45 protein-coding genes (2 of these 45 running past the window's edge) are annotated in these 57,671 nt (G+C 71.3%); 22 read left to right on the forward strand and 23 right to left on the reverse strand.

The genetic code is table 11. The annotated features are described in order from the left end of the window. The 4 genes from AC2XR2_RS15560 to AC2XR2_RS15575 form a co-directional block, all read right to left on the reverse strand. Positions 1 to 738, reverse strand: the start of a protein-coding gene (locus AC2XR2_RS15560; protein ID WP_491515342.1) for a vWA domain-containing protein. 795 nt of this gene lie to the left of the window's left edge; the window shows 738 of its 1,533 coding nt (coding positions 1-738); it begins with the start codon at positions 736 to 738; its stop codon lies off the left edge, out of view. A 147-nt stretch (positions 739 to 885) separates the two neighbouring features. Beyond that, positions 886 to 1,752: an ABC transporter permease gene (locus tag AC2XR2_RS15565; RefSeq protein WP_449351230.1), complete on the reverse strand. Its 867-nt coding sequence runs from the start codon at positions 1,750 to 1,752 to the stop codon at positions 886 to 888. Further along, on the reverse strand, positions 1,749 to 4,382 hold the full coding sequence (locus AC2XR2_RS15570; protein WP_491515343.1) for an alpha/beta fold hydrolase: 2,634 nt from the start codon (positions 4,380 to 4,382) through the stop codon (positions 1,749 to 1,751). The genes AC2XR2_RS15565 and AC2XR2_RS15570 overlap by 4 nt, the downstream gene beginning before the upstream one ends. A 196-nt stretch (positions 4,383 to 4,578) precedes the next feature. Then, positions 4,579 to 5,970, reverse strand: coding sequence for an APC family permease (locus AC2XR2_RS15575; protein WP_491515344.1), 1,392 nt, complete (start codon positions 5,968 to 5,970; stop codon positions 4,579 to 4,581). Between the two features lie 202 nt (positions 5,971 to 6,172). On the opposite strand from AC2XR2_RS15575, the gene AC2XR2_RS15580 reads away from it, so the two are divergent. Beyond that, entirely contained in the window at positions 6,173 to 7,006 is an 834-nt protein-coding gene (locus tag AC2XR2_RS15580; RefSeq protein WP_381298900.1) for an SCO4651 family lipoprotein, read from the forward strand. A 257-nt stretch (positions 7,007 to 7,263) separates the two neighbouring features. Here AC2XR2_RS15580 and mmsA read toward each other — a convergent pair whose 3' ends face one another. The 5 genes from mmsA to iolC are packed head-to-tail and all read right to left on the reverse strand — an operon-like array spanning position 7,264 to position 13,309. After that, positions 7,264 to 8,766 carry a CoA-acylating methylmalonate-semialdehyde dehydrogenase gene (gene mmsA / locus AC2XR2_RS15585; RefSeq protein ID WP_381298899.1) on the reverse strand — a complete coding sequence of 501 codons (1,503 nt, stop codon included), beginning with the start codon at positions 8,764 to 8,766 and terminating at the stop codon, positions 7,264 to 7,266. A 14-nt stretch (positions 8,767 to 8,780) separates the two neighbouring features. Further along, positions 8,781 to 10,658, reverse strand: a complete 1,878-nt coding sequence (iolD, locus tag AC2XR2_RS15590; RefSeq protein WP_491515345.1) for a 3D-(3,5/4)-trihydroxycyclohexane-1,2-dione acylhydrolase (decyclizing) — start codon at positions 10,656 to 10,658, stop codon at positions 8,781 to 8,783. Continuing rightward, positions 10,655 to 11,470 carry a 5-deoxy-glucuronate isomerase gene (gene iolB, locus AC2XR2_RS15595; protein ID WP_330266817.1) on the reverse strand — a complete coding sequence of 272 codons (816 nt, stop codon included), beginning with the start codon at positions 11,468 to 11,470 and terminating at the stop codon, positions 10,655 to 10,657. The genes iolD and iolB overlap by 4 nt, the downstream gene beginning before the upstream one ends. Positions 11,471 to 11,480: 10 nt before the next feature. Further along, entirely contained in the window at positions 11,481 to 12,362 is an 882-nt protein-coding gene (locus tag AC2XR2_RS15600) for a Cgl0159 family (beta/alpha)8-fold protein (protein ID WP_491515346.1), read from the reverse strand. Beyond that, positions 12,359 to 13,309: a 5-dehydro-2-deoxygluconokinase gene (iolC, locus tag AC2XR2_RS15605; protein WP_491515347.1), complete on the reverse strand. Its 951-nt coding sequence runs from the start codon at positions 13,307 to 13,309 to the stop codon at positions 12,359 to 12,361. The genes AC2XR2_RS15600 and iolC overlap by 4 nt, the downstream gene beginning before the upstream one ends. A 261-nt stretch (positions 13,310 to 13,570) precedes the next feature. Here iolC and AC2XR2_RS15610 point away from each other — a divergent pair, with 261 nt between their 5' ends. The 5 genes from AC2XR2_RS15610 to AC2XR2_RS15630 all read left to right on the forward strand — a co-directional run bounded on the left by AC2XR2_RS15610 (position 13,571) and on the right by AC2XR2_RS15630 (position 17,318). Next, complete coding sequence (locus AC2XR2_RS15610; RefSeq protein WP_381298895.1) at positions 13,571 to 14,488, forward strand: sugar phosphate isomerase/epimerase family protein; 918 nt, start codon at positions 13,571 to 13,573, stop codon at positions 14,486 to 14,488. 186 nt (positions 14,489 to 14,674) lie between these two features. Then, entirely contained in the window at positions 14,675 to 15,508 is an 834-nt protein-coding gene (locus tag AC2XR2_RS15615; protein WP_491515348.1) for a helix-turn-helix domain-containing protein, read from the forward strand. 133 nt (positions 15,509 to 15,641) lie between these two features. Next, a complete protein-coding gene (locus tag AC2XR2_RS15620; protein WP_491515349.1) occupies positions 15,642 to 16,175 on the forward strand; it encodes a hypothetical protein in 534 nt (177 codons plus the stop codon). Between the two features lie 244 nt (positions 16,176 to 16,419). Beyond that, a complete protein-coding gene (locus AC2XR2_RS15625) occupies positions 16,420 to 16,620 on the forward strand; it encodes a helix-turn-helix transcriptional regulator (protein WP_020116516.1) in 201 nt (66 codons plus the stop codon). Between the two features lie 131 nt (positions 16,621 to 16,751). Further along, on the forward strand, positions 16,752 to 17,318 hold the full coding sequence (locus AC2XR2_RS15630) for a GNAT family N-acetyltransferase (protein WP_491515350.1): 567 nt from the start codon (positions 16,752 to 16,754) through the stop codon (positions 17,316 to 17,318). Here the strand turns inward: AC2XR2_RS15630 and AC2XR2_RS15635 are convergent. Further along, positions 17,299 to 18,342, reverse strand: a complete 1,044-nt coding sequence (locus tag AC2XR2_RS15635; protein ID WP_491515351.1) for a zinc-dependent alcohol dehydrogenase family protein — start codon at positions 18,340 to 18,342, stop codon at positions 17,299 to 17,301. The two genes, AC2XR2_RS15630 and AC2XR2_RS15635, sit on opposite strands and share 20 nt — an antisense overlap. Further along, the gene (locus AC2XR2_RS15640; protein ID WP_491515352.1) at positions 18,311 to 20,590 is read right to left on the reverse strand and encodes an MMPL family transporter; all 2,280 of its coding nucleotides are present in this window, start codon (positions 20,588 to 20,590) and stop codon (positions 18,311 to 18,313) included. The genes AC2XR2_RS15635 and AC2XR2_RS15640 overlap by 32 nt, the downstream gene beginning before the upstream one ends. 122 nt (positions 20,591 to 20,712) lie before the next feature. Between AC2XR2_RS15640 and AC2XR2_RS15645 the strand changes: the two genes are divergently transcribed. The 3 genes from AC2XR2_RS15645 (at position 20,713) to AC2XR2_RS15655 (ending at position 24,002) form a co-directional block, all read left to right on the forward strand. Then, positions 20,713 to 21,369, forward strand: a complete 657-nt coding sequence (locus AC2XR2_RS15645) for a TetR/AcrR family transcriptional regulator (RefSeq protein ID WP_449351222.1) — start codon at positions 20,713 to 20,715, stop codon at positions 21,367 to 21,369. Between the two features lie 89 nt (positions 21,370 to 21,458). Further along, positions 21,459 to 21,698 carry a heavy-metal-associated domain-containing protein gene (locus AC2XR2_RS15650; RefSeq protein WP_030314310.1) on the forward strand — a complete coding sequence of 80 codons (240 nt, stop codon included), beginning with the start codon at positions 21,459 to 21,461 and terminating at the stop codon, positions 21,696 to 21,698. Positions 21,699 to 21,800: 102 nt separating this feature from the next. Then, positions 21,801 to 24,002 (forward strand): heavy metal translocating P-type ATPase, encoded by a 2,202-nt coding sequence (locus AC2XR2_RS15655; RefSeq protein ID WP_491515353.1) that lies wholly within the window; start codon positions 21,801 to 21,803, stop codon positions 24,000 to 24,002. A gap of 665 nt (positions 24,003 to 24,667) precedes the next feature. Here the strand turns inward: AC2XR2_RS15655 and AC2XR2_RS15660 are convergent. The 4 genes from AC2XR2_RS15660 to AC2XR2_RS15675 all read right to left on the reverse strand — a co-directional run bounded on the left by AC2XR2_RS15660 (position 24,668) and on the right by AC2XR2_RS15675 (position 30,126). Beyond that, complete coding sequence (locus AC2XR2_RS15660) at positions 24,668 to 25,957, reverse strand: citrate synthase (RefSeq protein ID WP_123760846.1); 1,290 nt, start codon at positions 25,955 to 25,957, stop codon at positions 24,668 to 24,670. Positions 25,958 to 26,188: 231 nt separating this feature from the next. After that, positions 26,189 to 28,408 (reverse strand): SF1B family DNA helicase RecD2, encoded by a 2,220-nt coding sequence (recD2, locus tag AC2XR2_RS15665; RefSeq protein WP_491515354.1) that lies wholly within the window; start codon positions 28,406 to 28,408, stop codon positions 26,189 to 26,191. 60 nt (positions 28,409 to 28,468) lie between these two features. Next, a complete protein-coding gene (locus tag AC2XR2_RS15670) occupies positions 28,469 to 29,428 on the reverse strand; it encodes a pyridoxamine 5'-phosphate oxidase family protein (protein WP_491515355.1) in 960 nt (319 codons plus the stop codon). Continuing rightward, on the reverse strand, positions 29,425 to 30,126 hold the full coding sequence (locus tag AC2XR2_RS15675) for a hemerythrin domain-containing protein (protein WP_449351218.1): 702 nt from the start codon (positions 30,124 to 30,126) through the stop codon (positions 29,425 to 29,427). Before AC2XR2_RS15675 ends, AC2XR2_RS15670 begins: the two co-directional genes overlap by 4 nt. Positions 30,127 to 30,303: 177 nt before the next feature. Between AC2XR2_RS15675 and AC2XR2_RS15680 the strand changes: the two genes are divergently transcribed. The 7 genes from AC2XR2_RS15680 to AC2XR2_RS15710 all read left to right on the forward strand — a co-directional run bounded on the left by AC2XR2_RS15680 (position 30,304) and on the right by AC2XR2_RS15710 (position 41,214). Continuing rightward, on the forward strand, positions 30,304 to 34,209 hold the full coding sequence (locus AC2XR2_RS15680; protein ID WP_491515356.1) for an ATP-binding protein: 3,906 nt from the start codon (positions 30,304 to 30,306) through the stop codon (positions 34,207 to 34,209). Positions 34,210 to 34,313: 104 nt separating this feature from the next. Further along, positions 34,314 to 35,333, forward strand: coding sequence for a LacI family DNA-binding transcriptional regulator (locus AC2XR2_RS15685; protein WP_381298882.1), 1,020 nt, complete (start codon positions 34,314 to 34,316; stop codon positions 35,331 to 35,333). Further along, positions 35,330 to 36,874: a sugar ABC transporter ATP-binding protein gene (locus tag AC2XR2_RS15690; protein WP_491515357.1), complete on the forward strand. Its 1,545-nt coding sequence runs from the start codon at positions 35,330 to 35,332 to the stop codon at positions 36,872 to 36,874. The genes AC2XR2_RS15685 and AC2XR2_RS15690 overlap by 4 nt, the downstream gene beginning before the upstream one ends. After that, positions 36,864 to 38,804 (forward strand): ABC transporter permease/substrate-binding protein, encoded by a 1,941-nt coding sequence (locus tag AC2XR2_RS15695; protein ID WP_381298880.1) that lies wholly within the window; start codon positions 36,864 to 36,866, stop codon positions 38,802 to 38,804. The genes AC2XR2_RS15690 and AC2XR2_RS15695 overlap by 11 nt, the downstream gene beginning before the upstream one ends. 66 nt (positions 38,805 to 38,870) lie before the next feature. Next, on the forward strand, positions 38,871 to 39,776 hold the full coding sequence (locus AC2XR2_RS15700) for a ribokinase (protein ID WP_449351215.1): 906 nt from the start codon (positions 38,871 to 38,873) through the stop codon (positions 39,774 to 39,776). Beyond that, the gene (gene rbsD / locus AC2XR2_RS15705; RefSeq protein WP_491515358.1) at positions 39,773 to 40,162 is read left to right on the forward strand and encodes a D-ribose pyranase; all 390 of its coding nucleotides are present in this window, start codon (positions 39,773 to 39,775) and stop codon (positions 40,160 to 40,162) included. Before AC2XR2_RS15700 ends, rbsD begins: the two co-directional genes overlap by 4 nt. 185 nt (positions 40,163 to 40,347) lie before the next feature. Continuing rightward, positions 40,348 to 41,214: a DUF1963 domain-containing protein gene (locus AC2XR2_RS15710; protein WP_491515359.1), complete on the forward strand. Its 867-nt coding sequence runs from the start codon at positions 40,348 to 40,350 to the stop codon at positions 41,212 to 41,214. Between the two features lie 77 nt (positions 41,215 to 41,291). Here AC2XR2_RS15710 and AC2XR2_RS15715 read toward each other — a convergent pair whose 3' ends face one another. The 3 genes from AC2XR2_RS15715 to AC2XR2_RS15725 are packed head-to-tail and all read right to left on the reverse strand — an operon-like array spanning position 41,292 to position 44,427. Further along, positions 41,292 to 42,122 (reverse strand): sugar phosphate isomerase/epimerase family protein, encoded by an 831-nt coding sequence (locus tag AC2XR2_RS15715; RefSeq protein WP_491515360.1) that lies wholly within the window; start codon positions 42,120 to 42,122, stop codon positions 41,292 to 41,294. Further along, complete coding sequence (locus AC2XR2_RS15720) at positions 42,119 to 43,273, reverse strand: dihydrodipicolinate synthase family protein (protein ID WP_449351212.1); 1,155 nt, start codon at positions 43,271 to 43,273, stop codon at positions 42,119 to 42,121. Before AC2XR2_RS15720 ends, AC2XR2_RS15715 begins: the two co-directional genes overlap by 4 nt. Then, complete coding sequence (locus AC2XR2_RS15725) at positions 43,270 to 44,427, reverse strand: Gfo/Idh/MocA family protein (protein ID WP_330266794.1); 1,158 nt, start codon at positions 44,425 to 44,427, stop codon at positions 43,270 to 43,272. The genes AC2XR2_RS15720 and AC2XR2_RS15725 overlap by 4 nt, the downstream gene beginning before the upstream one ends. A 285-nt stretch (positions 44,428 to 44,712) precedes the next feature. On the opposite strand from AC2XR2_RS15725, the gene AC2XR2_RS15730 reads away from it, so the two are divergent. Beyond that, entirely contained in the window at positions 44,713 to 45,759 is a 1,047-nt protein-coding gene (locus AC2XR2_RS15730) for a LacI family DNA-binding transcriptional regulator (RefSeq protein WP_491515361.1), read from the forward strand. A gap of 46 nt (positions 45,760 to 45,805) precedes the next feature. Here AC2XR2_RS15730 and AC2XR2_RS15735 read toward each other — a convergent pair whose 3' ends face one another. Both AC2XR2_RS15735 and AC2XR2_RS15740 read right to left on the reverse strand, forming a co-directional pair. Continuing rightward, a complete protein-coding gene (locus tag AC2XR2_RS15735) occupies positions 45,806 to 46,966 on the reverse strand; it encodes a serine/threonine-protein kinase (protein ID WP_491515362.1) in 1,161 nt (386 codons plus the stop codon). Further along, positions 46,963 to 48,708: a hypothetical protein gene (locus AC2XR2_RS15740; RefSeq protein WP_491515363.1), complete on the reverse strand. Its 1,746-nt coding sequence runs from the start codon at positions 48,706 to 48,708 to the stop codon at positions 46,963 to 46,965. The genes AC2XR2_RS15735 and AC2XR2_RS15740 overlap by 4 nt, the downstream gene beginning before the upstream one ends. A 115-nt stretch (positions 48,709 to 48,823) precedes the next feature. Between AC2XR2_RS15740 and AC2XR2_RS15745 the strand changes: the two genes are divergently transcribed. Then, entirely contained in the window at positions 48,824 to 50,728 is a 1,905-nt protein-coding gene (locus AC2XR2_RS15745) for a P-loop ATPase, Sll1717 family (RefSeq protein ID WP_491515364.1), read from the forward strand. Positions 50,729 to 50,836: 108 nt separating this feature from the next. Here the strand turns inward: AC2XR2_RS15745 and AC2XR2_RS15750 are convergent, their stop codons facing one another. The 3 genes from AC2XR2_RS15750 to AC2XR2_RS15760 all read right to left on the reverse strand — a co-directional run bounded on the left by AC2XR2_RS15750 (position 50,837) and on the right by AC2XR2_RS15760 (position 54,741). Continuing rightward, the gene (locus AC2XR2_RS15750) at positions 50,837 to 52,564 is read right to left on the reverse strand and encodes a methyltransferase (RefSeq protein WP_491515365.1); all 1,728 of its coding nucleotides are present in this window, start codon (positions 52,562 to 52,564) and stop codon (positions 50,837 to 50,839) included. Positions 52,565 to 52,635: 71 nt separating this feature from the next. After that, positions 52,636 to 53,814, reverse strand: a complete 1,179-nt coding sequence (locus AC2XR2_RS15755; RefSeq protein WP_381298874.1) for a 4-hydroxybenzoate 3-monooxygenase — start codon at positions 53,812 to 53,814, stop codon at positions 52,636 to 52,638. 186 nt (positions 53,815 to 54,000) lie between these two features. Next, entirely contained in the window at positions 54,001 to 54,741 is a 741-nt protein-coding gene (locus AC2XR2_RS15760) for a class I SAM-dependent methyltransferase (RefSeq protein ID WP_491515366.1), read from the reverse strand. A gap of 99 nt (positions 54,742 to 54,840) precedes the next feature. Here AC2XR2_RS15760 and AC2XR2_RS15765 point away from each other — a divergent pair, with 99 nt between their 5' ends. From AC2XR2_RS15765 to AC2XR2_RS15780, 4 genes are all read left to right on the forward strand, one after another. Continuing rightward, positions 54,841 to 55,632, forward strand: a complete 792-nt coding sequence (locus AC2XR2_RS15765; RefSeq protein ID WP_491515367.1) for a DUF4253 domain-containing protein — start codon at positions 54,841 to 54,843, stop codon at positions 55,630 to 55,632. 93 nt (positions 55,633 to 55,725) lie between these two features. Then, complete coding sequence (locus tag AC2XR2_RS15770; protein ID WP_491515368.1) at positions 55,726 to 56,328, forward strand: dihydrofolate reductase family protein; 603 nt, start codon at positions 55,726 to 55,728, stop codon at positions 56,326 to 56,328. Between the two features lie 114 nt (positions 56,329 to 56,442). Next, positions 56,443 to 57,384, forward strand: coding sequence for a bifunctional helix-turn-helix transcriptional regulator/GNAT family N-acetyltransferase (locus AC2XR2_RS15775; protein ID WP_491515369.1), 942 nt, complete (start codon positions 56,443 to 56,445; stop codon positions 57,382 to 57,384). A 61-nt stretch (positions 57,385 to 57,445) separates the two neighbouring features. Then, positions 57,446 to 57,671, forward strand: the 5' end (the start) of a protein-coding gene (locus tag AC2XR2_RS15780) for a sugar phosphate isomerase/epimerase family protein (protein ID WP_381298870.1). The gene runs 575 nt beyond the window's last position; only the first 226 of its 801 coding nucleotides appear in the window; its start codon is at positions 57,446 to 57,448; its stop codon lies off the right edge, out of view.

A 57,671-nucleotide genomic window follows, 5' to 3' on the forward strand; every position in this document is an offset into this window, starting at 1 on the left:
GACGCCGGCGCCGAGGTTGGTGGAGTACGTCGGTTCCAGGCCGTCGATCGCCTCGTGGACCCGGTCGCGGTGGCCGCCGAGCCGGGTCATCGGCAGGACCGTCTCGGCCTCGTCGCTGAAGGTGACGATCGCGACGGAGTCGTCGTCGTGCAGGCGTTCCGTCATGGTGTCGAGGGACTGCTGGGCGAGGTCGAGGCGGCCGGGTTCGGCCATGGAGCCGGAGATGTCGATGACGAAGGTCAGGGCGGCGGGCGGGCGGTCGTCGTCCTGGTCCCGTGCCTCGCGCGTGGCCAGGCCCACCCGGACCAGGGACCAGCCGTCCCGGTCGGTGCGGGCGCCGTCGACGGTGACCGTGAAGCCGTTGCCGTCGGGGCGGTCGTAGTCCTGGCGGAAGCTGTTGACGAACTCCTCGGGGCGGATCGTCGAGGGGTCGGGGAGGCGGCCCTCGGCGAGGGTGCGGCGGGCGTAGCCGTAGGAGGCGGTGTCGACGTCGAGGGCGAAGGTGGAGAGGTAGTCGGGGGCCTGCGGTTCCGGGGAGTCGTAGTCGCGGGACTCCTCGGAACCCTGTTCGCCCTCCAACTGGTCCGGGGCCGGGAAGGCCGAGCCGTAGGAGCCGCCCTTCGATCCGTCGGCGCTGCTCTTGCTTCCGCTGTCGTCGCCCCCGCTGCAACCGGTGAGCAGCAGGCCGCCCGCCAGTGTCAGGGCGAGCATCACCTGTCGTGTCCGCTGTCGCTCCATCGTCCGTACCCCCTGGGCCTGTTGACGTCGGCTTCTGCGACTGTGACGGGCCGGGGGGCCGGAACGTGCGCTACGGAGCGTTGCGGAAGGGTATCGAAGGGGGCACGGAGACGGCCCGTCGAGACCGGTGGGTGATCCTCCGTTGACCTACGAGACCACGTCCTTGCGGGCGAAACCGCGGAAGGCCAGCGCGAACAGCACCAGGGCGAGCGTTATCGACAGGGAGGTGCCCTGGATCATGTCGGACCACTCCAACTTCGGCTGTACGGCGTCCAGCCAGGCGTACTGCCAGTGCGAGGGGAGGAAGTCGCGCCAGTCGCCGAGGGCGGTCACCTGGTCCAGCACATTGCCGACGATGGTCAGTCCGACCGCCCCGCCGACCGCGCCGAGGGGGGCGTCGGTGCGGGTGGAGAGCCAGAACGCGAGGGCCGCGGTGACGAGTTGGGAGACGAAGATGTACGCCACCGTGATCAGCAGGCGTTGGGCCGCCGTGCCCGCGGCCATCGAGCCGCCGGTGGGGAGTTGGAGCGGGCCCCAGCCGTAGGCGATCGTGCCGACCGCGAGGGCGACCAGCGGGAGCAGGAGCATCGCGGCGAGGCTCAGGGTGAGGCCGACGGCGAGCTTCGACCACAGCAGCCGGGCCCTCGGCACGGGGGCCGCGAGGAGATAGCGCAGGGAGGACCAGCTGGCCTCCGAGGCGACCGTGTCCCCGCAGAACAGCGCCACGGGGACGACCAGCAGGAAGCCCGCGGAGGCGAAGAGGTTCACCGCGGCGAAGTTCGCCCCGGACACCGTGGCGGTGTCCATGAGGTTGACCCGGTTGTTGCCCGAGCCTGGTCCGCCGCCCAGCTGGAAGGCGATCAGCAGGACGAAGGGCAGCGCGGCCAGGATGCCGAACATGACGAGGGTGCGGCGGCGCTTCAACTGCCGTACCAGCTCGACGCGCAGAGGCAGCGTGCGGCCCGCGCGGTAGCCGTCGGCGACCTCCGCGCGCTCGGTGAGCGTGCTGCTCATGCGGAGTCTCCGATCAGGGTGAGGAAGGCGTCCTCGAGGCGGCGGTGGGGGCCCACCGACGTCACGGGGACCTCGAGGCGGACGAGTTCGGCGACCAGTCGCTGTGCGCTGCCGTCCGCGTCGAGCCGTACGAGGAGACCGCCGTCGGTGGTGACCGCCGAAGCCACCCCCGGCAGGGCCGCGACCTTCTCGGCCACCGGCTCCTCGACCGGTACGGCGGTGCCGACCAGGAGGGTGTCCCCGGAGCCGACGATCTCGCCGACCGGGCCCGCCTGGACGAGCTGGCCGTGGTCCATGACGACGAGGTGGGTGCAGGACTGCTCGACCTCCGAGAGGAGGTGGCTGGAGACGATGACCGTGCGGCCGGCCGCCGCGTAGCGGATCATCACCTCGCGCATCTCGCGGATCTGCGGCGGATCGAGGCCGTTGGTCGGTTCGTCGAGGATGAGCAGGTCCGGCAGGCCCAGCATGGCCTGGGCGATGGCCAGGCGCTGGCGCATGCCCTGGGAGTAGGTGCGCACCGCGCGGGCCAGGGCGTCGCCCAGACCTGCGATTTCGAGGGCCTCCTCCATGTGCGCGTCCTCCGGCGGGCGTCCGGTGGCCTGCCAGTACAGCTCCAGGTTCTCCCGGCCGGACAGGTGCGGGAGGAAGCCCGCGCCCTCGACGAAGGCGCCGACGCGGGAGAGGACGGGGGCGCCGGGCGCGATCGCGTGGCCGAAGACGCGGATCTCGCCGCCGTCGGGCTTGATCAGGCCCATCAGCATGCGCAGGGTGGTGGTCTTGCCCGCGCCGTTCGGGCCGAGGAGGCCGAGGACCTGGCCCTTCTCCACGCGGAAGGAGAGGTCACGGACCGCGTACCGGTCGACGGACTTGGCGTACCGCTTGCTCAAGTCGCTTATCTGGAGCGGCACTTCGGCCAGCTCCGGCTCCGGGGCGGCGGGAGCCGCGGTACGGCGGCGGCCCGTCGCCAGGAGGATCAGCGCGAGCACCGCGCCGGCCAGGGGCAGCCACCACACCCAGGCGGGCAGGGGGGCCTGGGTGTTCTTCTCGCTGAGAGGGGTGGGCACTTGGAGGTCGCCCTTGAGGGAGACGGTGTACGTCGCCGGGGCCGTCGGGGACGCGTAGCCGAGGTCCGTGGAGGCCAGGACCAGCTTGAGGCGGTGACCGTCGTCGATCTCGTGGTCGATCGCCGGGAGGGTGAGCGTGACATCCTTGCCGGCCTTGGCGCCCTCGACCCTGATGGGCTCGACGAGTTGCGAGGGCAGGGTCTGCTGACCGCCGCGGCCCGGGGAGACGTCGTACAGCTTGGCGAAGAGGACCGCGTCGTCGCTGGTCGACTTCACGTGCACGGTGACGGTCGGCGAACCGGTGATCTGGAGGTCGTCGCGCACCGGCTGCGACTCGAACGCGGCGTACTGGCCCGGGAAGTCCAGGGAGACGCCGACGCCGAGGGAGGAGAGCTGGGCGAGGCCTCCGGCACCGCCGAGGCCGGGGAGGGCGGAGACGGCGGGCGGGGCGGCGCCGGCCGGGTTGACGAAGTCCTGTTCGCGGCCGGCCAGTTGGACCTTGCGGTCATCGCTCTGCAGGCCCGGGTACGTGTCGGCGGTGACCCCCGTCAGGCGGGGTTCGCCGTCGCCGGTGCCGGTGCCGAGGGTGCGGGTGACGCGGAAGGCGGGGCCGGTGTCGGCGGACTTGTCGTCCTTGAGGTACCGGTCGAACCAGTCGGCCACCCGGCCCTGGACACGGCTCGTCTCCATGTCGCCGCCGTCATGGCCGCCCGCGATCCAGTCGACGTCCACGGGGGCGCCGTTGGCGCGGATCGCCTTGGCGGCCTGGTCGGCCTGGTTCAGCGGGAACAGGGAGTCCGTCTGGCCCTGGATCAGCAGGGTGGGGACCTTGATGTCCTTGGCGACGGCGGACGGGGAGCGTTCCTCCAGCATCTTCTCGGCGCTCGCGTCCGGGGTGCCGGACTGGGCCACGCGGTCGTACATCGCGCAGATCCGCGGCTCGAACTTGTCGCAGCCGCCCGCGGAGTTGACGAAGATGCCGGCCCAGAGCTTCTTGAAGACGCCGTTCGGGAAGAGGGCCTCCGAGAGGTTCCAGTAGGTGATCGCGGGGGCGATGGCGTCCACGCGGTCGTCGTGGCCGGCGGCCAGCAGGGAGATCGCGCCGCCGTAGCTCGCGCCGGTCACGCCGACCCGGGGGTCGCCGGGCCTGTCGAGCTGGACCTGGGGTTGCCTCGCCAGCCAGTCGATCAGCTTGCCGACGTCCTTGACCTCGGCGTCGGGGTCGTTGAGGCCGACCTTGCCGGTGGACCTGCCGAAGCCTCTCGCCGACCAGGTGAGGACCGCGTAGCCGTCTCTCGCGAGGGCTTCCGCCTGTGGGCGTACGTCGTTCTTGTTGCCGCCGAAGCCGTGGCCTATGAGGACCGCGGGACGCCTTTCGGTGCCGTTCGTCGTGAAGTACGAGGTGTCTACGCGGACGCCGTCGATCGACATGATCTGGTCCGCGCGGTGCACCGGGGGTGGGTCGTCAGAAGCGGCGGCCGTCCATGTCCCGGCAGCGGCGAGGACGACGACGGAGGCCGCGGCGGCGATCCACCGTGGCCTCCGGAGGCGTCGAAGATCCATGATTCAACGGTACGGGGTGAAGCTGTCGGGGACTTATCGACCGGGGGCTGAACTCGTTGCCATCCTGGGGGTGGAGGGGGATTCGTCATGTACAGCAGGTGCGGTACGGACGGCTATGAGCTCGGGTCCGCCTGTTGTGTGCCGTCTGCTGCGCCGTTGTGGCTGGTCGCGCAGTTCCCCGCGCTTCTAGGGAGGTCTACTCACTCGGAATCGAGACGAGCCACCTCGTGTCCCTGCGCGGACGCAGGTACAGGGCCCAGTACAGGGTCGCCGCCCCTGTTATCCCGCCTGTCCACAGCAGGTACTCCGTGTCCTGCTGGGTCAGGATGTAGGTCAGGACCGCTACCAGGACGATCGGCGTCGCCGGCCACAGGGGCATGCGCCAGGCCGGGGTGTGTTTGTGGGGGGTGCGGCGGGACAACAGGGCCGCTACCGCCACCAGGAGGTACATGGCCGTCACCGAGACGCCTGTGACGCCGTACAACGTGTCCAGGTTCACGAAGCACAGGGCCGCTCCCGGGACTCCGACCGCGAGGGTGGCGACCCAGGGGCTGCCGAAGCGGCCGAGCCTTGCGAAGGCGGTGTTGACCGGGGACGGCCAGGCCTTGTCCCTGGCCGAGGCGAACAGGACCCGGGAGTTCTGGATGACCATGACGATGCCCGCGTTGATGATCGCGAGGGCGACGCACAGGCTGACGAAGGTGCCGGTCGCGGAGTTGGACCAGGCCGTGACCATGGAGCCGATGTCACCGCCGGTCAGTTCGGAGAGGTCGGAGGCGCCCAGGGTGATCGCGACCACCGGGACCAGGATGATGACCGAGGAGATGGCGAGGGTGGCGAGGACCGTGCGGGCCACGGTGCGGCGGGGGTTCTCCAGTTCCTCGGAGAGGTAGACGGCCGTCGAGAAGCCCTGGGTCACGAAGAGGGCGATCGCGAGGCCCGAGACCACCAGCATGGCCGTCACGGTGTCCGTGCCGCCGTGCGCGCCCGCCACCTGCATCGACAGCAGGCTGCCCGGGCCGCGTTCGGCATGGGTGAAGCCCAGGAGTGCCACCACCGCCGCCGCGATCACCTCCAGGACCAGGAAGACGCCGGTGATCCAGGCGTTGGCGCGCAGGTCGAGGAGGCCGGCGAGGGTGGCCAGGAGCATGACGCCGGCGCCCGCGACGGACGGGTCCAGGTGGATCACCGGGGCCAGGTAGTCGGCCGTGCCCATCGCGATCACCGGCGGGACGATCATCACGACCAGGAGGGACAGCACGAAGACGAGCCAGCCCGCGAGCCGTCCGGCCAGCGTGGAGACCATGGCGTACTCGCCGCCGGCGCTGGGGATGAGGGTGCCCAGCTCCGAGTAGCAGAACGCCACGGCGATGCACAGGAGGGAGCCGATGGCGATCGTCAGGGCGGTGGCGGTGCCGAGCGTGCCGAAGAGGTCGGGGACCACCACGAAGAGGGTGGACGCCGGGGTCACGCAGGACAGGGTCAGGAGGGTGCCGCCGACCACGCCGATGGAGCGGTTGAGCTTGGCGTGGCCGTGCTCCAGCGCCTCTGGGACGGCGGTGTCGGCAGGGCGGAGGGTGTCGGTCATGGTGCTGCATGGAACCCCGACGAAAACCGGCACGTCAATAGGTGCCTTGGTGCGAAATCCGTAGATCACGAGCCTTTCGGATGGCGAAAACGGCAGTTCTGCGGTACGGATTCCGCTGTTTCCGGGGTACGGGAATCGCAGTGGCGGCGTGAAAAAACGTACCGCTAAAGTCGCTGCTCACAGATCGTTCACAGGGGGGCACATGAAGCTCAAGTACACCGCTGTCTGGGTGGGGTTCACGGCGGCGGCGATGGTCGCGGTGTCGGCGTGCGGCTCGGAGGGTGTGAAGAAGGCGGCGGACGTCGTCGACAAGTCGGACGCGATCATGGCGGCGCTCGCGCGGGCGACGGACCGGACGGAGGACCTCGGCTCGGCCGAGGTGAAGATCTCCACGGCGACCACGGGCGCGGCTCCGATCACCATGGAGGGCGTCTACTCCTGGGGCGACGGCTACGCCTTCGACGTCGAGATGGACACCAAGGCCGCCCAGATGCAGCTGCTCCAGGACACCCCGACCATGCGCATGCTGTTCGTGGACGGTGCCTACTACTACGACGTCGACCCGCAGCGCTCCGGCCCGCTCAAGGGCAAGGAGTGGATGAAGATCGACGCGGCGGCCGTCTTCGGCGAGAAGGGCGCGCAGGCGTTCAGCGGGGGCGGGGGCGGGAGCCCGGCGGCGTCCATGAAGAGCCTGAAGTACGCGAACAACGTCGAGGACCTCGGCAAGGAGACCGTCGACGGGAAGAGCACGACCCACTACCGGGCGCGGCTCGACCAGGCGCAGCTGGGGAAGTTCAAGGACGCCTACGGCGACAAGGACAGCCTCGCCGGGGCGGTCACCGGCGGTGCCTCCTCGATGACCATGGACATCTGGGTGAGCAACGACCTGCCGGTGCGGCTGAAGCAGAAGGTCGGCGCGATGACCGTGACCATGGACTTCGAGAAGTTCGGGAAGACGGCCGTGGTGAAGGCCCCGCCGGCCGCCGAGACCGGTGACCTGAGCGAGGCCCTCAAGGGCGCCGCCGGCAAGCAGTGAGCATGGCTGGGCGGGCTCGGCGGGTCGGGGTTCCTCGCGTCGAGGCGCGCTTCCCGCTGCCCGCCTCCCGCTGCCGCCGCTCGCGCGGACGCTGGTGCGGACGGCGAGAGCCCGGTCCAGGTGCGCGGTCGTGGTGACCGCTGCCCTGGCCGGGCTCTCGTTCGGCTGCGGCGCGTTCCACCCTCGGGCTTCCCGGCGTCGTCGAGGCCCTCCTGGCGCCGGACACGCGTGTGCGTGCCCGGCGTTCGGGAGTCGGCTCAGTGGTTGCGGGGGAAGCCCAGGTCGACGCCGGTGGGGGCGTCGGCCGGGTCGGGCCAGCGGGTGGTGACGACCTTGCCGCGGGTGTAGAAGTGCGTGCCGTCGTTGCCGTAGATGTGGTGGTCGCCGAAGAGGCTGTCCTTCCAGCCGCCGAAGCTGTGGTAGCCGACGGGGACCGGGATCGGGACGTTGACGCCGACCATGCCGGCCTCGATCTCCAGCTGGAAGCGGCGGGCGGCGCCGCCGTCCCGGGTGAAGATCGCGGTGCCGTTGCCGAACGGCGAGCTGTTGATCAGCGCCACGCCCTCGTCGTACGTGTCCACGCGGAGCACGCACAGGACCGGGCCGAAGATCTCGTCCTGGTAGGCCTTGGCGCTGGTGGGGACCTTGTCGAGGAGGGAGATGCCGATCCAGTGGCCGTCCTCGAAGCCCTCGACGGTGTAGCCGGTGCCGTCCAGGACGACTTCCGCGCCCTCGGCGGCGGCGCCGGAGACGTAGGAGGCCACCTTGTCGCGGTGGACCTTGGTGATGAGCGGGCCCATCTCGGAGGTCGGGTCGTTGCCGGGGCCGATCTTGATCTTCTCGGCGCGCTCGCGGATCTTCTCGACCAGCGTGTCGCCGACGGAGCCGACCGCGACCACGGCGGAGATGGCCATGCAGCGTTCGCCCGCCGAGCCGTAGGCCGCGGAGACGGCCGCGTCGGCCGCCGCGTCCAGGTCGGCGTCCGGGAGGACCAGCATGTGGTTCTTGGCGCCGCCCAGGGCCTGCACCCGCTTGCCGTTCGCGGAGGCGGTGGTGTGGATGTAGCGGGCGATCGGGGTCGAGCCGACGAACGACACCGCCTTGACGTCCGGGTGCTCCAGGAGGCGGTCCACCGCCACCTTGTCACCGTGGACGACGTTGAAGACGCCGTCGGGCAGACCGGCCTCGGCCAGCAGCTCGGCGATCTTCAGGGAGGCCGACGGGTCCTTCTCGGACGGCTTGAGCACGAAGGTGTTGCCGGTCGCGATGGCGATCGGGAACATCCACATCGGGACCATCGCCGGGAAGTTGAACGGCGTGATGCCCGCGACGACACCGAGGGGCTGGCGGATCGAGGAGACGTCGACGCGGCTCGCGACCTCCGTCGACAGCTCGCCCTTCAGCTGCACGGTGATCCCGCACGCCAGGTCGACGATCTCCAGACCGCGCGCGACCTCGCCGAGCGCGTCGCTGTGCACCTTGCCGTGCTCGGCGGTGATCAGCTCGGCGATCGCGTCCCGGTTCGCCTCGAGAAGGGCACGGAACTTGAACAGGATGGCCGTGCGCTTGGCGAGGGACGAGGTGCCCCAGGTCTGGAACGCGTCCTTCGCGGCGGCTACGGCGGCGTCGACCTCGTCGACGGTCGCGAACGCGACCTTGGTGGTGACCGCGCCGGTCGCCGGGTCGGTGACCGGCCCGTAGTTCCCCGACGCGCCCTCGACGGTCTTGCCGCCGATCCAGTGGTTGACGATCTTCGTCATGACCGAGTACTCCTTCACAGATGGCGGCGTCGGGTAGAGACGTGCCGTTCGTACAGCTCACGGGCCTTCACCGCGGACGGTCGGGTCGCGGTCTCGGCCACAGGTACATCCCACCAGGCCTGCGCCGGCGGCGGGCCCGACACTGTGTCTGCCGTTTCCGTCTCGACGTAGACACATGTGGGAGTGTCCGCGGCCCGCGCCTCGGCGAGGGCGGCGCGGAGGTCTCGTACGGTCTTCGCGCGCAGCACGCGCATACCGAGGCTGGCCGCGTTGGCGGCCAGGTCCACGGGCAGCGGGGCGCCCGTGTAGGTGCCGTCGTCCGACTGGTAGCGGTAGGCCGTGCCGAAGCGCTCGCCGCCGACCGTCTCGGACAGGCCGCCGATGGAGGCGTAGCCGTGGTTCTGGATCAGGAGCAGCTTGATGGCGATGCCCTCCTGTACGGCCGTGACGATCTCCGTCGGCATCATCAGGTACGTGCCGTCGCCGACCAGCGCCCAGACGTTCCGCTCGGGAGCGGCCATCTTCACACCGATCGCGGCCGGGATCTCGTAGCCCATGCAGGAGTAGCCGTACTCCAGGTGGTACTGGTCCCTCGACCGGGCGCGCCACAGCTTGTGCAGGTCGCCGGGGAGGGAGCCGGCCGCGTTGATGACCACGTCGGACTCGTCGACGAGGGCGTCCAGGGCGCCGAGGACCTGCGGCTGGGTCGGCCTGATGTCGGGCTCGTCGGCCTCGAAGCAGGCGTCGACGCGCTGCTCCCAGCGCTCCTTGTCGAGGCTGTACTCGTCGATGTACGTGCCGCTGACGCGGTGGGTGTGCAGCTGGAGGGCCTCGGTGAGCTCGGTGAGGCCGCTGCGGGCGTCGGCGACCAGGGGCTGACCTGCGAGCTTGTGGCCGTCGTAGGGCGCGATGTTGAGGTTGAGGAAGCGGACGCCCTGCTGTTCGAAGAGGGTGCCGGAGGCCGTGGTGAAGTCCGTGTACCGGGTGCCGACGCCGATCACCAGGTCGGCCTGGCGGGCCAGTTCGTTGGCGGTGGCGGTGCCGGTGTGGCCGACGCCGCCGACGTCCTGGGGGTGGTCGTGGCGCAGGGAGCCCTTGCCGGCCTGGGTGGAGGCGACCGGGATGCCGGTGGCGCGGGCGAACTCCTCCAGCGCCTCCTCGGCGCGGCTGTGGTGGACCCCGCCGCCGGCGATGACGAGGGGCCGCTGGGCCTCCCTGATCGCCCGGACGGCCTCGGCGAGTTCGGTCGGGTCGGCACCGGGGCGCCGTACGACCCAGGTGCGCTCGGCGAAGAACTCCTCCGGCCAGTCGTAGGCCTCGGCCTGGACGTCCTGGGGCAGCGCGAGCGTCACCGCGCCGGTCTCGACGGGGTCGGTGAGGACCCGCATCGCCTGGAGCGCGGCCGGGATCAGGGCTTCCGGCCTGGTGACGCGGTCGAAGTACTTCGACACCGGGCGCAGGCTGTCGTTGACCGATATGTCACCGGCGTACGGGACCTCCAGCTGCTGGAGGACAGGGTCGGCGACGCGGGTGGCGAAGATGTCGCCGGGCAGGAGCAGGACCGGGAGGTGGTTGATCGTGGCGAGGGCGGCGCCGGTGACCAGGTTGGTGGCGCCGGGGCCGATGGAGGTCGTCACCGCGTGGGTGGAGAGGCGGTTGGACTGACGCGCGTAGCCGACGGCCGCGTGCACCATGGACTGCTCGTTGCGGCCCTGGTGGAAGGGCATCTCGTCGCCGTACTCGACGAGGGCCTGGCCGAGCCCGGCCACGTTGCCGTGGCCGAAGATGCCCCAGGTCGCGGAGATCAGCCGCTGCCGTACGCCGTCGCGTTCGGTGTACTGGGCGGCCAGGAAGCGGACCAGCGCTTGCGCGACGGTCAGGCGGGTGGTCATCGGTACCCCTCCGTGTGGTCCGGGTGGAAGCAGATCCGCCATTCCCGGGTCTCACCCGGTCCCGCCATGACGTTCAGGTAGTACATGTCGTGGCCGGGCTGGGCGATGGACGGGCCGTGCCATCCGTCGGGGACGAGGACGGCGTCGCCGGAGCGGACCTCGGCGAGGACGTCGGATCCGCCCTCACGGGAGGGAGATACGCGCTGATAGCCGAAACCGTTCGGGCCGTCGATCTCGAAGTAGTAGATCTCCTCCAGCTCGGCTTCGACGCCGGGGCGGTTCTCGTCGTGCTTGTGCGGCGGGTAGGAGGACCAGTTGCCGCCGGGGGTGACGACCTCGACGGCGATGAGCTTGTCGCAGTCGAAGGCGTCGGCGGAGGCGAAGTTGCGCACGTGCCGCAACTGCGTGCCGCTGCCGCGTTGTTCGACGGGGACCTCCGGCGCGGGGCCGTAGCGGGCGGGGAGTCGTCGCTCGCACTTCGCTCCTGCCAGGGCGAAGCGGCCTCCCGCGCCGGAGGCGATCGATGCCTGGGCGTCCCGGGGCACGTACGCGAAGTCCGAGACTCCGGCGAACACGCTTTCCCGTCCCAGGAGTTGGAACTCGTCCTTCCCTACGTGGACCGTACAGCCGCCTTCCAGCGGGAGCACGATCCACTCGCTGTCACCGGAGGTGAAGGTGTGCGTGCCCCCGGGCGCCAGTTCGACGATGCGCAGACTGCTGTGGGTCCAGCCGGCCCGCTTGGGGTCGATGTCCACGGTGTACTGGGCGTTGGTGGAGCCGCCCTTGGGGACGTACAGCTCGTTGTGTGTCATGCGGCGGCCCTCACAGCAGTCCTACGGCGGTGTCCACGGCCGCGGCCACATCGCCGTCCGCCGGGTACAGCAGCGAGCGGCCGACCACCAGGCCGCGCACGGTGGGCAGTTGCAGGGCGCCGCGCCACTTCTCGTACGCGCCGTCCTGATCGTCGCCGACCTCGCCGCCCAGCAGCACGGCGGGCAGCGTGGAGGCGGCCATGACCTCACCCATGTCGTCGGGGTTGTCGCAGACCGGGACCTTGAGCCAGGTGTAGGCCGAGGTACCGCCCAGGCCGGAGGCGATGGCGATCGACTTGGTGACGGCCTCGGCGGAGAGGTCGTTCCTGACCTTGCCCTCGGTGGTACGGCCGCTGATGAACGGCTCGACGAAGACGGGGAGCCTGCGCGCGGCCATGTCGTCGATGGCGCGGGCCGTGGACTCCATGGTGGTCAGGGAGCCCGGGTCGCCGTAGTCGATGCGCAGCAGCAGCTTGCCGGCGTCGAAGCCGAGGCGCTCCATGTCCTCGGGGCGGTGGCCGGTGAAGCGGTCGTCGAGCTCGAAGCTGGCGCCCTGGAGGCCGCCGCGGTTCATCGAGCCCATGACGACCCTGCCGTCGAGGGCGCCGAGCAGGAGCAGGTCGTCGAGTATGTCGGCGGTCGCGAGGACGCCGTCGACGCCGGGGCGGGACAGCGCCAGGACCAGGCGTTCCAGCAGGTCGGCGCGGTTGGCCATGGCCATGCGGTTGCCGCCGACGCCGAGCGCGCCCCGGGCGGGGTGGTCGGCGGCGACGATCATCAGGCGGCCGCTGTCGTTCAGCAGCGGCCTGCGGGGACGGCGGGCCGCGGCCTCGGCGATCGCCTCGGGGCGTTCGGCGCGCAGCCGTACGAGTTCGGTGATGTCGACGCTCACTTGACCGCTCCCGCCGCGACCGCGTCCTCGATCTCGGTGACGGTCGGCATCGCCGAGCTGCACTCGAGGCGGGAGGCGACGATGGCGCCGGCCGCGTTGGCGTGGCGCATGATCTTCTCCAGGTCCCAGCCTTCGAGGAGGCCGTGGACGAGGGAGCCGCCGAAGGCGTCACCGGCGCCGAGACCGTTGAGGACGTTCACGGGCAGGGGCGGGACCTCGGCCTCGTTGCCCTTGCTGTCGACGGCGAGGACGCCCTTGGGGCCCTGCTTGACGACCGCGAGCTCGACACCGGCGTCCAGGAGGGCCTGGGCCGCCTCACGGGGCTTGCGCACCCCGGTGGCGACCTCGACCTCGTCGAGGTTGCCGACGGCGACGGTGGTGTGGCGCAGGGCCTCCTCGTAGAAGGGGCGGGCGGTGGCCGGGTCGCTCCAGAACATCGGACGCCAGTCCAGGTCGAAGACCGTGGTGCCGGCCTTGGCGCGGTGGGCGAGGGCCGCCAGCGTCGCCGTACGGCTCGGCTCCTCGCTCAGGCCGGTGCCGGTGACCCAGAAGACGCTCGCCTCGTGGAGGGCGTCGAGGTCCAGCTCGTGGGCGTCGATCTCCAGGTCAGGGGCCTTGGGCTGCCGGTAGAAGTACAGCGGGAAGTCGTCCGGCGGGAAGACCTCGCAGAAGGTGACGGGGGTCGGCAGGCCGGGGACCGGGGTGACCCAGCGGTCGTCGACGCCGAAGTCCCGCAGGGCCTCGTGGAGGTAGGTGCCGAAGGGGTCGTCGCCGGTGCGGGTGATCACCGCGGTCCGCCGTCCCAGGCGTGCGGCGGCGACCGCGACGTTGGTCGCCGAGCCTCCCAGGAACTTGCCGAAGGACGTCACCTGCGGCAGCGGGACACCGGTCTGGAGCGGATACAGGTCCACACCGATCCGCCCCATGGTGATCAGGTCGTACGCCATCGGCTTCCTTTCGTGCCTTCGCGTCTTCGGTCGTCGCGGGTCTTCGGCTTCGCGGGTCTTCGGTCTTGGTGTCGTGCCGTCTGCGGGTCGTGCTGTCTTCGTGTCGTGCCGTCTGCGGGTCGTGCTGTCTGCGTGCGGTGCTGTCTTCGTGTCGGCTCTCCCGGCGTTTGTAGTCCCGTACGCCGAGCCCTGTCAATGTTTTGTCCAGACATTCGGACGAGACCTTGACAGCGCTTGCTGTCCGATCGGAAGCTGACCGGCATGACAGCGCCCGCACCGCAGCCCTCACTGTCCCGCATCCGGATCGGGTCGGCTCCCGACTCGTGGGGTGTGTGGTTCCCCGACGACCCCCAGCAGGTCCCCTGGCAGCGCTTCCTCGACGAGGTCGCCGACTCCGGTTACGAGTGGATCGAGCTGGGGCCGTACGGGTACCTGCCGACCGATCCCGCAGTCCTCACCGAGGAGGTGAACCGCCGGGGCCTGAAGGTGTCCGCGGGCACCGTCTTCACCGGCCTGCACCACGGCGAGGCCGTGTGGGAGAAGACCTGGGCGCACGTCGCGGACAACGCGGTGCTGGCGCAGGCCATGGGGGCGAAGCACCTGGTCGTGATCCCGTCGTTCTGGCGGGACGACAAGACGGGTGAGGTGCTGGAGCCTTCGTCGCTGACGGCCGAGCAGTGGGGCAACCTGAGCTCGCTGACCGAGCGGCTGGGGCAGCGGGTGCGGGACGAGTACGGACTCCAGATCGTCGTCCACCCGCATGCCGACACCCACATCGACAGCGAGGAGAACGTGGTCCGGTTCCTGGACGCGACGGACTCCTCCCTCGTGTCGCTGTGCCTGGACACCGGGCACTACGCGTACTGCGGCGGCGACAGCGTCAAGCTGATCGAGACGTACGGGTCGCGGATCGGGTACCTGCACCTCAAGCAGGTGGATCCGGAGATCCTGGCGGACGTGCGGGCCAAGGGGACGCCGTTCGGGCCGGCCGTGGCGCAGGGTGTGATGTGTGAGCCGCCGTCGGGGGTGCCGGAACTCGGGCCGGTGCTGGAGGCTGCCGGGCGGCTGGACGTGGATCTGTTCGCGATCGTCGAGCAGGACATGTATCCGTGTGAGCCGGACAAGCCGTTGCCGATCGCTCAGCGGACCCGGGCGTTCTTGCGGTCCTGCGGAGCGTAGTCGGTCGGCTGCGGGTGCGTGGGGGCTGATCGCGCAGTTCCCCGCGCCCCTGAAAGCTGACAGGCTGGACCGATGGTTCTGGTCCGTACCGGGCGTGGACCCGGTGGGTTCTGGGAGTTCGCCCTTGGGGCGCCTCATCCTCGGTTGCGGCCCGGGGTGTTGAGCTACCGCGGGATCCGGTTCGCAATGGATCGACCTCGGCGGCGGCTTGAGACGCCTGTCGGGGCCGCCACTTTGTTGCTGGGCTTCGATCAGCCCGTGCGGATCAGTCGTGCGGGTCGGGACCCCGACACCCTCGTCTGCGTCTACTGCGGGCCCACGACCACCCCCGCCGTCGGTGAGCACGGCGGACGGCTGGCCGGGATCGAGGTGATGCTGGCCCCCTGGGCCGCTTTCACGCTCTTCGGCACCCCGCAGTACGAGCTCGCCAATCGCACCGTCGATCCCGACGCCCTCCCCCACGCCCTGGACCGGCGCGTCGGTGAACTCGCCGGTGCGCTGGCCGCGTTGCCGTCCTGGGAGGCCCGGTTCCGGCTGCTGGACGAGGTGTTCGCGCGGTGGTGGGAGGCCGGTACGCCGTGCTCGGCCCGTGTGGTGCGCGCCTGGTCGGAGTTGGTGCGTACCGGCGGGGCCATGCCGGTGCGGCGGCTGGCCGAGGAGGTGGGGTGGAGCGTGCGGCACCTCGAGAACCGGTTCCGGGAGCAGATCGGGCTGGGCCCCAAGGCGGCCGCACGGGTGCTGCGGTTGCAGCGGGCCCGGCGGCTGCTCGCCGCGGGGCATGGACAGGCGGAGACCGCGGCCGTCTGCGGGTTCTACGACCAGGCGCATCTGAGCGGCGAGTTCAAGGCGATGACGGGCTGTACGCCACGGGAGTTCACCACGGCCCGGCGGCTGCCGTTCGCGGGCGCGCCACCCGGCGACCGGATGACAGGAGAGGCCACGAGCCTGGTCCTGACCTCAGGGGCATCAGGGGCATCCGCGCGGAGTGCGGATTTCTCCAAGACCGGCGGGCCCGGCTGACTGCACGCTGTGCGCGTCCGGCCGGTCGATCCGGTCGACGTCCGGGGGGGAGCCGGTGGGCCGGGTCCGGCGCAGCGGGTCCGGCCCACCTGGGCCAGGTGCGTTGTCAGTGGCCGCGGCTAGCGTTCCGGGCATGGCCGACACGTACACCACTCTGTGGACCAACGACCTCTGCAACGCGCTCGGCGCCGGGGGCTTCGAGGGTGAGCCGCTGACCGTGCTCTTCGGGGGACCGCACACCTCGATGCCGAGTTTCACGCGGGCCGGGGTCCGCCCCGGCGACCGGATCCTGCCGATACGGGTCCTGCGCAAGCAGGTGTGGGTGCTCGGTGCGCTGGAGGTGGAGCGGACGGTGGAGTACGACGCCGTGCGCGAGGAGTTGAACGGGGAGGAACGGGCCCGGCTGAACCGCTGGGGACTGCTGGAGACCAGCTGTGCCAGTGAGGTGCTCCTCGGTGCGCCCGGTGCTCCGCTCGCCTTCGACCGGCCCGTGCCTCCGGACCTCCTCGGCCGCCTCACCTACCGTTCGAGACGCGGCGAACGGCAGATCAAGCATGTCGCGGACGGCGAGCTGCGCAGCGCGGTCAGCCTCCAGGGCGTCTACCGGCTCGCACCCGACTCCGCACGGGAGTTGGCGGAGCTGGTCGGCCACACTCCCGTGCCGTAAGTCAACGCGCCGCGCCCTCGCGCCCGCGCACACCTTTGCGGCACCTCTGTCACAAACACCCCTTCCGTGTCACACATGTCGCGTGTACGCGGGCTTCGCGTCACACCCGGTACACAGACACTGACCCACGGTCACCGCTTGTCGTTCACGGGGCACAGGCTTCTGTGATCGCCAGCGCAGCGCCCGGTACCCCCGACGGCCGTTCCCAGGCCGCCGCCGTGGTGCGCGCGAGGAGGTGCACCCCATGACCGACCGAAGGCTCTGGTCGTACAAGGAAATCGCGGCGCACATCCGTGTGCAGCCGGACACCGTGCGGTCGTACCGCAAGCACGGGCTGCTGCCGCCCCCCGACCATGTCGAGGGCGGCAAGCCCTTCTGGTACGCGGACACCGTGCGGGCGTGGGTCGCGTCGCGGCCGGGCAACCGGGGGCGAAGAGAGGACTGACGGCCGACCGGACCGGTGACTCGGGGTGCCCGTCGTGATCACACGGGCACCGCCCGCGAGTCGCCGGCCCTCGGGAAGCGGTGGTCCGGAAATTCCGAGCCCGGGGGAACCGTGTCTGGCACAGTCGGCCCATGAGCGACCTCTCCGTCAAACCCGTGCTGACCGGCGACAGGGCTGTGCTGCGGCCGTTCACCGAGGCGGACGCCGACGGCATGGCGAAGATCCTGGAGGACCCCGAGGTCCTTCGCTTCACCGGCCCGCCCGCCGCCGAACTCACCCTGGAGCGGCTGCGGTCCTGGTACGGCTCCCGGTCCGCGCAGCCCGACCGGCTCGACCTCGCCGTCACCGACCGCGCCACGGGACGACTCGTCGGCGAGGTCGTCCTGTACGAGTTCGACGCCCACGCCCGCAGCTGTACGTTCCGCACGCTCATCGGCCCCGAGGGACGCGGCCGGGGGCTCGGCACCGAGGCCACCCGCCTCATCGTCGGGTACGGCTTCGAGCAGCTGGGCCTGCACCGGATCGAGTTGGAGGCCTACGGCCACAACGCCCGTGCCCTGCGGGTCTACGAGAAGGCCGGCTTCGTGGTCGAAGGGGTGCGGCGGGAGGCCGATCTGCGGGACGGCGAGTGGGTGGACTGGGTGGTCATGGGTGTCCTCGACCGCGACTGGGCCGCCCTCAGCTCCACGGCTCGATGACCGTCACCCCCGCTCCGGGTGCCGTGCCCATCGCCGCGAGGGCGTCCGGTGTCGCGTCCAGCGAGATCGTGGACGTGACCAGCAGGTCCGGTCGCAGCACGCCCGCCCGGACCAGTTCCAGCATCGGCGGGTAGGTGTGGGCGGCCATGCCGTGGCTGCCGAGGAGTTCCAGTTCCAGGGCGATCGCGCGGGCCATGGGGACCGGGGTCGTGCCGTCCGGCGTGGGCAGCAGACCGACCTGGAGGTGCCGGCCGCGGCGGCGCAGGGAGTTGACGGACGCGGCACAGGTGGCCGGGGAGCCCAGGGCGTCGAGCGACAGATGGGTGCCCCCGCCGGTCAGTTCCCGGACCGCCGCCGCGGTGTCCTGCGTGCCGCTCGCGTCCACGCACTCCGTCGCGCCGAACTTCCTTGCCAGGTCCAGGGCTCGGGGAGAGACGTCCACGGCGACGACCCGGGCGCCGGAGGCCGCCGCGATCATCACCGCGGACAGGCCCACTCCGCCGCAGCCGTGCACCGCCACCCACTCCCCCGCGGTGACCCTGCCCTGCTGCACCACGGCTCTGAACGCCGTGGCGAAACGGCAGCCGAGGGATGCGGCCGTGGTGAAGGACATGTCCTGGGGTACGGCCACCAGGTTCACGTCCGCGTGGTCCAGCGCCACGTACTGGGCGAACGAGCCCCAGTGGGTGAAGCCGGGCTGTGTCTGGCGCTCGCAGATCTGGTGGTCGCCGGCCTGGCAGGACGGGCAGGTGCCGCAGGCGCAGACGAAGGGGACGGTGACTCGGTCGCCGGGGTGCCAGGCGCTCACGCCGGGGCCGACCGTCTCGACTGTGCCGGCGAGTTCATGGCCCGGTACGTGCGGGAGGGTGATGTCCGGGTCGTGGCCCTGCCAGCCGTGCCAGTCGCTTCTGCAGAGGCCGGTGGCTTCTACGCGGACGACTACTCCGTGAGGGGCCGGGTGGGGGTCGGTCACCTCCCGTACCTCGGCGGGTTCACCGTAGTGATCGAAGACCACCGCTCGCATCTGCCGTCTCCTCGCCGTTCTCGTCCGCGGGTTCGTCGTGGCCGGTCGCGCCCCGCGGCGGAGCCGCAAATCGATACGGTCCCGCGCCCCTAGCCAGTTCGACTTCACCTTCGCTCAGGCCGAACCGTTCATGGAAGCGCCGCAAAGCCCTCGGGGCCCACCATGTTGCCCTCCCCGTCAGTTTCATCACCGCCGGGACCAGCAGGCTGCGGACGATCATCGCGTCCATCAGGACGGCCAGGGCTATGCCGAGGCCCAGCATCTTGGTGTTGGTGACCCTGGAGGTGCCTATCGCGACCATGACCACCGCCAGGATGATCGCCGCCGCTGTGATCAGGCCTCCCGTGCGTTGGAGGCCGTGGCGGATCGCCTCCTCGTGGTCGCCGGTGCGATCGTGCTCCTCCTTGATGCGGGAGAGGAGGAAGACGCCGTAGTCCATGGACAGGCCGAAGGCGACGCAGAACATCAGGACCGGGAGGGTGGTCTCTATCGAGCCGGTGCTGGTGAAGCCGAGGAGGCCGGAGAGGTGGCCGTCCTGGAAGACCCAGACCACCGCGCCGAACATCGCGGTCAGGCTGAGGGCGTTGAGGAGGACCGCCTGGACCGGGATCAGGACGCTGCCGGTCAGCAGGAAGACCAGGAGCAGGGTGACGATCGCGATGAAGGCCGCCGCCCAGGGGAGTCGGTCGCCTATCGCGTGCTTGGAGTCGACCAGGACGGCCGCGGTGCCGGTGACCTTGGTGTCGAACGGTGCCTTGGTGGCGCGCAGCTCACGGACCAGGTGCTGTGCTCCGGCGTCCACGGCCTCGCCCTTGGGCTGGACCGTGAAGTAGGCCGAGTCGCCCTTGACGAGCGGGCCGTCCACCCGGAGGACCTCGGGGAGGGTCGCGACGCGGTTCTTGTAGGCGGTGTACTGCGCGGGGGTCGCCCTGCCTTCCGCGAGCACTTCGAGGCCGCCACCCGGGCTGCCCGGGAAGCCGTCACGCAGGTGCTGCTGGACGACGTGGGACTCGGCGGAGGCGGGCAGCTGGCGGTCGTCGGCGGTGCCGAACTTCACGCCCAGGAACGGGAGTCCGAGCAGGACCAGGACGGCGGTGGTGGCGAGGGCGAAGAACGGGGCGCGGCGCATCACGAGGGTCGCCCCCCGGGCCCAGGCGGTGCCCGGTTCTTTCGCGGACGGCCGCCCGCGTCGGAACAGCCGGCGCAGGTCCAGGGAGTTGACCCGGTGGCCCAGCAGGATCAGGGCGGCCGGGAGGAGGATCAGGGCGGCGGCCGCGGCGAGGAGGACCACCGCCATGCCGGCGTAGGCGAAGGACCGCAGGAAGTACTGCGGGAAGACCAGCATCGCCGCCAGGGAGACCGCGACCGTGAGGGCGGAGAACAGGACGGTGCGGCCCGCGGTGCGCAGGGTGGTGCCGACCGCTGTCAACGGGTCTGCGCCGGTGGCCAGTTCCTCGCGGAAGCGGCGGACGATGAACAGGGCGTAGTCGATGGCCAGGCCGAGCCCGAGGGCCGTGGTGAGGTTCATCGCGAAGACGGAGACGTCGGTGAACTCGGTCAGGCCGCGCAGCACGGCGTTGGTCCCGAGGATCGCGACGATGCCGATGCCGAGCGGCAGCAGGGCGGCGATCGCGCTGCCGAAGACCATCACCAGCAGCAGGAGGGTGATCGGCAGGGCGATCATCTCGGCCCGGGTGAGGTCCTCCTGGATGGTCGTCTGCATCTCGTGCCGCACCGCGACGACCCCGCCTATCTTGACCTTCACCGGCCCGTGCGTCCCCCGCAGGGAGGGGGCGATGCGGTCGAGGGTCTCGCCCATCCGCTTCTCGTCACCGGTGATGCGGGCGGCGATCAGCGCCTCGTGGCCGTCCTCGGCGCGCAGGGCCGGGGACTTGGCGGTCCAGTAGGAGCCGACGCCGGTGATGCCCCGCTCGGCGGCCAGGCGCTCGGTGAGGCGGTTCGCCGCGGCGGCCACCGCCGGGTCGTCCACCGAGGCGCTGCCCGCGTCCACGAGCAGCAGGAGGTTGGGCTGGGAGTCCGGGAAGTCGCGCTCCAGCGCCTTGGTGGCGTAGGTGGACTCCGCGGCCGGGTCCTCCCAGCCACCGGCGCCGAGCCGGTCGGCGACCCCGCTGCCGGCCAGCACGGCGAGGACGGTGAGCACCAGGGCCGCGAGCAGGGACAACCTGGGGCGGGCGGTGACGAGGCGGGTCCAGCGGCCGACCCGGGGTGGGCGGTTGACTTCGGTCATGGTGCGGTGTCCCCTTCACCGTGGAAACCGTAGAGTGGAAAACACGAGAGATCGCTCGTGTTTCCAGAATGCGAGCGGCCGCTCGTGTTTGTCAACCGTGTGCGGAAAGCTGGGGATAACGCGTGCCCGAGAACGAGGAGAAGGAGCAGCCGCGCCGACGTCAGGCCCGCGGCGAACGCCGGATCGCCCAGCTCCTGGAGGCGGCGGCCACCGTCTTCACGACCACGGGCTACACCGCGGCCAGCACCAACGCCATCGCCCGCGAGGCCGGCGTGTCACCCGGCACGCTCTACCAGTTCTTCCCGAACAAGGAAGCGATCGCGATCGAGCTGGGCGGGCGGCTCGTGCACGAGATGCAGGAGACGTACGGCGAGGCGCTCGCCCCGGTCGACCCGGCGACCCCGCTGGAGGAGGTGGTCGGCGCGGCCGTGGACCGGTTCATCGCCTTCAACTGCGAGCACCCGGTGTTCTTCGCGCTCATGCACGGCCCCGACATCCCCGGCCGGATGGCGGAGGACCACGACGCGCTGCACGCGGGCCTCATCAGCCGGCTCGAGACCCTGATGACCTCACTGCTGCCCGAGGCCCCCCCGGCCGACGTGACCCGCACCGCCCACATGGTCCTCGGCCTGTACAAGGCGGGCCTGGAGCTGGTCCTCGCCCATGAGGGCGCCGAGCGCGAGGCGTACGTCCGCGAGGTGAAGAACGCGCTCGTGCGCTATCTGGACCCGCTGGTCGGCGACCGACTCGGCCGGTCGGCCGACGCGGCGACCAGGTAGGCCGGCCCCTCTTTGAGAAATACCCCCTAGGGGTATAGTGTGGGCACCGTAGACAGTGCACACCTCTCATGAGCCATCAGGAGAACGACATGACCACTCAGACCGACACCGCCGGCTCCGTCACCGCCGTCTACAAGGTGAGCGGGATGAGCTGCGGACACTGCGAGGGGGCCGTCTCCGGGGAGATCTCCGAGATCGACGGGGTCAGCTCGGTGAAGGCGGTCGCCTCCAGCGGGGAGGTCACGGTGGTTTCGGCCGCGCCGCTGGACGAGGAAGCGGTGCGCGCCGCCGTGGACGAGGCCGGGTTCGAGCTCGTGGGGAAGGCCTGACGCCTCAGGACGTGCCGCGACGGATCGTTGGGCGGCCGACGGCCCGTCGTGGCCGGTCGCGCAGTTCCCCGCGCCCCTGATCGCCGCACCGGAGTGTGAGACATGACCTCCCCCATAGCCTCCGAAGTCGAGCTCGTCATCGGCGGGATGACCTGTGCCTCCTGCGCGGCCCGGGTCGAGAAGAAGCTCAACCGGATGGACGGGGTCAGCGCCACCGTCAACTACGCGACCGAGAAGGCCCGGGTCAGCTATCCCGCCGGGGTCGAGGTCGCGGATCTCATCGCGACCGTCGTGAAGACGGGCTATACGGCCGAGGAGCCGACGCCCGCACCAGCGGAGCCCGAGGAGACGGACCCCGAACTCGACGGACTCCGGCAGCGGCTGTTCGTCTCGCTCGCGCTCGCCCTGCCCGTCGTCGTGCTCTCCATGGTCCCGGCCCTCCAGTTCGACAACTGGCAGTGGCTCGCGCTCACGCTCGCCTCGCCCGTCGTCGTCTGGGGCGGATGGCCCTTCCACAAGGCCGCCTGGACGAACGTGCGGCATGCCGCGGCCACCATGGACACCCTCGTCTCGGTCGGGACGCTCGCGGCCTTCGGATGGTCGCTGTGGGCGCTCTTCCTCGGGGACGCGGGGATGCCGGGCATGCGGGAGCGGTTCGCGTTCACCGTCGGCGGCATGGAGGGCACCTCGACGATCTATCTCGAGATCGCGTCCGGGGTCACCGCCTTCATCCTGCTCGGCCGGTATCTGGAGGCCCGCGCCAAGCGCCGCGCGGGGGCCGCGCTCAGGGCGCTCATGGAACTGGGCGCCAAGGACGTCTCCGTGCTCCGGGACGGCCGTGAGGTGCGGATCCCCGCGGAGCGGCTGGGCGTCGGGGACCGGTTCGTCGTACGTCCCGGGGAGAAGATCGCGACCGACGGCACCGTCGTCGAAGGCGCCTCGGCGGTGGACGCCTCGATGCTCACCGGCGAGTCGGTGCCGGTGGACGTGGGCGTCGGGGACGCGGTCACCGGTGCGACCGTCAACGCCGGCGGGCGGATCGTCGTGGCGGCGACGCGGGTCGGGGACGAGACGCGGCTCGCGCGGATGGCGCGGCTGGTGGAGGACGCGCAGAACGGCAAGGCGCAGGTGCAGCGGCTGGCCGACCGGGTCGCCGCGGTCTTCGTGCCGGTCGTCATCGGCATCGCCGCGGCCACCTTCGGGGGCTGGCTCGGCGCCACCGGGGACACCGCCGCCGCGTTCACCGCGGCCGTCGCCGTGCTGATCATCGCGTGCCCGTGCGCGCTGGGCCTGGCCACGCCGACCGCGCTCATGGTCGGCACCGGGCGCGGCGCCCAGCTCGGCATCCTCATCAAGGGGCCCGAGGTCCTGGAGTCCACGCGGCGCGTCGACACCGTCGTCCTGGACAAGACCGGCACGGTCACCACCGGCCGGATGACCCTCCAGGAGGTCCACGTCGTCGAAGGCGCCGACGAGAAGCAGGTGCTGCGGCTCGCGGGGGCCGTGGAGCACGCCTCCGAGCACCCCGTCGCGCGTGCCGTCGCACTGGGCGCCGAGGAGCAGGCCGGGCCGCTGCCGGAGGCCGAGAGCTTCGAGAACGTCCCCGGGAAGGGCGCACGCGGGCGCGTGGAGGGCCGTGAGGTGGCCGTGGGGCGACTGTTCGACGTGCTGCCCGCCGAGCTGGCCCGCGCGAAGGAGGAGGCCGAGCGGGGCGGTCGTACGGCTGTCGTCGTCGGGTGGGACGGCGTGGCGCGCGGGGTCCTGGCCGTCGCGGACACCGTCAAGGAGACCAGCGCGGAGGCGGTGCGCTCACTGCGGGCGCTGGGCCTCACGCCGGTGCTGCTGACCGGGGACAACCGGGCGGTGGCCGAGGCGGTGGCCCGGGACGTCGGGATCGGCGAGGTGATCGCCGAGGTGCTGCCCGAGGACAAGGTCGATGCCGTACGACGGTTGCAGCGCGAGGGCCGGGTCGTCGCGATGGTGGGGGACGGCGTCAACGACGCGGCCGCGCTCGCCGCCGCCGACCTGGGCCTGGCGATGGGCACGGGGACCGACGCGGCGATCGAGGCGGGGGATCTGACGCTGGTGCGCGGGGACCTGCGGGTGGCCGCGGACGCGATCCGGCTCTCCCGGCGCACCCTGTCCACGATCAAGGGCAATCTCGTGTGGGCCTTCGGCTACAACGTGGCCGCGCTGCCGCTGGCCGCGGCGGGCTTGCTGAACCCGATGATCGCGGGGGCGGCGATGGCGTTCTCCTCGGTGTTCGTGGTGACCAACAGCCTGCGGCTGCGTGTCTTTCGTTGAGGATTCCTTTGACGGACCCCTCTGGAGTCCGGGGCCACGCTCACATAAGCTCTTCACAAGACTCGCGCAACGTCCTTACGCTGGGTCCCGTTCGCTGTATCCGGGCTCTTGCGTATCTAACGGACATTTGCAAGAGACGCAGATCACAGTGATGCGAACGTAACCATCGAAGGGGTTCGAAGGTCTAAGTTGGCGATGTCAGGCAGCGTCTTGGGGGGCGTTGACTGACGTCTGAGGATGTCTTGGGGGACTTCCTCGGAGCTGCGTTGCCGGGGCACGCGCATAGGGAAGCTTTGAGCGGCCCTCCCGACCGTGCGTTGTCCCGGCAGATCGCACACTGGAGTAGTACGAGGAGTTTTGCTCGTTCTGCTCAAACGGCAGTACCGGAAGTACCAGCAGTACCGGAAAGACAGCGATTCAGGCGCTGGTCTCTCAGGCGCCCGGCCGGATCCCGTGGGGGGAATCCGCACCGGGACATGGGAAGGCGCCCTGGACGCCGGCCCGTGGGGGGACCGGCGCCAGGGCGCCTTTCGCTTCGCGGATTCAGCCGGGGGGTTCGGGGGGCGCCGGTTGCGTTTCGGCTGCCGGCCGGTGGGGGCGGGTCGCGCAGTTCCCCGCGCCCCTGGGTCGGCTCAGCCAACCGGCGCCGAAAGGCCCTCTCCCCTTCAGCGCTGCTCGACCGGGACGAAGTCGCGCTCGACGACGCCCGTGTAGATCTGGCGCGGGCGGCCGATGCGGGAGCCCGGCTCCTTGATCATCTCGTGCCACTGGGCGATCCAGCCCGGGAGGCGGCCGAGGGCGAACAGGACCGTGAACATCTCGGTCGGGAAGCCCATGGCGCGGTAGATCAGGCCGGTGTAGAAGTCGACGTTCGGGTAGAGGCTGCGCGAGACGAAGTAGTCGTCGGAGAGCGCGTGCTCCTCCAGCTTGAGCGCGATGTCCAGCAGCTCGTCGGACTTGCCGAGGGCCGAGAGGACGTCGTGTGCGGCAGCCTTGATGATCTTGGCGCGCGGGTCGAAGTTCTTGTAGACCCGGTGGCCGAAGCCCATCAGGCGGACGCCGTCCTCCTTGTTCTTCACCTTGCGGATGAAGGAGTCGACGTCACCGCCGGAGGCCTGGATGCCCTCCAGCATCTCCAGCACGGACTGGTTGGCACCGCCGTGCAGCGGGCCCCACAGGGCGTTGATGCCGGCCGAGATCGACGCGAACATGTTCGCCTGCGACGAGCCGACGAGGCGGACCGTGGAGGTCGAACAGTTCTGCTCGTGGTCGGCGTGCAGGATGAGGAGCTTGTCCAGGGCCGAGACGACGACCGGGTCGAGGTCGTACTCCTGCGCCGGGACCGAGAAGGTCATGCGCAGGAAGTTCTCGACGTAACCGAGGTCGTTGCGCGGGTAGACGAACGGGTGGCCGATCGACTTCTTGTACGCGTACGCGGCGATGGTCGGAAGCTTGGCGAGCAGCCGGATCGTCGAGAGGTTGCGCTGCTTCTCGTCGAAGGGGTTGTGGCTGTCCTGGTAGAACGTGGACAGCGCGGAGACGACCGAGGACAGCATGGCCATCGGGTGGGCGTCCCGCGGGAAGCCGCGGTAGAAGTTCTTGACGTCCTCGTGCAGCAGGGTGTGCTGCGTGATCTCGTTCTTGAACGTGGCCAGTTCGTCGACGGTCGGGAGCTCGCCGTTGATCAGCAGGTAGGCGACCTCCAGGAACGTGGAGCGCTCGGCCAGCTGCTCGATCGGGTAGCCGCGGTACCGGAGGATGCCGGCCTCGCCGTCGAGGTAGGTGATGGCGGATTTATAGGCGGCGGTGTTGCCGTAGCCGCTGTCCAGGGTGACCAGACCGGTCTGGGCGCGGAGCTTCCCGATGTCGAAGCCCTTGTCGCCGACGGTGCTGTCGATCACCGGGTAGGTGTACTCGCCATCGCCGTACCGCACTACTACAGAGTTGTCGCTCACGTCATCCCTCACCGACGTTGTGCCTCTTCTTCGAGGTTGCCCTGACTGTCTCTACCATCCCCCATTTGGCGCAGGAGAGTGCACTCGGGGTCGGCCGTTGGGCGTATCGGCGGCACTGAGTGCCGCCAACTTGCTCATCCTGCCCCTCCCCGCCCCCTTCCGGAAGGGCTCTGTGACCCACATGACTCATTTGATCGATCATTTTTTGTGAAGGCTCACAGTTGACCGCCGTCACGGGCCCGAAAGCCGGAAGTCGAGCGCGGTGCAGCGCCGTCCCGCCGAGACCGTGCGCACCGCCTGGCCGATCGCCTTGCGGGAGCCGACGAGGACGACCAGCTTCTTGGCCCGGGTGACCGCCGTGTACAGCAGATTCCGCTGGAGCATCATCCAGGCGCTGGTGGTGACCGGGATCACCACCGCCGGATACTCGCTGCCCTGGGAACGGTGGATGGTCACCGCGTACGCGTGGGCCAGTTCGTCCAGCTCGTCGAACTCGTACGGCACCTCCTCGTCCTCGTCCGTCAGCACGGTGAGGCGCTGGTCGACCGGGTCGAGCGAGGTGACCACGCCCACGGTGCCGTTGAAGACACCGTTGGTGCCCTTCTCGTAATTGTTGCGAATCTGGGTGACCTTGTCGCCGACCCGGAAGACCCGGCCGCCGAACCGCTTCTCGGCGAGGTCGGGGCGGCCCGGGGTGATGGCCTGCTGGAGCAGGCCGTTGAGGGTGCCGGCGCCCGCGGGGCCGCGGTGCATGGGCGCGAGCACCTGGACGTCCCTTCTCGGGTCGAGGCCGAATTTGGCCGGAATCCGACGGGCCGCCACGTCCACGGTGAGCCGGCCGACCTCCTCGGTGTCGTCCTCGACGAAGAGGAAGAAGTCCTTCATGCCGTCGGTGACGGGGTGCTGCCCGGCGTTGATCCGGTGCGCGTTGGTGACCACACCGGACTGCTGGGCCTGGCGGAACACGCGCGTGAGGCGCACCGCGGGAACCGGGCCGCCCTCGGCGAGCAGGTCCCTGAGCACCTCCCCCGCGCCGACGCTGGGCAGCTGGTCGACGTCCCCGACGAACAGCAGGTGGGCGCCCGGTGCCACCGCCTTCACCAGCTTGTTGGCGAGCAGCAGGTCCAGCATGGAGGCCTCGTCGACGACCACCAGGTCGGCGTCGAGCGGGCGGTCCTTGTCGTAGGCCGCGTCGCCGCCGGGCTTCAGCTCCAGGAGGCGGTGGACGGTGGAGGCCTCGGCGCCGGTGAGTTCGGCGAGGCGTTTGGCGGCGCGGCCGGTCGGGGCGGCGAGGACGATCCTGGCCTTCTTGGCGCGGGCCAGCTCCACGATCGAGCGCACGGTGAAGGACTTGCCGCAGCCGGGGCCACCGGTGAGCACGGCGACCTTCTTGGTGAGCGCGAGCTTCACGGCCGCCTCCTGCTCCGGCGCCAGCTCGACACCGGTACGGCCCTTCAGCCAGCCCAGTGCCTTGTCCCAGGCCACGTCGTGGAAGGCCGGCATGCGGTCCTGGTCGGTGCGCAGGAGGCGCACCAGCTGGGCGGCGAGGGAGAGTTCGGCGCGGTGGAAGGGGACCAGATAGACGGCGGTGACCTCGTGGCCGTCGGGGCCGGGGACCTTCTCGCGTACGACACCCGGCTCCCCCGACTCCTCGTCCGGCTCGGCGAGTTCGGCGAGGCACTCGATGACCAGGCCGGTGTCGACCTGGAGCAGCTTCACGGCGTCGGCGATCAGCTGTTCCTCGGGGAGGTAGCAGTGCCCCTGGTCGGTGGACTGCGAAAGGGCGTACTGGAGGCCAGCCTTGACGCGCTCCGGGCTGTCGTGCGGGATCCCGACGGACTGGGCGATCTTGTCGGCGGTGAGGAAGCCGATGCCCCAGACGTCGGCGGCGAGCCGGTAGGGCTGGTTCCTCACGACGGAGATCGAGGCGTCGCCGTACTTCTTGTAGATGCGCACCGCGATGGAGGTGGACACCTCGACGGTCTGGAGGAAGAGCATGACCTCCTTGATCGCCTTCTGCTCCTCCCAGGCGTCGGCGATCTTCCTGGTGCGCTTGGGGCCGAGCCCCGGCACCTCGATCAGCCGCTTCGGCTCCTCCTCGATGATCTTCAGGGTGTCCATGCCGAAGTGCTGGGTGATGCGGTCGGCGAAGACCGGGCCGATGCCCTTGACGAGCCCGGAGCCGAGGTAGCGGCGGATGCCCTGGATGGTGGCCGGCAGGACGGTCGTGTAGTTCTCGACGGTGAACTGCTTGCCGTACTGCGGGTGGGAGCCCCAACGGCCCTCCATGCGGAGGGACTCGCCGACCTGGGCGCCGAGCAGCGCGCCGACGACGGTGAGCAGGTCACCGCCGCCCCGGCCGGTGTCGACCCGGGCGACGGTGTAGCCGTTCTCCTCGTTGGCGTACGTGATCCGCTCCAGGACCCCTTCGACCACGGACAGGTTGGACATGATCCGACGCTACAGGCGGGGTCTGACAGCGGGGAGCCCGGTGCGGTCGCAGGACTCGGTTCAGTGGTGCGGGGAGCGCGGCACGCTCTCCGTGGCCGCCGGGCCGGACACGGGGGCGGGTGCCGCGAGGGCGCGGAAGCGGTCCCACTCCACCGCGGGCCGGGCGAGGCCCCGGCGTTCCAGATACCGGTCGGTGGCGCGCTGGGTGCGGCGCAGGACCCGTATCGCGTCAGTCGGCCGTCCCGAACCCATGGGTTCCAGGACCTTCTCGGGGAGCAGCAGCCAGCCGTCACCGGCGCGGGTCAGCTTCCCCCGGACGAGTGCGTTGCGCATGCTGTTGATCCGCTCGTCGTGCCGGTGCACCAGCAGCGAGGCGGGGCCCGGTGTCACGGCGCAGTCGTCGGGGGGCCGCACCGCGAAGCCGCCGGTCGTCGGCACCGGGCGGGTGCGGGCCAGCACGGGGGCTCCGGAGGCGTCCCGGCCCGCCAGGACCGCGGTGTCGTAGCGGGCGAGTCGGTCGGCTCCCAGCGGCGGCGCCGAGGGGGTGGGTGCCTCGGGGAGCGGTGGTCGCGCGGCGGACCGCACGATCAGCTGTTCCGGGGTGACGGTGACGAGGAGGCGCAGGTAGTACCAGTCCATCAACCGCCTCATGGGCCGGGAGAGGTACGCGCGGCTGTGCGGCTGCCGTTCGAACAGCATCCGCCAGTAGTCCTCCAGGTCCTGCGGGCCCGTCCGGATGTCGTCGGGGCATTCCGCCCGGCCGCCGACGAAGAGCTGCGGGGCGTCGGTGAGTCCGCTGCCGGTGGGGTCGGAGAAGAGCAGGGCGACCCGGCCGTCGCGGCGGATGTTCAGCGCCTTCTGCGCGAAGGCCAGGGACGTCGTCAGCACCAGCGTGCCGTCCTCGCGCCGCCGCACCGCGGTCGGCCAGGCCAGCGGCGTCCCGTCCCGGCCCAGCGTGACGAACTCGCAGGTCCGGTAGGCGTCGAGGACGTCGAGCGGGGCGGAGTCGAGGACGGTCATCGGCCCGCCTCCCCGGCCAGCGGGGCCCGCAGGGCCCGGCAGGCCGCGGCGTACTGCCGCCGCCCCACGAGCTTCCAGGCCAGCCGTCCGAGCAGCGGTGCCCGGCCGAGGAAATAGGCGCGCTCGTCCTCGGTGGCGTCCTCCAGGATCGCGCCGATGGCGATCATGACCTTGTCCTTGGGCAGTCTTTCCAGCCCGCGGCGGCCGACCAGGTCCCATTCGTCGACCGTCAGGTGCTCGGCGACCAGGGGCAGGACCAGGCGCTCCTCGTCGTCGAGGTGGTCGAGGAGGGCGAGGCGGTGCTCCTCCAGGGCCAGGGCGAGTTCCTGCCCGGCGACGCTGTCGGCCGCCCGCTGCCACTGCGGCGCCCACTGCCCGACGGCCTCCAGGGTGCTGTCGATCCGGCCGTGCTGTTCCTCCATGCGGACGACCAGTTCCTCGGCACCGGTGGCCCGGGCGCGCAGCAGCGGCCAGATCAACTCGTCCTCGAGGGTGTGGTGGTGGTGCAGCCCCGACGTGTAGTCGCTGAGGTACGCCGAGATCTGCGCGGCCCGCGCCGAGGCGCCGTCGGGTACGGACCGGACCATCCGGGGCAGCAGCGCCGACTCGCGGCGGAAGACGCGGTGGACCACGACCATCTCGTGGGTGTAGGGGCGTCCGGAGGTGGGGAGTCCGGACGGAGTACTGCTGCGGGGCACGCTGTTTCCTTCGGTGTTCGGGTTGCGGACGACGGCCTCCACGCTGTCGTCGGCGCCTTGGTGACGACTTGGTGTCCCGCTTGGCGTTCTCTTGGAGCCGGGCCCCGATCCGCGCCGACCAGGGCGTTTACCGCTCGTTGACGGGATGCGCGCACCGCTCGGATAGATTCCGGCGGCGTGCTGCGTATCAGAGTGCTGGGGCCGTTGGGTGCCGAGGTCGCGGGTGCGCCGGTGGGACTGGGCACCCCGCGGCAGCGTGCCGTGCTCGCGCTGCTGGTCGCGGCTCGTGGTGCGGTGGTCTCCGTGGACCGGATGGCGGAGGAGCTGTGGCGTGGGGCGCCCCCGGCCAGGGCGACCGTGTCCCTCCAGGCGTATGTGTCGAACCTGCGCCGGGTGCTCGAACCGGAGCGGCCGCCGCGGGCCCCCGCCGCCGTCCTGGTCTCCTCGCCCCCGGGCTACGCGCTGCGGCTGCCCGAGGACGCGGTGGACGCCTGGTGTTTCGGGGCCCGGGTCGAGCGGGCCCGGCGCGCACCGGCCCCGCAGGCCCGTAAGTCGCTGACGGAGGCGCTGGGGTGGTGGCACGGGCCCGCGTTCCAGGAGCACGCGGACGAGCCCTGGGCGGCGCCCGAGGTGGCCCGGCTGAGCGCGCTGCGTGCCGAGGCGAGCGAACTCGCCGTGGCGGCCGGGCTGTTCACCGGGCACGTCGCCGAGGTCACGCCGGCCGCCGAGGCCATGGTGCGGGAACGGCCGCTGCGCGAGGAGGGCTGGCGGCTCCTGGCACTGGCCCACTGGGCCACGGACCGCCGCGGCGACGCCCTCGCCGCACTGCGCCGGGCCCGCAGGACCCTCCGCGACGAACTCGGCTGCGACCCGTCCCCCACGCTGACCGAGCTCGAACAGGCGATCCTGGCCCAGCGGGTGGAGGTACTGCGGGCGGCGGTACCGGAACGCCGGGGCGCCGGACGGGGGTGGACGGCGATGCCGGAGCTCCTGGCCGCTGGACGGGAGTGGACGGCGATGCCGGAGCTCCGGGCCGCTGGACGGGAGTGGGCGGCGGGCGCGCCGGATCACAGCGGTGCCGTAGCCGACGGGAGCCTCGACGCACCGGAACACGCGGGCGGCGAACGAGGGTCGAGGAGAGCCGAACCGGGACGGGCGCACACCTGGACGGCCACCACGCCGGGTCGGCCGGAACAGGCGGGCACGGGAGGCGAGTCGAGGAGAGACGACCCGGGGCGGACGCACACCTGGGCCGCGACAACGCCGGGACAGCCGGAACAGACGGGCACGGGTGGCGAGTTGGGGGAAGCCGACCCGGATCGGACGCACACCTGCACAGCCCCCACACCGGGACAGCCGGAACAGGCAGGCGCGGGAAGCGAGTTGAGGGACGCCAACCCTGATCGGGCGCTCCCCGCAGCGGTGTTCCCCCCGGCCACCTCCGAACAGCGCCGCACCCGGCCGGAGTCGGTGCAGGCCGGACCGAGCCGTGCGCGCGGCGCGGCGGAGCCATCCCCCGGCGCGTCGGACCGGGCACGCACGCCTGTCGTACCTCAAGAGCCCCACCCCACCACCCCCTTGGCCCACGACCTCTTCGTGGGCCGTGTCGACGAACTCCGGGCGCTGGACTCCGCCGCCCTGGCCGCTCGGCGGGGTGGTGGGCTCGTGCTGGTCACCGGGGAGGCCGGGGCCGGCAAGACCGCGTTGTTCGGGCGGCTGGCCGGGCGGTTGCGGGGCGAGGGGTGGACGGTGGTCGTCGGGCGGTGCCCGGAGCACGAGGGGGCCCCGCCCGCGTGGGCCTGGGTGGAGGCGCTCAGGACGCTCTCCCGGCTGGTGCCCCCGGCGCGGCCCGACGAGGTGGCTGCGCTGCTGCACGAACCGGACGGGACGGCCGCCACGACCCGGGACGAGGCGACCGCGGGACGGTTCCGGCTGCACCGGGCCTTCGCCGCATGGCTGCGCGAGGCGGCCGCCGAGGGGCCCGTCGCCGTGCTCCTGGAGGACCTGCACCGGGCCGACGGGCAGACCCTCGCCCTGCTGGAAGCCGCGGCCGCGGTCACCGGCGTACCGCTGCTGACGGTCGCCGGGTACCGCCCGGCCGAGGTCGGCGAACCGCTGGCCAAGACCCTCGCGCACCTCGCGCCCCGGCTGCCGCACCGGATCGCGCTGGCCGGACTCTCACAGCGGGACGTGGCCACCGTGGTGGACGCCGTCTGCGGTGAGCCCGTCGACGCGGCCACGGTGGCGACCCTCGCCGAACGCACCGGCGGCAACCCCTTCTACGTCCGGGAGAGCGCGCGGCTGCTGGCCGACGAGGGCGCCCTGGTGGCCGTCTCGGAAGTACCCCAGGGCGTCCGGGACGTGCTGCGCAGGCGCCTCGCCCTGCTGTCCGCCGACGCCCGCGCGGCCGTACAACTCGCGGCGGTGGCCGGACCGGAGTCCGACGTCGCGCTGCTGGCGGACGCGGCCGAGACGGACGAGGAGAGCGTGCTGGCCGGCCTGGACGCCGCCGTGGCCGCGGACCTGCTGACCGAGCCCGGGCCCGGACGGGTCCGTTTCGTGCACGCGCTGGTCCGCGACACCGTCTACACCGACCTGTCGGGGATCCGCCGGGCCCGGCTGCACGACCGCATCGCGCGGCGGCTGCGCACGCACCGCCCCGACGACCTCACCGCGCTGGCCCACCACTTCGCCCGGTCGGGCCGGACCGCGAACGCCCCGCTGGCCGTGGACTACGCGCTGCGGGCGGCGGAGCTGGCCGAGCGGAGGTACGCCCACGACGTGGCCGTAGGACTCGTCCGGCAGGCGCTGGACGCCCACACGGCGGCCACCGCCGACCCCGAGGCGCACCCGGACGGCACGGTCGCGCTGCTGGTGCGGCTGCTGGGCGCGCAGGTGCGGGCCGGTGCCACAGGCGCCGCCCGGCACACCCGGCGGCAGGCGGTGGACCTGGCGGTGCGGGCCGGCCGGGACGACCTGGCCGCGGTGGTCTACGGCGCCTGGGCCGAGCCCTCGCCCTGGCGCAGCCGTCTGGAGGGCTTCCTGGACCGGACCTCGCTGGCCCACCTGGAGCGCCTCGCCGAGGACCGCACGCTGGACGGACCGACCCGCGCGCGTGTGCTCCAGGTGCTGGCGGACGCGGTGGCGGGCGAGGACGCGCGGCGGGCCCGGGACGCGGCCGACGCCCAGCTGGAGTTGGCCCGCGCCGACGGCGAACCGCGGCTGCTGGCCTCGGCGTTGATGACCTCCGCCCGGCTGCTGCCGCACGAGGCGCAGGGCGCCGCCCGCACCCCGCTCGTCGACGAACTGCGCGGTCTCGCCCGGGACCACGACCTGCCCGCGCACCGCTGGGTGTGCGAGCACCTCGACACCCTGACCGCCGCGACCCGCAACGATCCCGACGCGGTGCGCCGGCACACCGCCGCGGGCCTGGAGCTGGCGCACCGCTACCGGATGCGGTGGGCGCAGGGCATCAACACCGCCACGTCGGCCATGCTCGCGGCGGTCGCCGGGCGCTTCCCGGAGGCGGAGGCGCGCTACACCGAGGCGGACGGGCTGTTCCAGCGGGTCGGGGCGCATCACGCCACCGCCCCGCGGACGCTGGGCCTGTGGACGATCCGGCTCACCCAGCGCCGGGAGGCCGACCTGGAACCGGCCGTCCGTGAGGTGTACGAGTCGGTCGGCACCCCGGTCGCGGTGGCGCACGCCCTCGTGCTGGCCCGGCTGGGCCGCCTGGACGAGGCCGCGACGGTGCCCTTCCCCGCCCGGCCGGTGACGGACCACCTGTACGGCATGGAGCTCGACTACCGCGCCGAGCTCGCGGTCCTGCTGCGGGACCGGGACACCGCTCAGTCGCTGATCGGGGCGCTGCTGCCGCTGAAGGAGCAGTTCGCCGGGGCGGCGGGCGGGGCCTATGTCACCCGTCCCCTCGCCCACGCCCTCGCCGATCTGTACCTGTTCCTCGGGGAGCGGGGGCCCGCGGCCGACGCCTACGCCCTGGCGGAGCGGGTCGCCCGGGTCTGGGGTTCCCCGCACCACCTGGCCGCCGCCCGCCGGGCCCTGGGGCGGCTCACCGGAAGCTGAACGTCACGATCCGGTCTCGGGGGCTTGCCAACCCGCCGTGTAATCGATTCCAATCCTCCGTACACGAAGTCGTGTAATCGATTCCACAAGGAGGTGGAGCGGCGATGGCGAGCATCAAGGACGTCGCTGCCGAGGCGGGGGTTTCCGTCGCCACGGTGTCGCGGGTCCTGAACGACCATCCGTCGGTCAGCGAGGACGCACGCACGCGCGTGCAGGCCGCCGTCAAGACGCTGGGCTACCGCCCGAACGCCGTCGCCCGCTCCCTGCGCACCGACCAGACCCACACCCTCGGCCTGGTCATCAGCGACGTGATGAACCCCTACTTCACCGAGCTGGCCCGCTCCGTCGAGGAGGAGGCCCGGGCGCTGGGCTACAGCGTGATCATCGGGAACGCCGACGAGCGGCCCGACCTCCAGGACCACCACGTGCGGAACCTGCTGGACCGCCGTATCGACGGACTCCTGGTCTCCCCCACCGACGGCGGCTCCCCGCTGATGCTGGACGCCGTCCGCGCGGGCACGCCGATGGTGTTCGTGGACCGGTGGATCCCGGGCGTGGCCGTGCCGGTGGTCCGGGCCGACGGGCGGGCCGCGGTGCGCGATCTCGTCGCCCACCTGCACGGCCTCGGGCACCGCAGGCTCGCCATCATCGCCGGGCCCGCCGCCACCACGACCGGCCAGGAGCGCGTGGCCGCCTTCCGGGAGGCGCTCGAGGCGTACGGCCTGGAGCTGCCCGACGCCTACATAGGGCAGGGCGACTTCCAGGCCGAGAGCGGGCGCCGGGTCACCGAGGGCTTCCTCGACCTGCCCGAGCCGCCCGAGGTCGTCTTCGCGGCCGACAACCTGATGGCGTTGGGCGCCCTGGACGCCGTACGCGCGCGTGGGCTGCGCGTTCCCGAGGACCTCGCGCTCGCCGCGTTCGACGACATCCCGTGGTTCGTGCACACCGATCCGCCGATCACGGCGATCGCCCAGCCCACGGGCGAGCTGGGGCGGGCCGCCGTGCGCGCGCTCGTCGACCGCATCGAGGGCCGGCCGCCCGAGTCGGTCACCCTGCCCGCCCGTCTGGTCGTCCGCCGCTCGTGCGGCGAGAACCCCAACCCTGTGCAAAGGAGCACGTCGTGAGCAACGAGGACGAGTTGCTGCGCATCGAGGGCATCCGCAAGACCTTCCCCGGCGTGGTCGCGCTCGACGGCGTCGACTTCGACCTGCGCCGGGGCGAGGTGCACGTGCTGCTCGGCGAGAACGGCGCCGGCAAGAGCACGCTGATCAAGATGCTGTCGGGCGCCTACCACCCCGACGGGGGCCGGGTCCTGGTGGACGGCGAGGAGGTGCACATCCGCGGGGCGCAGGACGCCGAGCGGCTGGGCATCGCCACCATCTACCAGGAGTTCAACCTCGTCCCCGACCTGACCGTCGCCGAGAACATCTTCCTGGGCCGGCAGCCGCGCCGCCTCGGGATGATCGACCGGAAGCGGATGGAGGCCGACGCCGAGGTGCTGCTCCAGCGCGTCGGGGTCACTGTGTCGCCCCGCGCGCGGGTGCGTGAACTCGGTATCGCCCGGCTCCAGATGGTCGAGATCGCCAAGGCGCTCAGCCTGGACGCGCGGGTCCTGATCATGGACGAGCCGACCGCGGTGCTCACCTCCGAGGAGGTCGACAAGCTCTTCGCGATCGTGCGCTCGCTGCGCGAGGACGGCGTCGGGATCGTCTTCATCACGCATCACCTGGAGGAGATCGCCGCCCTGGGGGACCGGGTCACGGTCATCCGGGACGGCAGGTCCGTCGGGCAGGTGCCCGCCACCACGCCCGAGGACGAGCTCGTACGGCTGATGGTGGGCCGGTCGATCGAGCAGCAGTACCCGCGCGAGCGCGGCGACACCGGAGCGGCCCTGCTGAAGGTCGAGGGCCTCACCCGGGACGGCGTCTTCCACGACGTCAGCTTCGAGGTGCACGCCGGTGAGGTCGTCGGCATCGCCGGGCTGGTCGGCGCGGGCCGTACCGAGGTCGTGCGGGCCGTGTTCGGCGCGGACCCTTACGACAAGGGGGCCGTGAAGGTCTCCGGGGCGGCCCTGAAGGGGCATGACGTGGGCGCCGCGATGGCGGCCGGGATCGGGCTCATCCCCGAGGACCGCAAGGGTCAGGGCCTGGTCCTCGACCAGTCGGTCGAGGAGAACCTGGGCCTGGTGACCATGCGCTCGGCGACCCGGGGCGGGCTCGTCGACCTCAAGGGGCAGCGGGCGGCCGCCGCGCGGATCGCCGAGCAGCTCGGGGTGCGGATGGCGGGCCTGCACCAGCACGTCCGCACGCTCTCCGGCGGCAACCAGCAGAAGGTCGTCATCGGCAAGTGGCTGCTCGCCGACACCAAGGTGCTGATCCTCGACGAGCCCACGCGCGGGATCGACGTCGGCGCCAAGGTCGAGATCTACCAGCTGATCAATGAGCTGACCTCTCAGGGGGCCGCCGTGCTCATGATCTCCAGCGATCTGCCCGAGGTGCTCGGCATGAGCGACCGGGTGCTGGTGATGGCCCAGGGCCGGATCGCGGGCGAACTCGACGCCGACGAGGCCACGCAGGACTCCGTGATGGCACTCGCCGTCAGCACGAACACCGTCAAGACCACGAACACCGTCAAGACCGAGAAGGAGGCCCCCCGTGGCCACTGACACGCTCAGGAGCGGAACGAGCGCGGGTGGCCTGCGCCGTCTCCTGCTCGACAACGGCGCGCTCACCGCGCTGATCGTCCTCGTCGTCGCCATGTCGGCGCTGTCCGGTGACTTCCTCACCACGGACAACCTGCTCAACGTCGGCGTCCAGGCGGCCGTGACCGCCATCCTCGCCTTCGGTGTGACCTTCGTGATCGTCTCGGCGGGCATCGACCTGTCGGTCGGCTCGGTGGCGGCCCTGTCGGCCACCGTCCTCGCCTGGAGCGCCACGTCCCACGGCGTGCCGGTCTTCATAGCCGTCGTCCTCGCCGTCGTCACCGGTATCGCGGCCGGACTCGTCAACGGCTTCCTCATCGCGTACGGCAAACTCCCGCCGTTCATCGCCACGCTGGCGATGCTCTCGGTGGCGCGCGGTCTGTCGCTGGTGATCTCCGAGGGCTCCCCGATCGCCTTCCCCGACTCGGTCTCGCATCTCGGTGACACGCTCGGCGGCTGGCTGCCGGTGCCGGTCCTCGTCATGGTCGTCATGGGGCTGCTCGCGGCCTTCGTGCTGGGGCGGACGTACATCGGCCGCTCCATGTACGCGATCGGCGGCAACGAGGAGGCGGCCCGCCTCTCCGGGCTCCGGGTGAAGAAGCAGAAGCTCGCCATCTACGCCTTCTCCGGTGTCTTCGCCGCCGTCGCGGGTGTCGTGCTCGCCGCCCGGCTGTCCTCGGCGCAGCCGCAGGCCGCCGACGGCTACGAGCTGGACGCGATCGCCGCGGTCGTCATCGGCGGTGCCTCGCTCGCGGGCGGTACCGGCAAGGCGTCCGGCACGCTCATCGGCGCGCTGATCCTCGCGGTGCTCAGGAACGGCCTCAACCTCCTGAACGTGTCCGCGTTCTGGCAGCAGGTCGTCATCGGTGTGGTCATCGCGCTGGCGGTGCTCCTTGACACCGTGCGCCGCAAGGCCGGGTCCACTCCGGTGGCGTCGGGGGGCTCCCCGGGCGGCAAGCAGCGCCAGGCGGCGACGTACGGGCTGGCGGCCGTGGTGACCGTGGCGATCGTCGGCGCGACCTCTTTCCTGCACAACGACTCCTCCTCGACGGCGAACCCGAAGGTGGGCCTGTCGCTGTCGACCCTCAACAACCCGTTCTTCGTGCAGATCCGGGCGGGCGCCCAGGCCGAGGCGAAGAAGCTGGGCGTGGACCTGACCGTCACGGACGCCCAGAACGACGCCTCGCAGCAGGCCAACCAGCTGCAGAACTTCACCAGTTCGAACCTCGGCGCGATCATCGTCAACCCGGTGGACTCGGACGCGGCGAGCAACTCCGTGAAGGCCGCCGACCAGGCGAAGATCCCGGTCATCGCGGTGGACCGGGGCGTCAACAAGGCGTCGGTGGACGCGCTGGTCGCCTCCGACAACGTGGCCGGCGGTGAACTCGCCGCCAAGACCATCGGCGAGAAGCTCGGCGGCAAGGGCAAGATCGTGATCCTGCAGGGTCAGGCGGGCACGTCGGCCGCCCGGGAGCGCGCGCAGGGTTTCGCGCAGGGTCTGAAGGCCTACCCGGGCATCCAGGTCGTCGCCCAGCAGCCGGCCGACTTCGACCGCACCAAGGGCCTCGACGTGATGTCGAACCTGCTCCAGGCCCACCCGGACGTCCAGGGCGTCATCGCCGCCAACGACGAGATGGCGCTCGGCGCGATCAAGGCGCTCGGCTCCAAGGCCGGCAAGTCGGTCTCGGTGGTCGGCTTCGACGGCACCCCGGACGGCCTGAACGCGGTGAAGGGCGGCACGTTGTACGCGTCCGTGGCGCAGCAGCCCTCGCAACTGGGCAAAATCGCGGTGGACAACGCGCTGAAGGCCATCGACGGCAAGAAGGTCGAGGAGACGATCAAGGTGCCGGTGAAGGTGGTCACGAAGGAGAACGTGGCCGGCTTCACGGGCTGACGACGGCGTACGGGCGGGCAGTTGACCGACTGCCCGCCCCGCGTCCCTGACTAGGGGAGTCACTTCATGTACGACTACGACCTACTGGTCGTAGGGTCGGCCAACGCCGACCTGGTGATCGGCGTAGAGCGGCGGCCGGGGGCCGGCGAGACGGTGCTCGGCTCGGACCTGGCCGTGCACCCGGGGGGCAAGGGCGCCAACCAGGCCGTCGCGGCCGCCCGGTTGGGCGCGCGTACGGCGTTGCTGGCCCGCGTGGGCGACGACGGGCACGGCAGGCTGCTGCTGGAGTCGCAGCGGGCGGCCGGGGTGGACACCGTGGGGGTCCTGGTGGGCGGGGCGCCGACGGGGGTCGCGCTGATCACCGTCGATCCGACCGGGGACAACAGCATCGTGGTGTCGCCGGGCGCCAACGGACGCCTGACGCCCGCGGACGTGCGGGCGGCGACCAGCCTCTTCCACGCCTCCCGGGTGGTGTCGGCCCAGTTGGAGATCCCGCTGGAGACGGTCGTGGAGGTCGTACGGAATCTGGCGCCGGGCAGCCGGTTCGTGCTGAACCCGTCGCCGCCGCGGCCGTTGCCCACGGAGGTGCTGGCCGCCTGTGATCCGCTGATCGTCAACGAGCACGAGGCGAAGGTGATCCTGGGCGAGGCGTGCGTCAGCGACCGGCCGGAGGACTGGGCGGGGCTGCTGCTCGCGAAGGGGCCGCGGTCGGTGGTGGTGACCCTGGGCGCGGAGGGCTCACTGGTGGCCTCCTCCCCGCGGGAGGTGACCCGGGTGGCGTCGGTGAAGGTGGACGCGGTGGACACGACGGGGGCGGGGGACGCCTTCACGGCGGCGCTGGCGTTCCGGCTGGGCGCCGGGGCCTCACTGGCCGAGGCGGCCTCGTACGCGTCCCGGGTCGGGGCGGTCGCGGTGACCCGGCAGGGTGCGCAGGACTCCTTCCCGACCGCGGATGAGGTCGAGGCGCTGTGAAGAAGGCCGGGATACTGAACCGCCATCTGTCCGGCGCGCTGGCCGAGCTGGGGCACGGGGACGGGGTGCTGGTGTGTGACGCCGGGATGCCGATCCCGGCCGGGCCGCGGGTGGTGGACCTGGCGTTCCGGGCCGGGGTGCCGTCGTTCGCCGAGGTGCTGGACGGGCTGCTCGACGAACTGGTCGTGGAGGGCGCCACGGCGGCGGAGGAGGTGCGTGCGGCGAATCCGGCGGCGGCGACATTGCTACAGGGGGAGTTCCCGGACCTCCACCTGGTCTCCCACGAGAAGCTGAAGGAGCTGTCGGCGGGCGCGCGGCTCATCGTCCGCACGGGCGAGGCCCAGCCCTACGCGAACGTCCTGCTGCGGTGCGGGGTGTTCTTCTAGCGCGCACTTCGAAGGGGCCCGGTCGTCAGACCGGGCCCCTTCGGCTTTCCCCTCCACGTCAGAACCCCGCGATCCCCCCAGATCCCCCTCCAGAAGTCCTGACACCGAGTACGACAGGCGAGGTGGGAGAAGGGTTGTACGGGTTCCGGGATTTTTTTGTCAGTGCCCGGCCCTACGGTTCCTCCATGACTCCTGAGGAGATGCGCGACAAGTTGGGACCCTTCCGGGACAAGGCGCTCGCGGGCGGGATCCCGGTCGAGGACGTGGAGCGGTGGACGGACACCGCCCGGCCGTGCGCGACGCTGGGCGAACAGGCGGACGGGCCGGTGGTGGGGCGGTTCGGGGGGCCGCTGCTGCTTCCGGTCGGGACCCCGCACCCCTTCCATCCCTTCGTCGCGTCGATGGACTTCGCGGCCCTGCCCGCCGACGTGACGGACCTCCCGCTGCCGCCCGACGGCCATCTGCTGCTGTTCGCCTACCCCGAGAACTTCGGCGACGGGGAGTGCATGGGCAGCGCGGTGTACGTCCCGACGGGGACGGCCGTGGAGGAGCGGGACAAGGAGGGCTGGGCCTGGTTCGAGGACGACGAGGAGTACCAGGAGGTCTTCGCGCAGTTCCCGCAGGAGACGCTCAGGACGGCGGCCGACGTCTCGCTGCCGTACCACTACTGGGTCGAGATACCCGAGGAGCCCCGCTGGGTGCCGCTGCCCGGGCATCCGCGCTCCGAGGAACTGGCCGAGGTGTGGGCCGACACCTGCGAGGACATCTCCGCCCCGGGGCAGCTCCAGCTCGGCGGCTACGCCGACCAGGAGGCCGTCGACACCGACCCCGTCGCGACGGCCGTGTGGTGCGCGGTGCGGGAAGCGGCGGCGGGGCGTTGGGGTGGGGGCGAGCCGGTGTCGGACGACCCCGCGGACTGGGCCCTGCTCGCCGAGTGGAACCCCTGGATCGACGGCCTCGAGGGCGCCACCGTCCACTGGGTCGTCCAGCGCGCGGACCTGGCCGCCCGGCGCTTCGACCGCACGTACACGACGGTGTTCCGGAACCCGTGACCGAGCCCTGCCGGACGAACGGCGACGGCCCCACCCCGATCGCGACAGGGTGGGGCCGTGGGCTGAGGGCCGTGGGCTCACAGGGTGTGGGAGACGAACCTCTCGGCGGTCTCCACGAGGACCTCGCGGCCGTCCCGGGCCCACAGGGCGTCGTTGAACAGCTCCACCTCGATGGCACCGGTGTAACCGGCCGCCTCGACGTACCGCTGCCACTCCCGCATGTCGATCGCGCCGTCGCCGATCTGCCCGCGGCCGTTGAGCACGCCCTCCGGCAGCGGGGTCGTCCAGTCCGCGAGCTGGAAGGTGTGGATACGGCCGCCGGCGCCGGCACGGGCGATCTGCGCGGGCGCGTTGTCGTCCCACCAGATGTGGTACGTGTCCACCGTGACGCCGACCTGGTGGGCGGGGAAGCGCTCCGCCAGGTCGAGGGCCTGGGTGAGCGTGGAGACCACACACCGGTCCGAGGCGTACATGGGGTGCAGCGGCTCGATGGCCAGCTTCACCCCGTGCTCCTCCGCGTACGGGCCGAGGACCGCGAGGGCGTCCGCGATGCGCTCACGGGCTCCGTGCAGGTCCTTGGAGCCGGCCGGGAGACCGCCGGAGACCAGCACCAGGGTGTCGGTGCCGAGGGTGGCCGCCTCGTCGACCGCGCGCCGGTTGTCGTCCAGGGCGGCGGCCCGCTCGTCCGGGTCGATCGCCGTGAAGAAACCGCCCCGGCACAGGGTGGTGACGGTCAGCCCGGCGTCGCGGACCAACTTGGCCGTCTCCTCGACGCCGTAGGACTGGACGGGCTCGCGCCACAGACCGATGTGGGAGATCCCCGAGTCGCCGCAGGCGGAGACCAGTTCCGGCAGCGACAGCTGCTTGACCGTCATCTGGTTGATGGAGAAGCGGGACAGGTCGGTCACTGGGTCACCCCGTACAGCGACAGCAGGTTCTTCATGCGCTCCTCGGCGAGCTTCGGGTCCGGGAACAGGCCCAGTCCGTCGGCGAGTTCGTAGGCACGCGCGAAGTGCGGGAGGGAGCGGGCCGACTGGAGGCCGCCGACCATCGTGAAGTGCGACTGGTGGCCGGCCAGCCAGGCGAGGAAGACCACGCCCGTCTTGTAGAAGCGGGTCGGTGCCTGGAAGAGGTGCCGGGACAACTCGACCGTGGGGTCGAGGAGTTCGCGGAAGCCCTTCGCGTCACCCGTGTCCAGCACGCGGACCGCCTCGGCGGCGAGCGGGCCCAGCGGGTCGAAGATGCCGAGCAGGGCGTGGGAGAAGCCCTGGTCGTCGCCCGCGATCAGCTCCGGGTAGTTGAAGTCGTCGCCGGTGTAGCAGCGCACGCCCTGCGGGAGCCGGCGGCGGATGTCGATCTCGCGCTGCGCCTCCAGGAGCGAGACCTTGATGCCGTCGACCTTGTCCGGGTGGGCGGCGATGACCTGGAGGAACGTGTCGGTGGCCGCGTCGAGGTCGCTGGAGCCCCAGTAGCCCTCCAGGGCCGGGTCGAACATCGGGCCGAGCCAGTGCAGGATGACCGGCTCGGTGGCCTGGCGGAGCAGGTGGCCGTAGACCTCCAGGTAGTCCTCGGGGCCCTTGGCGGCCGCCGCGAGGGCGCGGGAGGCCATGAGGATGGCCTGGGCGCCGGACTCCTCGACGAGGGCGAGCTGCTCCTCGTAGGCCGCGCGGACCTCGTCCAGCGTCGCCGGGCCGGTGAGCTGGTCGGTGCCGACTCCGCAGGCGATGAGCCCGCCGACCGACTTGGCCTCGGCGGCGCTGCGCCGGATCAGCTCGGCCGCGCCCGCCCAGTCCAGGCCCATCCCGCGCTGGGCGGTGTCCATGGCCTCGGCGACGCCGAGCCCGTGCGACCACAGGTGCCGGCGGAAGGCGAGGGTGGCGTCCCAGTCGACGGCGGCCGGGGAGTCCGGGGACACGTCGGCGAACGGGTCGGCGACGACGTGGGCCGCCGAGAAGACCGTACGGGAGGTGAAGGGCGAGCCGGTGGTGACGGCGAGGGGTTCGAGGCGGGGTTCGTACGCCTTGAACCCCCCGTTGCCGGTGGGGAGTTGGATCGTCACAGCGAGATCTCCGGTACGTCGAGACGGCGGCCCTCCGCCGAGGACTTCAGGCCCAGTTCGGCGAGCTGGACACCGCGGGCGCCGGCGAGGAGGTCCCACTGGTAGGGGGCGTCGGCGTAGACGTGCTTGAGGAAGAGCTCCCACTGGGCCTTGAAGCCGTTGTCGAACTCGGCGTTGTCCGGGACCTCCTGCCACTGGTCGCGGAAGACCTCGGTGGCGGGGATGTCCGGGTTCCAGACCGGCTTCGGGGTGGCGGAGCGGTGCTGGACGCGGCAGTTGCGGAGGCCCGCGACCGCGGAGCCCTCGGTGCCGTCGACCTGGAACTCGACGAGCTCGTCGCGGTTGACGCGGACGGCCCAGGAGGAGTTGATCTGGGCGATCGCGCCGCCGTCCAGCTCGAAGATGCCGTAGGCGGCGTCGTCGGCGGTGGCGTCGTAGGGCTTGTCGTTCTCGTCCCAGCGCTGCGGGATGTGGGTGGCGGTGAGGGCCTGGACGGACTTCACGCGGCCGAAGAGCTCGTGGAGCACGTACTCCCAGTGCGGGAACATGTCGACAACGATGCCACCGCCGTCCTCGGCCCGGTAGTTCCAGCTCGGGCGCTGGGCCTGCTGCCAGTCGCCCTCGAAGACCCAGTAGCCGAACTCGCCGCGGATCGAGAGGATCCGGCCGAAGAAGCCGCCGTCGATGAGGCGCTTCAGCTTGAGCAGGCCGGGGAGGAAGAGCTTGTCCTGGACGACGCCGTGCTTGATGCCGGCCGCGTTGGCGAGGCGGGCCAGCTCCAGGGCGCCGTCGAGGCCGGTGGCGGTGGGCTTCTCGGTGTAGATGTGCTTGCCCGCCGCGATCGCCTTCTTGATCGACTCCTCGCGCGCGGAGGTGACCTGGGCGTCGAAGTAGATGTCGACGGTCGGGTCGGCGAGGACCGCGTCCACGTCGGTGGAGATGTTGTCCAGGCGCAGGCCGTGCTGCTCGGCGAGCGCCTTGAGGGCGTGCTCGCGGCGGCCGACGAGGATCGGCTCGGGCCACAGCACCGTGCCGTCGCCGAGGTCGAGGCCGCCCTGTTCACGGATCGCGAGGATGGAGCGGACCAGGTGCTGGCGGTAGCCCATGCGCCCCGTCACACCGTTCATGGCGATACGCACCGTCTTGCGTGTCACGTCATTCCCTTCGTAGGAGTCGTACGCGGTTGTCCGCGCCGCGCACGCTCCACTGATGAGCGTTACAGCAAGCGCTTTCTATCCAAGAAGAAGCTAGCCTCTCAGCAGCGGTCTGGACAAGAGCGCGGCGGGGGTGAGTTGTTCGAGGGGGCGAACAACTGGGGGTCGGGGGCTTAAGGTCGGCTCGGAACCGGGCCCAGGGGGTCCGCGTGTACGACGGAGTACGACTGAGATGCGCTGAGGCACGCTGTGGCACGCCGAGGCGCGCGACCGGAGGACGACGAGATGACGGTGACCCTGGCGGACGTGGCGGCCCGCGCCCAGGTCTCCCCCGCGACGGTGTCGCGCGTACTGAACGGGAACTACCCCGTGGCCGCGTCCACGCGCGAGCGGGTGCTGCGGGCCGTGGACGAGCTGGACTACGTGCTGAACGGCCCGGCGAGCTCGCTCGCCGCCGCCACGTCGGACCTCGTCGGGATCCTCGTGAACGACATCGCCGACCCCTTCTTCGGGATCATGGCCGGAGCGATCCAGTCCGAGATCGGCGGCCCGGGCGGACGCGCGGGCGGTGAGCGGCTGGGTGTGGTGTGCAACACAGGCGGGTCCCCGGAGCGCGAGCTGACGTATCTGACCCTGCTGCAACGGCAGCGGGCGGCGGCCGTCGTCCTCACCGGTGGCGCGGTCGAGGACGCACCGCACCAGGCCGCGATGGCGGCGAAGCTGCGGAAGCTGGCGGACGCGGGGACACGGATCGTGCTGTGCGGGCGGCCGCCGTCGCCGGAGACCGGGGCGATCGCGCTGACCTTCGACAACCGGGGCGGCGGCAAGGAGCTGACCGAGCACCTCATCGGGCTCGGGCACCGCAGGCTCGGGTACATCGCCGGGCCCGAGGAGCGGACGACGACCCGGCACCGGCTGGAGGGGCACCGGGCGGCCCTCGCGGCGCACGGGATCACCGAGGACCCCCGGTGGACGGTCTACGGCCGCTACGACCGGCGGTCCGGCTACGAGGCCACGCTGGAGCTGCTGCGCCGGGACCCCTCGCTGACGGCCGTGGTGGCGGCGAACGACTCCGTCGCCCTGGGGGCGTGCGCGGCGCTGCGGGACTCCGGGCTGCGGATCCCGGACGACGTGTCCGTCGCCGGCTTCGACGACCTGCCGTTCAGCATCGACGCGGTGCCCGCCCTGACGACGGTCCGGTTGCCGTTGGCGGAGGCCGGGGCCCGGGCGGGACGGATCGCGATGGGGCGGGAGGAGCCGCCGCCCGGGGGGATCGCGACGGTTCGGGGGGAGCTGATGGTCCGGGGGTCTTCGGGGGCACCGCGGGGCTGACGGCCCCGTGGCGCGGCACCGGCCGATCTCATCCATGACTGTCCGGTCAGGAGGGCGACGCGATCCATCGGGCCATGGCGTCGAATGCGTCGAAGGCCCGGGGATCACTCGGGCCGAAGTAGCGCTTGCAGTCTTCACCGAGACTCTCGAAGCGGTCCGCCGCGCCACGGGAATCCCCGGATTGGCCCGTCAACTCCGCGAGTTCGAAGCGCGCTGCGACGACGGCAGGATGGCTCTCCGCATGCTGCACCCGCAACACACGGATACGCCTCTCCAGGTCCTGGATCCGCTCGACATAGTCCGTGTTCACATGGAACGCGTCGGCCGGCACAAGCGATCCGGAGCCATCGGCACCGCCATCGGGCGTGTGCTCGACCTGTCGGATGCGGCGGATCACGGCGCGCGCGTGCTGCGGCCTCTGCTCGGGTTTCTTGGCCAACAGGTGCATGACGAGTTCGCTCAATTTTTCCGGGATACCCCGGCGCACATTGAGCGGCGGCACCGGCATATCGCGCAGGTGCATGAAGCCGACGGCCAGGGTGTCGCCGTCACGGCTGCTGAACGGCGGGTTCCCGGTCAACATCTCGTACATGACACAGCCCAGTGAATACAGGTCACTGAGGTGGTCGCCGGACTGTTTGTTCCAGCGTTCGGGGGCCGCGTACTGCCAGGTGGCCCCGGCACCGCGGGTCTCGGACATGTCCAGGAGGCGAGCCAGTCCGAAATCGACGATCTTCGCGTTCCCCCTCTCGTTGATCATGATGTTGGCGGGCTTGATGTCCCTGTGCACGACATCGACGTCACTCGCGTCCGCCAGCCCCTCGCAGATCTGCACGGACCAACGCACGGTCTGCTCCAGGGTCAGGGAGGCGCCCTGGCCCATGTACATGTCCAATGAGTTCCCGTCGACGTAGTCCATCACCAGGTACACGTGTCCACCGTCCTCCCCGCGGTCCCGGATAGCCACGACGTAGGGGCTGTCGATACGCGCCATCGACTGCCACTCCTTCTCGAACCGCGCGTGCATCTCGTCGGTCAGCGCGGGCCTGCGGCTGCGCTGCCGTATGCGGTACATGTCGAGGAGCTTGATCGCGACGGGCTTGTCCAGTGTCCGGTCCAGGGCGAGCCAGACATGGCCCATGCCGCCCTTGCCGAGACGACGGTCCAGGACATACCGGCCGTCTCCGAGGACGCGACCTCCGCTCACGACTCCACCTCCCGGGCCCGACCGGGGTGCCACTCGCCCAGCGCCTCCGCGCACCCCAATCCGTGCCGCCAGTCGACCAACAGGTCCTCCAGCTCTCCGGCGGCCTGCAGGAGCACGTACGACGCGTAGGCCCGCCGCTTCTCACCGGCGGTGCGTCGGCTGTGCTTGCGAAACGGTACGTGTGCCACTCCACCGAGCGCCGCGGTGCAGGACAGCACTGCCAGCACCATGAGCAGCAAGGAGGTGCTTTCACCGGCCCACCACACGTTGGCGGCGAAGCACCCCACGGCAAGCATCACGGAGGCCACGGTGAGCGTCCAGGCCGGCACGATCGAGTCGACCTGCTCACGGGTCCGTTCCTCCACATGCCCGGCAAGTTCGCGCGCCGCCCGGGTCGCGTCGAACGACAGGGACGGATCGGTGGGGTACTCACACGACCAGTCCTCGAACGAGAGGACCACCACCGGAGGCATCAGCGAGCGGGATGTCCGTGCCATGGACAGGGTCGACGCGCGCACGCTCTCCCAGACGCAGTCCAGTGCCAGTCCCCGGGCCGACGCGCCGAGTTGGAGTAGTTCGGGTTGGAACACGGCGCGCTCCAGCAGTGTGACGAAGTCGAGCCGCTCTGTCTCCTGCGCGGACTCGTCGATCGCCGCCGTGGCAGCTTTGAGGTCTCCTTGATGTTTGATCAGCGCGCGCAACCGTGCCATGCGCTCCTGGAGTTCAGCTTCGTCCGGTTCAAGATGGTCGATCAGATGATCGAGTGCGCTGTCCGCGTAGCGCCCTAAGCGGGTGGGAGAGTCGTCGACCGTCGGGAAGCTTTCCAGATAGGCCAATGTGCCCTGGAGTGCGGTGGCGGTCTGCCAGCCACTCTGCAGCGCAGGCCACTCCACCCCTGTCAGCTCCCGCAGCGCGGCGAAGCGGTTATCGGAAGCGTCCCGGCCGAACTCCATCAGGCGCCCCGCCCACGGAGCCAGGTACGGACTCGCAGACAGCCCGGGAGGGGACTGGAACGCGGAGCCGTCCTCGCGGAACCAGCGTGCCATGGCCTCACGGGCATACGTGTAGGCGTCGTATCCGAGTTCCGCATTAGCTATGGCCTCGAGCACCACCCCGAACTCAGGGCCGAGGTCGTCGTGGTCGATCGAGTTGAGGTAGCGGTCCATCCAGCCCGCCGCTTCGCTCAGTTGCCCCAGACGCGAACAGGTCAGGGCGAAGAACAGTTTGGCCTTGGCGGAATCGAGCCACACCGCGTGCGCCGTCGCCCGGGAGGCCCGTGCCGTTTCCCTGTTGTGCCGGGCCGCCACCGCCATGATCGCCGGAGCGAGCCAGTACGTCGGTTCGTCAAGGAACTGCTGCCTGACGCAGGCTTCGATGGTGTCCTGGTCGATCAGCCCGCCGGCCACCGCCTGTGCCGTCAGCGTGTGCGTGAGGCCACGCGCCAGGCTCCGGACCCGCTGGCGCTGAGCGAAGTCGGCCTTCCACTCGACGGTCAACTGTGTCAGCTCCGCCTGGGCGTTGGCCACGAGCTGGTCCCGGCCGTACCGCTCCACGAAGTCGTCCAGCACCTCGCTGCTCGCCGTCACCGTCTCTTTCACCTCGTGGACCGTGTAGCCCACGTCGGCCAGGGCCTGTGCCATCCCGTCGTGTCTCTCACGCAGCAGCTTCAACTCGACGTGCAGCGTGGTGATGTCCGTTCGCAGCGGTTCCAGTAACTCGTCGAAATCCTGCTCTTCGCTCATGGCACCCCCGATGCCCCAGGTCCGGCAGAAAGCCGTTCTCAAGACAGTTCACCATCAACCCCCCTACCCTTCCTGACAAGTTGGCAATTCATGCATCGCCAAGGGGGAGGGCGCCATGCAGCAGGGACCAAGTACAGTGAGCCATCTGTTCTTCGGCCGGGACGACGCGGAGCACGACCTGGCGGACGGCCTTCTGGGCGGGGTCTTCCTGCACACCTACGCCTATCGAGAGGCACTCTCCGGCCGCAAATCACTGATCATCGGCCGCAAGGGAGCCGGCAAGAGCGCGATCTGCCGGCATCTGGGAGACACCGACGGCCATCCCGGCACCGCGGTTCTGATCACACCGGACGACGCCGCCGGGGACGAGATCCGGCGGTTCGAACTCCAGGGGGTCTCAGGTGACACCGCCAAGTCCCTGATCTGGCGTTACGTCTTTGCCGTACACGCCGCACGGTACCTGTGCGAGCACGCGCGCACGGCGCACGGATGGCGAGCACGTTCCTCCGTGAAGGCCCTGCGCGACTTTCTGGAAGCGAACGACGAGACAAACGACGAGCGCCTCTACGACAGGCTTCGCCGCGGGGCCCGAGGCCTGCAGTCGGCGAACCTCTCGCTCAAGGCGTTCGGCTTCGAGGCAGGGCTCGGTCTGAACGGCGCCTCGGAGGGCGCCCGCGCGAGCAGACAGTTGGAGGTACTGGAGAACGGGGTGACAGCCGCCTTCGCTGACCTGGGATGCGCCGCGTCCCATCCGCCCCTGCTCCTGCTGGTCGACCAACTCGAACAGGTCTGGGCGATAGACCCCGACAGCCATGCCCTGGTCACCGGCCTGCTGCTGGCGAGCAAGCAGGTCACCGGCCAGTACGGTGGCGCCATCCGCTGCACCCTCTTCCTCCGGGCGGACATCTACGACACGCTCAACTTCGGTGATGCCGACAAGTTCCACAGCGACGAACTGCGCATTTCCTGGAGCCAGGACGAGCTGGCACGCCTTGCTCTCAGCAGGGCCGCTACCTCCATCAAGGCCCCATCACTCACTTCGGAGCAGTTGTGGGGGGAGGTGTTCCCACCCACGGTGTCCGGCGAGCCGACCGCTGACTACCTGTTCCGGCGCGCTCTTCCGCGCCCCAGGGACATGATCCAGTTCCTCAACGCGTGCCGGGATGCCGCCGACCAGCGCGGCGGTGAGCGCATCACCGAGGAGGACGTGCTCACCGCCACCGAACAGTTCTCCCGCTGGAAGCTCACCGACCTGGCGAGGGAGTACTCGGTGACGCATCCCTACCTCAGCCAGCTGTTCCTGCTGTTCGACAATCACGGCTACGTGACGATGCGCCAGGCACTCGAAGCACGGTTCGAGCCCCACCGTGAACGCCTGCAGCAGGAGTTCGCCGACTACGCCGACGGTCTCACCTCCCAGGGAGTGCTGGACGTCCTCTTCAACATCGGTTTCCTGGGGGTCAAAAGAGGCCACAAAGTCGTGTACTCCGACGGCTCCCAGACTCCGCCGCAGTCCGGTGAGGACGAGTTCCACGTCCACCCGTGCTTCCGGCCCGCGCTGGGGGGACTCGGTCCGGTCGACGTGACCGCCTACAGCCCGAACCGGATCGGCGGTGGCGTCGTCCAACTGCAGGTCGTGCAAGGGCGCGACGTCTCACTGGGTGTCAGCCGTGAGGCGCGGTTGCTGGACGATGTCACCCGGGCTTGTGAACGACTGATTCGCCAGCTGATGCGAGCCGGCCTGGAGGACGACAGACAAGAGTGGGTGCGAGCACAGATCGGTCATGTCCTCGCGCACACCTCGCAGGTCCGCGAGGAGCTCCGGGGCGGAGCCCCGGTCGACGTGACGCAACATGTCCTCAACGCTGCCGATTACTTCGGGCGACTGGCCGTACAGCTCAGGGAACAGGGCATGGGCGATGAACCGATCACCCGCCGCCTGGAGGACGAGGCCCGCGCGCTGATCCGGGCCGCGGGTGGCGCCTTCGGTGGCGGTGGCGGATCGGACTCCGCGCCCTGACCCGGCTCCGGTGGGGCATCGTGGGCGACCCGCCGAAACCGGTCCCGGAGTTCGCAAGGAGCCTTGTGGGGCGGACGGAGTGGCGATTCCGATGGGACTAGGTGGAGGTCAGCCCCTCTTGAATCGCAACAGCGCCCCCTGCAACGGCAGTTCATGGCACGAGGCGAACTCGAAGCCCGTCTCCTCCAGCAGCCGTCGGTAATGGTCCTCCGTGCGCTCGCGGCCGCCCACGTTGCACAGCATGTGCACGTCCCAGGCCACGGTGAGGGAGAGCCGGGTGTCCGTCGGCAGCAGGCGCTCGACGAGGAGGAGTTCGGCGCCGGGGGGCATGGCCCGGGCGCACTGGCGCAGGATCGTCCGGCAGCGGTCGTCGTCCCAGTCGTGCAGCACCCGGGACAGGACGTACAGGTCGCCGCCCTCGGGGATCCCGGACGTGAAGTCCCCCGTCACGAACCGGCAGCGGTCGGTCAGCCCCGCCGTCGCGAAGGCCTTCTCCGCGGCCTCGACGGCGTGCGGCCGCTCCAGCAGGACCCCGCGCAGGTGCGGGGCGGCGCGCAGGAGCCGGCCGAGGAGTTCTCCGTTGCCGCCGGCCACGTCCACCACCACCCGGTGGGCGGACAGGTCCACCAGCCCGGCCACGGGGGCGAACATCGGCGCGCTCGCCGCCATGGCCCGGTCGAAGAGGTCGGCGAGGTCGGGGTGGCGCGCGAAGTAGGGGAAGTGGTGCTCGCCGAAGACCTGTGCGAACGCCTCCTCGCCGGTGCGCACCGAGTGCCGCAGTTCTCCGAAGGACCGGTAGAACGGGCCGCCGTAGAGCAGCGCGAGCGGCTGGAAGGAGGCGTCGGCGCCGGTGCGCAACGGCCCGCCCAGCTCCGTGAGGTGGTACGAGCCGTCGGGGTCCGCCGCCACCAGGCCGAGACCGGCGAGGTAGCGCAGGAGCCGGCCGAGGCTGTCGGGGTGGCTGCCGGTCAGCTCGGCGAGGAGCGTGAGGCTCGCGCCGGGGTGGACCTCCAGGTGGTCGGCGAGCCGGAGTTCGGCGGTCACGGCGATCGCCTGGGTGGTCCAGGCCCCGGTCATCAGGTGCAGCAGACGGTCCCGGGGACCGGGGACGCGTGGCGCGTGCCGGGCCTGCGGGGCGTCTTCGCCGGACCGGGCCCGGTGCTCGGCCGTGCTGCGCAGGTGGGCGGCGAGGAGTTCGGGGTGGCGGCCGGGGACGTAGAGCTCGACGCGGTGCTCGCCGGTGCGGAAGTAGAGCACGGTGGAGTTCTCGTGCGGGTTGTGGCCACCGCTGTCGGCGTGCGCTCCGGCCCGGTCGAGCAGCAGGGCCGTCAGTCCGCGCAGGGTGACCGGACCGGGGGCGAGCACCTCGAACGCGATGTGCGCCTCGTGACCGGCCGCGCGTTCGGCCGCGGCCACGGGCGCCAGGTCCGAGCCGTCGGGAGCCTCCAGGACGAAGATCTCGATCTCGCCCCGCCCGCCCCGGCTGTCCGGCACCGACGCCCTGAGGATGCCGACCGGGAGACTGCCGGCCGGGCGGGCGTACCGCTGGGCGAGCCTGCCGCGGACGACCACGCTCGGGGTCGGCTCGCCCGCCTGCAGGCCCCGTGCGGAGAGCTCTTCGCGCAGGCCCGCGAGGGTGTGCGGGAAGACGAGAAGAGCGGTGTGGGCCAGCCGCAGCAGGCCGGCGAGTTCCTGCCGTTCCTCGGCGGTCAGGGCCGGGAACAGGGCGTCGAGGGCGCTTGCCGTGTCGTTTCGGCGCACGAACTCGGCGGCCTGCTCGATGCGGTCGAGGTCAGCCGGGGGGAGGCAGCGCTCCGTTGCCGACGCGAAGGGCATGGGTGTCCTCTGGATGTGGGTGCGGGGTGGGACCGGGAGAGGGAGTGCGGGTGGGGCGGGCGTGAAGTGCCCTATACGCCCACGTAGTTGTCCGCGAAGGAGTGCTGCTGGACGAGTGAGGTCCGCAGGCTCTCCAGGCGGGAGTCACGCAGGGCGCGCAGGAAGCGGGACTCCTCGTCGTCCCCGTGGGGGGCGTGCAGCAGGCCGATCATCCAGTGGGAGAACTCCTGGGCCCGCCAGATCCGCGGCAGACAGGTGGCCGAGTACCGGGCCAGCGGCTCCTCGTCCCCCTCGTGGACGGCGGCGGTGAAGGCCCGCGCCAGGGTCTCGGCCGCCATGACGGCGAGGTTGGCGCCCTTGGCCGCCGACGGGCTGATGAGGCCCGCCGCGTCGCCCGCGAGGAACAGCCGCCCGTACTGCATCGGGTCGAGCACGTCGGACTCCAGGTCGACGACGGCCCGCTCCAGGACGGGGCCCCGGCGCAACGGGCCGAATCGTTCCGCCCGCATGCGCAGGTCGAGTTCGTCCCAGATCGCCGTCTCGCTCCAGGACCCGGGGTCGGTGCCGGGCTCGCACTGGAGGTAGTAGCGGGTGACGGAGGGGGTGCGGGCCATGTGCCCGGCGAAGCCGCGCTCGTGCACCGCGTAGGTGACCGCGGGCAGGGAGGGGGGTGTCTCGACGAGCAGGGCGAGCCAGGACACACCGTGCCGCCGCCGGTACGACCGCACCTCGCCCGCGGGGACCTGCCGTCGGCACGTCCCCTGCCGGCCGTCGCAGCCCGCGAGGTACCGGCCCGTCAGGCGGTACGGCCCCTGCGGTCCGTCGGCCACCAGCCACGGCCGCTCGCCGTCCAGGCCGCCGACCTCGCGCACCGGCGTCCCGAACCGCAGGTCACCGCCGCGGCGCAGGAACTCGGCCACCAGGTCGGTCACCAGGTCCTGCTGCGGGTAGACGGTGTGGGCCTCGCCGCGGCCGAGACCGCCGTACCGGAGGGCGAACTCGCCGTGTTCGGTGCGGAAGACGCAGGTGTCGTGCGTCCGGCCGCGCGCCAGGAGGCCGGCGCCGAGGCCGTTGCCGACGAGGACGCGGACCGTGTCGGCCGCCAGGAAGCCCGCCCGCGCCCGCCGTTCGACGTGCTCGCGGCTGCTCCGCTCCACGATCAGACAGTCCACGCCGGCCGCCAGCAGCAGGTTGCCGAGCACCAGCCCGGCGGGTCCGGCACCGACGATCAGCACTGTCGCCCCACCCACGGAGGACCGTTTTTCCACCTTGCTCCCCACCTCTTCGATCATTCGGGAGAATTCAAGCAAGGTGGGGAGAACGGGTGGATACACGACATTGACCCGAACGGGCAGGCGGAACGCGTGATTGACGCGCCCGCCCGCTCTTGAGCTGGGGCGGTTCCGATTCCGCCCCCTTGCCGCGTAGCCGCCGATTCACCTGTTCGAGGGAAGTCGGCGGTCGTGAGCCAAGGCCGCCGGGGCGGCGGAGGTCGTACGCGGAGTTGCGGGGCGGGGTTTCACCGCCGTGAATCCGAACAGGTTGGGGATCCCGCCGGATCCGGTCTCGGTGGTCCGCTCCAGCCGTAGGCCCGCCGCGAGCGTGGCGTTGAGCAGGTCGGCCAGCGGGACGTGCCAGGCGCCGACGCGGGCGCGCACTCCGGCGGGGTTCCACGAGTCGAGGGTGCGGGAGCGGTCGGCGTACCTCTCGTCCACCACGATCCTCGTCCCCTCGCTCCAGTCGGCGAACGCCCCGATGAAGCAGGGATGGACGCCGAGGTGCACGAACCGGCCGCCCGGGGTCAGCACGCGGGCGATCTCCCGGAGCACGGCGGCGTAGTCGGGCACGTCGGTGCTCGCCAGCACGCAGATCGCGGCGGGGACGGAGTCGTCGGCCAGCGGGAGGGCTGTCGCGTCCCCTTGCGCGACCGGCAACCTTCCCGCCGCGTGACGGAGTTGGCCGTGCGAGAGGTCGATGCCGACCGGTGTCCAGCCGAGTGCCGCCGCCGGGGCCGCGTGGGCTCCGGTGCCACAGCAGACGTCCAGGCAGAGCCCCTCGCCCGGGCCCAGCAGTTCCCTCAGCATCGTGTGCAGCCGGTCGATGAACTCACCGCCGGAGGAGGGCGACATGTAGGCGTTGTACCAGTCCGCGTGGTCGTCGTACGTCGCTGTCGTCATGCCGTGATGCTAGGAACCGGCATCCCCGGCACAGGCTGCCGTTCGCTCTCGGCTCACCGCTCGGGGACCGCTGTCAGTGGTCGCCCCTATCGTCCTCCCATGGTCTTTTCGTTGCCCGCGGGGCTGCCACCGGGACGGTTCGAGCGACGGGGTCCGGTGGAGGTCTGGATCTCCGAGGAACTGCCGGACGGCATAGCGGAGTTGTGGGCGGATCTGCTGAGGCGGGCCCCCGCGACCGGGCTGCACCCACACCTGTGCTGGCCCAACGACCCCGCGCGGCCCAGGGATCCGGCCGCCGCCGACGCCGTACGACTCGACGAGGTGCTCGCGGCCGACTTCGCGGAGTACCGACGGCAGCGGCTGCCGTCCTGGTCCGACCCCTCCTCCGCGGAGCCCTCGGACGAGACCCCGGAGGACGTCGAGCCCTGGCCGCACGATCCGGGGCCGCCGTTCGAGAGCTGGCCGGGGCTCGCGCCCGCCGGGCCGGACACCGGTACCGGTCCGGGCGCCGAGGAGGCCGCGGGCCGTACCGTCGCCCGTCTGCTGCGCAGCGAGCCGTACGCGGCCTCCCTCAGCCTCGTCCTCGTCCCGGCCCGCAGCTCCGCCGACGTCCCCGCGGTGATGGGCTGGCAGGACGGCCCGTTGCCGCTGATGGGAGCCCTGCTGCGGAGCTGGGAGGACCGGTTCGGGGCCCGGGTCGTGGCCGCGTTCAACGGTGACCTGCACGTGTCCGTCGCCCGCCCGCCCCTCGACCCGGCGCACGCCGAGCGGCTCGCCCTGGAGCATGTGCTGTCCACCGCGGACAACATCGTGGACGACCCGCCGACCCCCTTCCCGGAGTACGCGCGAGGACTCGCCGGGCGGACTGACTGGCGGTTCTGGTGGGACTGACCCGGCGGACGCCGTACGCTCCCCGCACCGATGAGTTCCGTGCCCCGCCCCGGTCTGAGAAGCCGTAACCAACCAGGAACTGGAGTGAGTCCCATGCGCATCGTGGTCAGTGAGTTCATCAGTCTCGACGGGGTCGTGCAGGCGCCCGGCGGTCCTCAGGAGGACACCGACGGCGGGTTCGCGCATGGCGGCTGGTCGCACCCGTACTTCGACGAGGAGGTGCTCGGTCCCGCGTTCAGCGAGGGGATGGAGCGGGCCGAGGCGCTGCTGTACGGGCGGCGGACGTATCTGACGATGGCGGGGGCGTGGCCCGAGCGGGCCGGGGACCCCTTCGCCGACCGGCTGAACTCCCTCAAGAAGTACGTCGTCACCGACACCCTCGGCGATGACGAGCTGACCTGGAACAACACCGAGCGCATCCCGGGCTCCGAGGCCGTCGCGCGGATCCGCGCCCTGCGGGAGACCGAGGGGGGCGAGCTGGCGATGATGGGCAGCCCCACCCTCGTGCGCACCCTCATCAGCGAGGGGCTCGTCTACGAGCTCCAGCTCATCGTGATGCCGGTGCTGCTCGGCGGCGGCAAGTCCATCTTCCCGGAGGACGGGGGCAAGCGGCCGTTCGAGCTGGTGTCCACGGTCGCCGGGAAGACCGGTGTGCAGCTGTGCGTGTACCGGCCCGCGCCGGAGGCCGGGGCCTAGGCGGCGGCCGCTGCCCGCTCGGGCGCGGGGGGGGGTAGCCGTGGGCGGCGCGGACGTCCTACGCTCGGTTCAGCGACATCTCTGACTGAGTCAAACATCCGGGGGTCGACCGACATGACCGTCCAGGACATCCGCGCCTTCAACCGCTTCTACACGAACGTCATCGGCGCCCTCGACTACAGCCGCCAGCTGTACGCCCCGTACACCCTCACCGAGTCCCGCGTCCTGTACGAGCTCGCGCACTCGCCGCGTACCGACGCGGCCGACCTGCGCGGGGAACTCTCGCTGGACGCGGGGTACTTGAGCCGGATCCTCAACAAGTTCGAGCGCGCCGGGCTGATCGAGCGGACGGCTTCCCGGAAGGACCCACGCCGGGTGCGGGTCACGCTCACCCCGCGGGGCCGGGAGACCGCCGCGCTGCTCGCCGAACGGGCCGACGAATCCGTGGGCGCGCTTCTCGCGACCGTGCCGGCCGCCGAGCGGCCCCGGCTCTCCGAGGCCATGCACACCGTCCGCACCCTGCTGTCCGACGGCCGCCCCCCGCGCCGGGAGGACGTCCTGCTGCGCGAGCCCCGCCCGGGTGACCTCGGCTGGATGGTGGCCCGCAACGCGGCCCTGTACGCAGCCGAGTACGGGTTCAACGCCGACTACGAGGGCCTGGTCGCCAGGATCGTCGCCGACTTCGCGGAGGACCACGACCCGCATCTGGAGCGGGTCTGGATCGCCGAGTTGGACGGGCGGCCGGTGGGGTGCGTGATGTGCGTACGGGACGAGGCGCCCGCGACCGCCCGGCTGCGGCTGCTCCTCGTGGAGCCGGACGCGCGCGGGCTGGGCATCGGGGACCGGCTGGTGTCGGCCGTGGTCGACTTCGCGCGCGGGGTCGGCTACCGGGACCTGGTCCTGTGGACCAACGACGTCCTCACCTCCGCCCGCCGCCTCTACCGGCGCCACGGCTTCGTCCTGACCGCCGAGAAACCCCACCGCTCCTTCGGCCAGGACCTGAACGGCCAGGACTGGCACCTGGATCTGACGGAACCGACCGGCGCGGGTGGGTGAGGGCGCGGGGCGGGGCGGGTGGGCTGGACCTTGGGCTCTTCGGAGGGTGAGAGTAGGGGGCATGAAACTGGCGTTCTCCACTCTCGGTGTCCCCGGCCTCCCCCTCGCCGACGTGCTGCGGCTCGCGACCACGTACGGCTATCACGGCGTAGAACTGCGCGCGCACCCGGAGGAGCCGGTGCACCCCGGTATCGGGCTCGCCGAACGGGCCGACGCGGTGGCCGAGTTCAAGGCGGCGGGGGTCGAGGTGCTGGGGCTCGCCGGGTACGCGCGCGTGGCCGCGCCCG

This window comes from Streptomyces sp. LS-MS-L19, assembly GCF_058382285.1.

Coding starts and splice junctions, on each gene's coding strand:
- AC2XR2_RS15775 (WP_491515369.1), top strand. CDS start 56,443: ATGACCGTCCAGGACATCCGCGCCTTCAACCGCTTCTACACGAACGTC.
- AC2XR2_RS15770 (WP_491515368.1), top strand. CDS start 55,726: ATGCGCATCGTGGTCAGTGAGTTCATCAGTCTCGACGGGGTCGTGCAG.
- AC2XR2_RS15760 (WP_491515366.1), bottom strand. CDS start 54,741: ATGACGACAGCGACGTACGACGACCACGCGGACTGGTACAACGCCTAC.
- AC2XR2_RS15625 (WP_020116516.1), top strand. CDS start 16,420: ATGACCGACCGAAGGCTCTGGTCGTACAAGGAAATCGCGGCGCACATC.
- AC2XR2_RS15580 (WP_381298900.1), top strand. CDS start 6,173: ATGAAGCTCAAGTACACCGCTGTCTGGGTGGGGTTCACGGCGGCGGCG.
- AC2XR2_RS15640 (WP_491515352.1), bottom strand. CDS start 20,590: ATGACCGAAGTCAACCGCCCACCCCGGGTCGGCCGCTGGACCCGCCTC.
- iolC (WP_491515347.1), bottom strand. CDS start 13,309: ATGGCGTACGACCTGATCACCATGGGGCGGATCGGTGTGGACCTGTAT.
- AC2XR2_RS15745 (WP_491515364.1), top strand. CDS start 48,824: ATGCAGCAGGGACCAAGTACAGTGAGCCATCTGTTCTTCGGCCGGGAC.
- AC2XR2_RS15685 (WP_381298882.1), top strand. CDS start 34,314: ATGGCGAGCATCAAGGACGTCGCTGCCGAGGCGGGGGTTTCCGTCGCC.
- AC2XR2_RS15565 (WP_449351230.1), bottom strand. CDS start 1,752: ATGAGCAGCACGCTCACCGAGCGCGCGGAGGTCGCCGACGGCTACCGC.
- AC2XR2_RS15750 (WP_491515365.1), bottom strand. CDS start 52,564: ATGCCCTTCGCGTCGGCAACGGAGCGCTGCCTCCCCCCGGCTGACCTC.
- AC2XR2_RS15650 (WP_030314310.1), top strand. CDS start 21,459: ATGACCACTCAGACCGACACCGCCGGCTCCGTCACCGCCGTCTACAAG.
- mmsA (WP_381298899.1), bottom strand. CDS start 8,766: ATGACGAAGATCGTCAACCACTGGATCGGCGGCAAGACCGTCGAGGGC.
- AC2XR2_RS15655 (WP_491515353.1), top strand. CDS start 21,801: ATGACCTCCCCCATAGCCTCCGAAGTCGAGCTCGTCATCGGCGGGATG.
- recD2 (WP_491515354.1), bottom strand. CDS start 28,408: ATGTCCAACCTGTCCGTGGTCGAAGGGGTCCTGGAGCGGATCACGTAC.
- AC2XR2_RS15740 (WP_491515363.1), bottom strand. CDS start 48,708: ATGAGCGAAGAGCAGGATTTCGACGAGTTACTGGAACCGCTGCGAACG.
- AC2XR2_RS15575 (WP_491515344.1), bottom strand. CDS start 5,970: ATGACCGACACCCTCCGCCCTGCCGACACCGCCGTCCCAGAGGCGCTG.
- AC2XR2_RS15670 (WP_491515355.1), bottom strand. CDS start 29,428: ATGACCGTCCTCGACTCCGCCCCGCTCGACGTCCTCGACGCCTACCGG.
- AC2XR2_RS15610 (WP_381298895.1), top strand. CDS start 13,571: ATGACAGCGCCCGCACCGCAGCCCTCACTGTCCCGCATCCGGATCGGG.
- iolB (WP_330266817.1), bottom strand. CDS start 11,470: ATGACACACAACGAGCTGTACGTCCCCAAGGGCGGCTCCACCAACGCC.
- AC2XR2_RS15710 (WP_491515359.1), top strand. CDS start 40,348: ATGACTCCTGAGGAGATGCGCGACAAGTTGGGACCCTTCCGGGACAAG.
- AC2XR2_RS15615 (WP_491515348.1), top strand. CDS start 14,675: ATGGATCGACCTCGGCGGCGGCTTGAGACGCCTGTCGGGGCCGCCACT.
- AC2XR2_RS15730 (WP_491515361.1), top strand. CDS start 44,713: ATGACGGTGACCCTGGCGGACGTGGCGGCCCGCGCCCAGGTCTCCCCC.
- iolD (WP_491515345.1), bottom strand. CDS start 10,658: ATGACCACCCGCCTGACCGTCGCGCAAGCGCTGGTCCGCTTCCTGGCC.
- AC2XR2_RS15570 (WP_491515343.1), bottom strand. CDS start 4,382: ATGGATCTTCGACGCCTCCGGAGGCCACGGTGGATCGCCGCCGCGGCC.
- AC2XR2_RS15635 (WP_491515351.1), bottom strand. CDS start 18,342: ATGCGAGCGGTGGTCTTCGATCACTACGGTGAACCCGCCGAGGTACGG.
- AC2XR2_RS15700 (WP_449351215.1), top strand. CDS start 38,871: ATGTACGACTACGACCTACTGGTCGTAGGGTCGGCCAACGCCGACCTG.
- AC2XR2_RS15630 (WP_491515350.1), top strand. CDS start 16,752: ATGAGCGACCTCTCCGTCAAACCCGTGCTGACCGGCGACAGGGCTGTG.
- AC2XR2_RS15765 (WP_491515367.1), top strand. CDS start 54,841: ATGGTCTTTTCGTTGCCCGCGGGGCTGCCACCGGGACGGTTCGAGCGA.
- AC2XR2_RS15620 (WP_491515349.1), top strand. CDS start 15,642: ATGGCCGACACGTACACCACTCTGTGGACCAACGACCTCTGCAACGCG.